The sequence below is a fragment of the Amphiplicatus metriothermophilus genome (assembly GCF_900199215.1).
GTDB lineage: Bacteria > Pseudomonadota > Alphaproteobacteria > Caulobacterales > Parvularculaceae > Amphiplicatus > Amphiplicatus metriothermophilus.
Genome location: NZ_FZQA01000007.1, coordinates 54,577 through 112,247, shown reverse-complemented (window position 1 = coordinate 112,247; position 57,671 = coordinate 54,577). Strand labels below are relative to the sequence as shown.

The following is a 57,671-nucleotide window of genomic DNA, read 5'->3' as shown; positions in this document are numbered from 1 at the left end:
CGGTCGCGCCGTTCACGAAATAGTCATGCAGGGTCGGAACGTCCGAATAGATCTGCGGGACGCCAAGCAGCATCGCCGCCACGGCCGTTATATGGCCGGCGCCGCGCAAGGCATCCTCGACGAGAATGATGCTGGCGAGCGCATTGCGGATGCAGTCCAGACAATCGCTCATCGGAAGATCCCGGTACACTGTAACGCTTTCGGGAATCTCGAAGTCAAACGCCGCATAGGACGGCGCGATGATGACGCCATGCACGCCCGCCTTCTCGACCGCGCGGCAGAACGTGCGGAAATCGCGATTGTTTCTTCCGATGAGACAGACATAAGGCGGCGCGCCCTCGAAGCGACGGCTTTTGATGCGCGGCAGGTCGAACCCCCATAACGCGAAAGCCATGCGCGCCGGATCGAGCGCGTGCTTGTCGCGGAAGAGCGCCATTTCGTGACGGGAATGCATGACCGTCAGGGCGAGGCGGCGGAACGGCGCGTCGATCATGCGGTCGACGGGCGGAAGGCCCGTTGCGATCGCCGAGCGGGAAAGATTGAGGCCGATGACGATCACCGGCGTCCGCGAGCGCGAAAGCCAGGACCGAAGGCCTGCGGCGTAGGCGAGCGTGTATTCGGTCGTCAGGATGGCGTCGTAATCATCGAACCGCGGCGCCTGCGTCAGCACGTCCCGAATGATGCTCAGCTTTCGCCCCTGCCCGACGAGTCGCATTTCGATCTCGCCGCCCCTGGCGCGCATGGCGGCGGCGAGCCCGGATTCGGCGCGGCCGGAACGGGCGGCGTCGCCCAGCGATATTTGAAGGAGTCGCCGCGCGGGAGGCTTCAAGACCGCCGCATCGTTCATCGCACGCACCCGTCTCGTTTGCGCTGTTTCATTAGCGCAAAGCCTCCCAGAGAAGTCCCAATGCAGCCAGCCCGACATACACCCCGAACAGCCTGGACAACAGGTCGCCGTCGATCCGATGGGCCGCCCGCGCCCCCAGGGGAGCCGAGATCGCCGTCATGGCGGCCATAGCCGCGAAAGCGAGCAGATTCACATGACCGAGCGACAGCGGCGGCAAACCTTCCGCGCCCAGGCCTGAGACGATGAAACCGGCGGTCCCCGGCGCGGCCACGGCCACGCCGAAGCCGGACGCGGTCGCGACGGCCTGGCGCATCGAACGGCCCGACCAGGCCATCACCATCACGCCGACCGCGCCGCCGCCGAGCCCCATCAGACTGGAGAACAGCCCCGTGCCGAATCCCATCGGTATATGAACCGCCTTCGAGGAGAGATCCCGCGTTCTGTCCGGGGGGGGCGGCGCGCTGCCCGTCAGCCGCCGCCAGGCGATAAACAGCGCCCCGACCGTGAAGACGACGGTCAACGCTTCGACCGGAATCCATCGCGCGGTCAGTCCGCCCGCCACGGCGCCGGCCGCGATCCACGGCGCCCAGGCGCGCAGCACGCCGATATCGACATAGCCCGCCAGATGATGCGCGCGCAACGCCCGCAGCGAAGTGATGATGATGACCGCCAGCGATGTGCCGATCGCCGTCTTCAGACTCGGCTCGGGCGCGACATCGTAAGCGCGAAAGACGGCGTAAAGCGCCGGCACGGTGACTATTCCGCCGCCGATGCCGAACAAACCGCCGGCGAAGCCGGCTGCTAGTCCGGCCGCCAGAACCGTCAGTAAAAGAAATCCGTGCGCGGCGAGAAAAGACGCCATCTCATTATCAGGCCGCGTGCCGGGCCTGCCGGCGCATGGCGTCGAGCGCGCGCTCGAGAAGGTCGGGCCCGGCGTGCGCGCCTTCCGCCGAAAGCATGCGCCGCCAAAGGCGCGCCCGCGGACGGCCGTGAAAAAGCCCCAACATATGGCGCGCGATATGATGCGGCTTCACGCCGGCCTGCGCCATGCGGCGCATGTAACCGATCATCTCCTGTACGACGTCTTCGCGGGACGGCGGGTTTCTCTCTACGCCGAAGATCCGCCTGTCCGCCTCCGCAAGAATATAGGGGTCCCCATAGGCGGCGCGCCCCAGCATCACGCCGTCGAAATCAGGAAGCAAGCGTTCCGCCTGTTCAAGCGAGTCGATCCCCCCGTTAAGCACGATCGCAAGATCGGGCCGCGCGCGCTTCAGCCGGCGCACCAGCTCATAATCAAGCGGCGGTATTTCCCGATTCTCCTTCGGCGAAAGCCCCTGCAGCCACGCCTTGCGGGCGTGCACGATGAACACGCGGCAGCCGGCGCCGGCCACAGCATCGACGAAGCTGAACAGGCTTTCTTCCGGATCCTGATCGTCGACGCCGAGACGGCATTTTACGGTGACAGGAATATCGACGGCGGCCTGCATGGCCGCGACGCAGTCGGCGACGAGGCCAGGCGTCTTCATCAGGCACGCGCCGAACGCGCCGGATTGCACGCGGTCCGACGGGCAGCCGACATTGAGATTGATCTCGTCATAGCCGTAATCGGCCCCGATACGCGCCGCTTCGGCCAGCAGCGCCGGGTCCGAGCCGCCGAGTTGCAGCGCGACGGGATGCTCGACCGGATCGAAGTCGAGCAGCCTCTCTCGGTCGCCATGAATGGCGGCCTCGGCGACGATCATTTCCGTATAGAGCCGCGCGCGGCGCGTCAGCAGCCGGTGGAAATACCGGCAGTGACGATCCGTGCCGTCCATCATCGGCGCGATGCAAAAACGGTGCTCTTTTCCGGCCATCGCCGGGTTTCCCTGATCCGCGGACGATACTCAATCGCCCGCGTTCTTACCCGCTTTGCGCCGGCAGGAAAACAGACGCCATAAAAGACCTCGCGCGCCCTACTGGACCAGCACCGACCGGTCGCAGCGCACGCCGTTGACGCGCACATCCATCTCTCCGATCGAAACGCCCAGCGTCTCGAGCAACGCCGCGAGCGGCTGATCGAGCAGGCTCGCCGCTCTTTGCAAGGTCGTGCGCAGGGCCTGCGTCGCTAGCGCCGAGCTGAGGCTTAGCCCGAGAGCGTTGACCTCAAGATCGCTGTCTTCGATCAGGTTCTGCATCAGGCTCTCCAGAATATCGTCGGTCGAAGTCGACCTGAACGCGCCGGTCTCGATGTCCTCCGCCCTGAAGACGAGCCGCGTCGCCGTCGTTTCTTCCACGGCGGCATGCGCCCGGCCGTATATCCGCAACAAGGGCGCGTTCACCAGCCGCGCTCTAGCGACATCATCATCGTTGATGAAGCGGCGCGACATTTCGACTTCCCCCAGCCAGAAGTCGACGACTCCGGGGCGCGCCAGAATATCCACCTCCGCATCCTGCGGATCGCCGCCGCGGCAGCGAATCTCGGCAAGGCTCGCTTCGCCGCGCGCGAGCTCAAGATAAAGCGGCGCTCTTACGGAAACCGATTGAAGCGCGCCCTCGCCGAACAGCGTGCCGACAAGCCGCAGGCGGACCTGCACGTTCGAGACAACCTCCTCGTCGACGCCGATCCGGAGCCAGGGAGAATGCTGAAGCGGCTCGCCCAAAACAAGCGTCGCCTGGAGCGAAGCGAGCCCCGGCGCGGAGGCCGACAAATCAAGATCGATAAGACGCTCGCCGTTTGCGACGACGGCGCTGGCGAGAAGAAGATCCATCACGCGCGCCCTTGTCGGCATTCCCTGAGCGCCTGCTTCGCCGAGCGCTATTTTTGCAAAGGGACCGAGGTCGATCACCCGCGCAAGATCGATTCGATCGGCGTTCGAGAAGACGCCGACATACAGGCGATCAAGCGCCGAGGACGCCGCTCCCGATCCGCCTTTTGACGACGCGCGGGCGAGCGCGTAAACGACGTCGCCCAATGTCGGCTCGGAATCCAGAGCGTCATCATAGCGGCCGGATGCGATGCGCCGCCGGATAGCCAACTCGTCCAGGAACGTGAAAACGTCCACATCGGCGTCGAGCAGCGCGTTATAGTCGAGCACAGACAGGGAAACGCTCGTTCCCGTCAATTCAGAAAGCAGGGCGTTCGCCACGCCTTCGCGCAACGCGGCGAGCCGGGAGCCGACGGAAAAGGCCGCGGCCGCTTCCGCGCTCGCGATCGCGGAGACCCTGATCGTCGGCGGGGCGGCGAAAATGGGTTTGAAGAGCGGGCGAACCCGCTTCGAAAGCGTGACGCGCGCGGCGTTAAAGGGGCGCGCGCCTGCGACAAAGCGTTGATCTGGCGTGAGCGTCGCGTCTCTTTCATATCGTCCCGTCGCGACGTCGAAGACCGATTTCACCTTCCTCGCCTCTTCCGCCTCATCGTTTTCCATGCGCCCCAGCTCGAACTCGGTGACGCCCTCATGATCGTTCAGCGCCAGAATGGAGCGAGCCGCTGTTTCAGCCATGTGGAGATTCTGCGCCGCGATGATCGCAGCCAGATCCGCCGCCGATTGCGCGCGCCGGCGTTCGAGGGAAAGCATGGCGAAATCGACGACCATGGCGATCGCCAACAGAAAAAGCGGCAAGAGCGTGGCCGTCAGAATGGCGAAATTGCCGCGCCGGCAATACAGAAGGCGCGCGAGAAGCTGCGTGCGTTCGCGTGCGGTCATCAGAATCCCCCGTGCTTGACTGTGGCGACGCCGAGAATGACCGGCGGCTCGCGCCTGAGCAGCCGCGACCACGCCGCTGTCGGCAGCGCTGCCCCGTCATATTCGACGCGCACGTCGAATTGATCCGGCTGCGCCTCGCTGTCGGCGACTTCCAGCGACAGATACTCGCGCTTCAGCAGGACGTAGTTGCGATAGTTTGCTTCCAGATAGGACCGCGCGATCGACACGCGCTCTTCCTCGTCCAGGCCGGCGACAGAAGCCCGCGCAATGTCGCCGCACAACTGCTGAACGCTGTTGGCCGCGGCGAAGTAAAAGCCGAAATTGACGATGGCGAAGACCAGCGCGAAGAAAAGCGGGCTGAGAATCGCGAATTCGACCGCCGAAACGCCGCGACGGTCCCTGCGCAGACGCCTCAATGCCGAACTGACGCCTATCATTGCGCGCACTCCCTTGTTTACACAACCTATACGTGCAAATCTAGGAGAGCGCGCTTATATATTTTGTGCAGAAACTAATCAAAATTACGCTGCTTACAGAAAGATAAAATTAACCATCGCCAGTCCGCATGCCGCCTCGCCAGCCTCCTGCTGAGGATAACGCTCACATGAACCTGAAATTAACGCTGTCCCGGCAACTATATTTCCAAAGAAACGGATGGGCGGACAAATGCAGGGAGAGGACGCGCCCTTTGAGGCTGGGGCCGGCGGCGCCGCCGTGCATATCGCGCGGCAGCAGCTGAATGAAATCGCTCACCAAGCGCCGCGGCTTTATATTGCGATATTCGCCGGCACGGCGGCGATAGCGGCTTATGTCGCGCATGAAATCAGCGTGCTGGCGGCCCTCCCCTTCGCGCCCCTAATCCTGTTCCCGATCCTGCGCCTGAATTATTGGCGCAGGCTGGATATTCCCGCCCTTCCCAGCAAGACCATCGAAAGGCTCATTCGGCGAATTCATTTTTTTGGTCTCGTTCTCACGGCGTACGCGACGGTTTGCGCCATGTTCGTTTACGCGCAAGCCGACATGACGGGCCGGTTTCTGATGTCGTCATGGGTAGGCGTGCTCGGCCTGGCCGGCGCCTTCGCCGTCGGCGCGCTCCCGAAGGTTACGCGCGCCGTGGCGTTGCTCGCCGCCGCGCCGATCAACATCCGTCTGATCTTCGAACCCGATCCCGCCGCCGCCGCATTCGGCGCGCTCATGCTGCTCGTTTCGTTCACGGTGATCGCATTTTCTAGTCGATTCGCGGAGTTCATTCGTGAGCTGACCATACGCCGTCTGCAGGGAGAAACAGATCGCCAGAGGATGGACGACACGCTGCGCGCCTTCATGGAGATGGCCTCGGACTGGGCGTGGGAGACGGATGCGGAGCATCGGATCACCTATATTTCGCCGCGCATCGACGTCCTGCTCGGCAAGTCCGCCGCCGCCTGCTTAGGTAAGCCGATCGGCGAAGTCTTCGATCTCGATTTTTTCATGGGCCCGCGCGAAGAGCTTGACACGCTGCGCGCCGCCATGGGCGAACGCGCGAACCTGCGAAATTTCTCCTATCGCGTGCGGGACAAGGAAGGACGCCCGCGCGTCGTCTCGACGACCCTACGCCACCATTATGGATCGGACGGCGCGTATCTCGGCGTGAGAGGCTGGACGTCGGACATTACGGAAACCGTCGAAAGCCGGCGCGCGCTCGAAGAAAGCGAACGGCGATTCCGGGACTTCGCAGAAAGCGCCTCGGACTGGTTCTGGGAAACTGATGAAACCCTTCGGTATACATACATTACGAACAAAGCGCGCGAGGAAACGGGCGCGGAACCTGACATCGGTGATGCATATCTCGGCTACACCATGACGGAAGAAGACGGCGAAAACTGGCGCAAACAGGAGGAAGCCCTCGCGAATCTGGCGCCGTTCCGCGACATCGTCAGCGCGATCAAAAACAGGACCGGCGAGCCCGTCTGGATCAGCCGGAGCGGCAAGCCGGTCTTCGACGACAAAGGCGTCTTCAAGGGCTATCGCGGCGTCGGTCGCAACGTGACGGCCGAAATCGCCGCGCGCAAGGCCGCCGAACAGGCTCAAATGAAGCTTCAGGAAGCTAACGCGAGGCTCGAGGAGATCGTCGCGCAACGCACCATTGCGCTCAGGGAGCGAACGGCGCTTCTTGATGAGGTCTTCGAAACGATGGCCGAAGGCCTTCTCGTTCTCGACAAGGATCTGCGCATCGTTGCGAGAAACTCGAAGGCGTGGCGCCTGTCCAGGCTGCCGGAAAGCTTCTGGGAGACGGGCAAGAGCATACTTCCCGCCATTCGGCTCGCCGCGCAGCAGGGCGTATATGAAGTCGCTACGGCGGAAGAGTATGTCGCGCAAATCCGCACTGCCATAAAAACCGGCGAGGTGGCGGAGTTCATCCGCCGTCAACGCGACGGACGCGTAATCCGCGAGAACGCCCGTCCGCGCGCCGACGGCGGCGTCGTCATCACCTTCTCCGACATTACGGAGCTGACGCAGCGCCAGCAGGAGCTTGAAACCTTGTCGGAAGAGCTGCTGGCCGCCAAGGATGCGGCCGAAGCGGCTAACCGGGCGAAATCCGAATTTCTGGCCAATATGAGCCATGAAATCAGGACGCCGATGAACGGCGTCGTCGGCATGGCCTCACTGCTGATGGAGAGCGAGCTGTCGCCGCGTCAGCGGGAAATTGCGCAGGTGATCGTCAGTTCGGGCGACAACCTGCTGAAGATCATCAACGACATCCTGGACTTCTCCCGACTTGAAGCGGGCAAGCTGAGGATCGTCAAGGAACCGTTCGACCTTCGCGAAACGGTTGAGGACGTCGCCTCTCTCCTCAGTCTGCGCGCGGAAGCGAAAGGCCTCAAGACCTTCGTTCGCTACGCGCCTGACCTTCCGTGCAGGTTCCTTGGCGACCCCGGGCGGATCAGGCAGGTGGTCACCAATCTGCTCGGCAACGCCGTGAAGTTCACGGAGCAGGGCCATGTCCGGCTCGACGTGCGCGGCATCGCGCGAAAGGACGTCGCCGATATAGAAATCGCGGTCGTAGACACCGGTTGCGGCATACCGCAAGATAAGCTCGCCGCCATCTTCGACGAATTCGAACAAGTGGACAGTTCCGCCGCTCGACGGCACGACGGCGCAGGATTAGGACTGGCCATCACCAAACGCCTTCTCGATGCGATGGGCGGCTCGATTTCGGTCGAAAGCCGCCTGAACGAAGGATCAACATTCCGTGTGCGTCTTAAACTCCCGCCGGCGCAAAGCGGAGGGGACCTGTCGACTGCGGCTTTGGATCAAATAAAAGGCATGCGCGTCATGGTCGTGAGCGACGAACAGCCAGGCGCGGACATTCTGCTCGAACAGCTCGCCGCGTGGGGGCTCGCGGCGGACCGAGCCAAAACTGGCGCGGCCGGCGTCGAAGCGCTGTGCGCAGCCGAGGCCGAAGGCGCGCCTTATCGGGCGGCGATCGTCGAGGACGAACTTGCCGACATGACGGCCGAGTCGTTTGCGCGCGCGCTGCGCGGCGATCCCGCGCTCGCGAACGTCTGTCTCATAGCGCTGACGCCGCCCGGCAAGCCTGAGGCGATGAAGGACGAGACTGACCGCCCCGTTTTCGACGCCTGCATCGCAAAACCGGCGCGCGCCGCCGTGCTGCTCGAAGCGATTGTGAGATCCGCAGAACGCGCATTCGTCGCCCACCTGAAAAACCAGCGCGCCGTTGGAAAAACTACGGACAATCCAGATTCCACTCTGCACGCTGTGAATATTCTGATTGCCGAGGACAATGTCGTCAATCAGATGGTCGTGCGTTCCATGTTGGACAGCCTGGGCGTCCGCGTGCGCATCGCCGCGAACGGCCGAGAGGCGGTGGATGCCTATCGCGCCCAGCGTCCCGACATCATCCTGATGGACATCTCCATGCCGGACGTGGACGGGCTCGCCGCGACCCGTGAGATTCGCGAACTGGAATCCGGCGAGAGCTGGCGCACGCCGATCATTGGAGTGACCGCTCACGCGCTCAAGGAAGACCGTCAGCGCTGCCTCGACGCGGGCATGGACGACTACCTCTCGAAGCCGATCCGCAGGGAGGCGCTGCTTGAAGCGTTGCGGCGTTGGGCGCCGGCCAAGACGGGGCCTGCGCAAAGAAAGGCCGCCTCCTGACGGTCAGGGTTTCACATGAGATAGAGAAAAGGCGTCGTCAAGCGGCGCATCGATGCGCGCAAGAAGAACGTCGATCAGATCGAAGATCAAGTCGAATTCCTTGAGGAGTTTTTCGACTCGCGCAGAATCCGCCAAAGGCTTGAACATGGATCCGATATTGATCCGGTCGCCGGATTCCAGAGCGATGAGAAGCTTGCCTTCCGTGAACGCCGCGCGCAGACGCTTGCCCTCGAACAAGCGCTCAAGCGCCTGAAACCGCTCCAGCACGACGGGATCGAGAAGTTCGCGCGCCTCAACCTGATCAGTCGACCACGCCTCGAACGCCTTTTCGAATTCGCTTGAGACAAGCCCTACGCGCGAGAATCCCGCCCCCGGCTTAGTGAAGGCGTTGAATACCCCCTTGTCGCGTTTTACGACAGTGGTTCCGAGAAAACGTTTCGGATAGCCGATGACGAAGATTTGTCCACGAAATACCGTCCGTGTGCTGCTGTTTTTCCCGGAGGACTTGTAACGCAAATGCGCCTCGCAGAAGACGAAGTCCGTTCCGGCGTGCTCGCCGCGAACCTCGTCTTCCCAACGCTCCCGGTTATGATTGGGCAGAAGACCGAGAGAGCGGAACATGCCGTAATAGTCCGGCCGGTTCGTTTTCAGGCGATATTCGAAGCCGAACCTTGCGCATATCCGCTCGAGAAGCCCGTGCGCGATGTCGTCGCGCGCGCGATTCAGCCGCCAGCTCGCCGCCGCGGCGCCCAACATAAAAATGATGAGCGCAATCTGGAATTTCACATCGCCGCCCGGCCCATAGAAGAACATAAGCGCGGCGACCGCGCCGGCCGCGCCGATCAGAATCGCGAATTCAAGAACCGCCCTGCGGCGCGCGCTCTCGCGGGCGCGCAGGTACGGGGCGATCTCCGCCTCGTAGTAGTCGCCAAAACCCTCGAACGCGCTGCGGGCGGATGGAAGAGATACGCTCATCGCTCCCCTCTATAAGCCGCTTCCGCGCGACAGCGCCGCCGGCGCCGCGCGCGCCCCATGATCGCCCGTCGCCGTCGCCGTTTCCTTAACGTCCTTCTCGGCGGCGCTATCTGCAGTCTGGCGGCGCCATAGCGCAGCGTAAAGACCGTCGCATGCGAGCAGCGACTCATGCCGGCCCTGCTCCACGATTCGCCCCTGGTCGAGCACGAGGATGAGATCGGCGCCGGCTATCGTTGAAAGGCGGTGCGCGACGGCGATCGTCGTGCGCCCGCGCGCGGCTTCTGCGAGCGCGGTCTGGACTTCTTTTTCGGTTTCCGAGTCGAGCGATGAGGTCGCCTCGTCGAGCGCCAGGATCGGCGGATCAAATAGGATGGCGCGCGCCACGCCCACCCGCTGCTTCTCGCCGCCTGAGAGCTTGAGTCCCCGTTCACCGACGCGCGTGTCGAGGCCCATGGGCAGGCTTTCGATAAACGCACCGAGCTGGGCGCGGCGCGCCGCGGCCACGATTTCCGCTTCGCTTGCCTCGGGCCGAGCATAGGAGAGATTGAACCGCAGCGTATCGTTGAACAAGACCACCTCCTGCGGAACGAGACCGAACGCCCGGCGCAACGAGGCCTGCGTCACGCCCCTGACGTCCTGGCCGTCGATCAGGATCCGGCCCGAGTCCGGGTCGTAAAAGCGGAAAAGCAGCCTGAGAATCGTCGATTTGCCCGCGCCGCTCGGCCCCACGACGCCGACGAAAGCTCCGCCCGGTATCGTGAAGCCGACCCCGTCGAGCCCGCCCTGACGGCCGACATGGGCGAACCGCACCTTCTCGAAGCAGATCTCCCCCTTCGTCACGACGAGCGGGACAGCGTCCGGCGCGTCGGCGATGTCCGGTCTGGCGTCGAGCAGTTCGAACAGCTTTTCGATGTCGACCGCTCCCTGTTTGATCTCCCGCCAGGCGAACCCGAGAATGTTCAACGGTCGATATATATTGGTCAGCATCAGGATGACGGCGGTGATGTCGCCGGCCTGCATCGTTCCACCGCGCACGGCGAAGGCGGCGATCAGCGCCGCCGCCAGCAGGCCCGCCGTCATGACGAACTCCTGCCCGGCGTTGAGGAAGGATAGCGACTGCATGGTCTTTACATAACGGTCGTTATAGACCTGCATGGCCCGGTCGTAGCGCTCCGCTTCGCGCCCCTCGGCGGCGAAAGCCTTGACCGTCTCGAAATTGGCGAGCGTGTCGAGAGAAATGGCGCGAAGCTCCGTATCCGCCTCGTTCATCGCGCGGCGAAGCGCGTTGCGCCGCTCGGTGACGATCACGGTGAAAACCGCATAGGCGGCGACGGTGGCCACGGCCGCCAGCCCGAGGCTCCAGGAATAAAGCGCGGCCATCACCGCGGCGGCGAGCGCGAGCTCCACGATTGTGGGACCGATATTGAAGGCGAGAAAGCGGAGCATGAATTCCATCGCTCCCGCCCCGCGCTCGATGATCCGGTTCAGCGCGCCGGCGCGCCGGGTGAGATGGAATTGCAGAGACTGCGCCTGCGCGTGTGCGAAGGCCTCCACCGCGACGAGACGGTTCGCATCCTGCGTCACGCGGTAGAAGAAAGCGTCCCGGAGCTGTGGCAGTCCGTTCGACAGAAATCGCGCCGCGGCGAACAGCAGAAACGACAGAACGAACGAACGCTCCGCGCCGTCCGCGCCCGCCACGACGCGGTTGATGCCGTCGCCGAGCAACACCGGCGCGGCGACGGCGAGTCCCTTGGCGGCGACGGTGACGAGCAACGCCAGCGCCATCCGCGGCCGCCAGCGCTTCATCTCCGGGCGCCAAAGCGCCCGCGTCATGCGGAAGAAGGCGCGCACGAAACTTTGCGGCTTCGTCGCAACTTCGTCGAAAGCAGGCGCGGCGGTCATGGCCGCCAGGATGAGATGGAACAGGTCAAATCGCCAGCCCGAGACGCGCTACAGCGTCCCCTTGATGAGCTTCATCACGCCGGAGAAGTCGAGGCCGTCCTTTCCGGCCGCTTCCATCAGCGCGTAGATTTCCTCCGCAAGACCGCCCAGCGGCGTCGCCGCGCCGGCGTTGCGGGCCGCTTCCTGAGCGAGGCGCATGTCCTTCAGCATCATCGCCGCAGTGAAGCCGGGCTGATAGTCCCGGTTTGAGGGCGCTGCCGGCACAGGCCCCGGCGCGGGACAATAGCTCGTCATCGACCAGCACTGGCCCGAGGCGGCCGAGGCGATGTCGAAAAAGGTCTGCGCGTCGAGGCCGAGCCGCTCGGCGAGATTGAACGCCTCGCAGGTGGCGATCATCGACGCGCCGAGCAGCATATTGTTGCAGATCTTGGCGACCTGGCCGTTGCCGGCCTGACCGGCGTGGAAGATGTTCTTGCCCATGTGCTGGAGAACCGGCCGCGCGCGCTCGAAGGCGTCTTTCTCCCCGCCGACCATGAAGGTGAGGGTTCCCGCCGCGGCCGCCGCCACGCCTCCCGACACCGGCGCGTCCACCATCTGAAAGCCCGCCTCGCCCGCCGCCTTGCCGACGGCGCGGGCCGAGTCCACGTCGATGGTGGAGGAATCGATCAAAAGCGCGCCCTTCTTCGTATGGGCGATGACGCCGTCCTCACCGAGATAGACCGCGCGTACATGCTTGCCTGCGGGCAACATGGTGACGACGACGTCGGCTTGTCCGACCGCGGCGGCGACGCTGTCCGCATCCTGACAGCCCGCTTCGACGGCGCGTGCGCGCGCGGCTTCAGATAAGTCGAAAGCGGCGACCTGGCGGCCGGCCTTCGCAAGATTGGCGGCCATCGGTCCGCCCATATTGCCGAGGCCGATAAAAGCGATGGTGGTCATTCCGCGTTCCTCCTTTACTTGTCCTTAAGCCCGCCCATCCTGCGCACCAGCTTCCATTCCGCTTCGCTCACAGGCTGGACGGAGAGGCGCGCATTTCTGACGAGCGTCATTTGGACGAGCTTCGGCTCGGCTTTGACCGCGGCGAGCGCGACCGGTTTCGGCAGCGCCTCGACGGCGGCGACGTCGACGAGCGGCCATGCTTCGTCCTCTGGATCCGGGTAAGGGTCCGTGATTATCTTGACGACGCCGACGATCGCCTTCTCGCCGCCCGTGTGATAGAAAAAGGCGAGATCGCCTTTGTTCATCGCGCGCATGTTCTTTGCGGCGGCCGTGTTTCTGACGCCGGTCCAGGGCTCGCCCTTCGCGCCGGCCTTTTTCTGCTGGTCCCAACTCCAGCTGTCGGGTTCGGTTTTCAAAAGCCAATAGGCCATTATTCGCTCCGCTTGTAGTACGTAGTACGTAGTGCGTAGCGCGTAATGCCTAGAAAGGCGCTTTCCGGCTCGGCAATCACTACGAACTATGTACTACGTACTAAGCACTATTCATGGCAAAGCCAGCTCCTCCTCGCCGTCCAGCGGCGTGAAATAATTCTCGATCTCCGCGTCGCTGACGTCTTCCAGCCTCGCCGGCTTCCATTTCGGATTGCGGTCCTTGTCGATGATCTGCGCGCGCACGCCTTCGAAGAAGTCATGGCCCTCCATGACGCGGCGAACCATGCGGAATTCCATGCGCATGTCGCTGTCGAAATCTAGATCATGGCCGCGCTTCATCTGCTCGAAAGTAAGCTTGAGCGATGTCGGCGACATGCGCCCCAGAGTCTCAAGCGTTTCGGCGGCGAAGGAGCCGCCGTCGCGCTCCAGCGCGGCGATGAGGCTTTCGATGCGCGCATGGCCCTGAAACAGACGCGCGATCCCGGGTCGAAGGTCGTTGAGCGGCGCATGGCCAGGATCGCCGGCGAATTCATCAAGAACCGCCTCGATGTCGGCATGGGCGCGCTCGCTGAACGGCAGATCAAGAAGCATTCTTTCCAGCGCCGGCATGTCGTCCGTGGGCGTATAATGAGTGGCGATTCCGGCAGCCATGCAGTCGGCCGCTTTCGCCCGCACGCCGGTGAGCGCATAGTAAAGCCCGACCCCGTCATGCAGCCGCGGCAGGAAGTGTCCGCCGCCGACATCCGGAAACAGGCCGATGCCCGTCTCCGGCATGGCGAAAAGAGTTCGGTCGCCTGCGATGCGAAAATCGCCGTGCACGGAAATGCCGACGCCGCCGCCCATGACGACGCCGTCGATGAGCGCCACATAGGGTTTCGGGAAGTGATAGATCGCGGCGTTGTTGCGGTATTCCTCGCGGAAGAAGCCGCAGGCGCGGGCGGGGTCTTTCCGCGCCTCGTCGTAAAGCCACCGAATGTCGCCGCCGGCGCAAAAGGCGCGATCGCCCGCGCCTTTCACCAACACAGCCATGACGCGGGAGTCGCCTTCCCATTTCAGAAGCTGCGCGCGGAACGCCTCGACCATGCCCCAGGTAAGCGCGTTCAGCGCTTTCGGCCGGTTGAGCGTGACGACACCCCAGGCGCCGACGCGGTCGAAGAGGATATCAGCAGTCATGGTTCACTTCGCTCACATGAGTGGTGAAATAGTGAATAGCGAACAGGGGCGGAGGATAGCTAACCGTAACGTCGGCTCTCCCTCCGCTGCCGTCGTTATATCCTCTCATCGTACGCATTCCTGCCCAGTCGCCATTCACTACTTCGCGATTCGATCCTCACGCCTGATACTCCTTCAGCATGTCCCGGGCGACGATGACGCGCATGATCTCATTCGTTCCTTCGAGAATCTGGTGCACGCGCACGTCGCGCAGCATGCGCTCTAGCGGATAGTCGCGCAAATATCCGTAGCCGCCGTGAATCTGCAGCGCCTCGTTCACGACGTCGAAGCCGACATCAGTCACGAAGCGTTTGGCCATGGCGCAGAAGCGCGTGGCGTCCGGCGTCTTATGGTCCAGCTTCCACGCCGCCTGATAGAGGAACACGCGCGCGGCTTCGAGCTCGGTCGCCATATCGGCGAGTTTGAACTGCAGCGCCTGCATCTCGTTGAGGCGCTTGCCGAAGGCGCGGCGTTCGTTGGCGTAGTCGAGCGCGACCTTGAGCGCGGCGTTGGCCGTGCCGAGCGAGCAGGCCGCGATGTTGAGCCTGCCGCCGTCGAGCCCCATCATGGCGAAGCGAAAGCCTTCGCCATCCTCGCCCAGACGATTGGCGGCCGGCACGCGGCAGTCCTCGAAATTCACGATCGCCGTAGGCTGCGCGTTCCAGCCCATCTTGCGCTCCTGCGCGCCGAAGGAGAGCCCCGGCGTTCCTTTCTCGACGAGCACGGTCGAGATCCCGCGCGCGCCTTCCCCGCCGGTGCGGACCATGACGACGTAAAGATCCGAGACCCCTGCGCCTGAGATGAAAGCCTTCGCGCCATTGAGCACGTAATGATCGCCGTCCCGCACGGCCTTGGTTTTAAGCGCGGCCGCGTCCGAGCCCGAGCCCGGTTCGGTGAGACAATAGCTGGCGATGAGTTCGGCCGAGGCGAGCTTCGGGCAGTATTTCTTCCGCAGCGCGTCCGAGCCGAAGCGGTCGATCATCCAGCAGCACATATTGTGGATGGAGATATAGGCCGCGGTCGCGGTGCAGCCTTCCGACAGCGCCTCGAAGATGAGCGCCGCGTCGAGCCGGCCGAGGCCCGAACCGCCCACGTCCTCGCGCGTATAGATCGCCGCGAGGCCGAGTTCGGCGGACTTGCGGATGACGTCGACAGGAAAATGCTTCTTCTCGTCCCATTCCGCCGCATGCGGGGCAAGCTCTTCGGCGGCGAAACGGCGCGCCATTTCCTGAATGGCCTGCTGGTCGTCGGTAAGGGAGAAGTCCACGGGGCCTCCAGTGCTTACTGCGCAGCGCGTAGCGTGTAAAAAGCTGACGGACGATTTTATGCTCTACGCGCTATGTAGTCCTTTCCTCCCGCTCCAGGGGATTACCCTCAAAACCAGGCATGTCCGGCAGCGGGTGGTCGAATTCCCGGCTGAGCGGCGTCATCGGCCCGAGCCTGCGGCCGCGATGGCGCGCCCAGCGGAACAAGACGTAGCTGATCACGGCCGTCACGGCGATCGCCGGCAGCCAGTATTTCGCCTGTTCCCCGGCGACCGCGCCTGCTGTATGAAACAATGCGAACATCACCGCCACATAGGTGAAGGCCGTGAGCGTCACGAGAGTGCAAAACCGCAAGTAAGGGACCTTGAAGAAGCCGCAAGCCACATAGGTGGGAACGCGCGTGCCGGGAACGAAGCGAGCGACGTAAAGCGTCTTCGCCAGATCCTCGCGGACGAGATCGGCCGCCACCGACACGCCCGGCTTCTCCGCGAACCGGTGCGCCCAGGCGTTGCGGCGAGCGAAATAGCCGATCCAGTATTTCCACACGTCGCTTGCGACGAGACCTAACAGGATGGTTGCGAATAGCGCCGCCTCCGGCGCCATATCGGTGATCGAGGCGGTCGCGGCGGCGATCACGGCGACGTCCTCCTGCAAAAACGGCAGCAGGAAAACGCCGGTGTACAGCGCCAGCCCCGACATCGCCATCACCGAGTCCGCATCGACGCCGAACATCAGCGCCCGCTCCTGCAGCCATAGGCGTCGGCGCTTTTTTTCATCTTGTCTTTCTCACTTCTGAAGGCCGCTGCCCAATCATAGCGGACAGAGATTTGCTGCGCCGCAAAATGTTCGTCCCCATACTGGGCGGCGGCGTTGTACCCGCCAAGCACAAAAGATCATAGGGGGCCGACAGACGAGCCAGGCATCCAGTCGCGCTGCGGCCGACGGTCTCGACCAGCACGCCGCGCCGATCAGCGCGGCGCGACGGCGACGGCTCCATTAACGAGCAAAGGCGTGTCGCCTCTGCTTTTCGCAATTCTCCCGGACCCATTGGTCGAGCAGGCGCACGCCGTATCCGGTCGCGCCTTTAGGAGCAGTCGGAAGATCTTTCGTCGTCCAGGCCTTGCCAGCGATGTCGAGATGCGCCCAAGCGACGCCGTCCTTAATGAAGCGGCCGATGAACGCCGCCGCCGAAGACGAGCCGCCCTCCTTCGGGCCGACGTTCTTCATGTCGGCGATGTCGGACTTAAGCATCTCGTCATGGGCCTTGTCGAGCGGCATCCGCCAGAGGCGGTCGCCGGCCGCCTCTCCCGCCTTAGCTAGGGACGCGGCGAGATCGTCGTCGCGCGTGAACAGGCCTGCATATTCATGGGCGAGCGAAATGATGATCGCGCCGGTGAGCGTGGCGAGATCAATAACCGTTTTCGGCTTGTAGGTCTCTTGCGTCCACCAGACGGCGTCGGCGAGCACGAGCCGGCCTTCCGCATCGGTGTTCAGGATCTCTACGGTCTGGCCCGACATAGTGGTCACGATGTCGGCCGGACGCTGGGCGTTGCCGTCGGGCATGTTCTCGACCAGCCCGATGACGCCGACGACATTCGCCTTGGCCTTGCGGCCGGCAAGTGCGGCGATAGCGCCGGTCACTGCGCCGGCGCCGCCCATGTCCCATTTCATGTCCTCCATGCCGGGACCGGGCTTCAGGGAGATGCCGCCGGTGTCGAACGTCACGCCCTTGCCGACAAAGGCGACGGGCGCGTCGCCCTTCTTGCCGCCCATCCACTCCATGGCGACGAGTTTCGATTCGCGCACCGAGCCCTGACCGACGCCCAGAAGCGCGCCCATGCCGAGCTTCGCCATCTGGGCCTCGCCGAGGATCTTCACCTTCACGCCAAGGCTTTCGAGCTCGCGGCAACGCTCGGCGAAGCTTTCCGGATAAAGAACGTTTGGCGGCTCGGAGACGAGATCGCGCGTGAGGAACACGCCTTCGGCGACTTTCTCGTAATCGGCGAACAGCGTCTTCGCCCTCGCGGCGGCAGTATGAACCGTCAGTCTGGTCAATGCAGGCTTCTTATCCTTCTCGACGCGAGTGCGGTATTTGTCGAAGCGATAGGCGCGCAGCTTCGCGCCGAGGGCGACGCGCGAGGCGAACTCTTCGGGCGCGAGCTTCGGCGTCTCGACGCCGTCAAGCAGGAAGGCGGCCGCCCTGTCACGGGTCGCAAGGAGCCGCGCGACGGCGGCGGCGCCGACAGCTTCGGCCTCAAGCGGGCCGAGCTCCTTGCGGGCCCCCGCCCCGACCAGAAGGACGCGCGTATTCTCAAGTCCCGCCGGCGCGACGATATCAAGCGTCTGATCCTTCTTGCCCTTGAATGCGGCGGCCTTGATCGCCCGGCTGAGCGCGCCTTGCGCCGCCTCGTCCAGCGCGTCGAACGCCGCAGGCTGCGCGCCGTCTTCGAAACAAGGGATCGCCAGCGCGCCCGACTTGGGCGGCGCGGCTTTGGAAAACGATACCTGCATCAGGCCCTCTGCATGTTTCTTGTCCGGAGAAGCCACCGCTGCGGCGGCCGGTCTTCCGACGATTTACGGGCTGTGGTAGGCCGAGCCGCGGCGCGGCGCAACAGCGTCTCGTCGCATCGCTCAGGCCCGAGGAAACGCTGCGCCTTGACGAGACTGGACCGATATATCTTTCGCCAGTGTCTAACGCCGTTCCTTTACGCCCTCGGCATCGCGACCGTCATCGTCTGGATGACGCAGAGCCTGCAGCGCGCCGATCTGCTCGTCGATTATCACCAGAGCCTGGGCGTGTTCGCGCGGCTGAGCGCGCTCATCCTGCCGAGCCTTCTGGCGATCATCCTGCCCTTTGCGCTGTTCGCCGCCGCGCTATACGCGCTGCAGCGCCTGCACGCGGACAGCGAGATCGCCGTGATGTTCGCCGCCGGCGTCAGCCGTTTCAGGATCGCCGCCCCCCTCCTGCTGCTCGCCTTCGCCTGCGCGCTCGCCACGCTTTGGATCAATCTTGACCTGATGCCGCGCACCTATCGCCAGCTCAAGCAGGAGATCGCCCAGATTCGCGCCGACTTCGCGAGCGCCGTCCTTCGCAGCGGCGAGTTCGTCTCCGTCGGCGAGGGGTTGACCATCTATGTCGATGAGGCCCGACCTGGCGGGCAGTTCGTCGGCCTGCTGATTCACGACTATCGCGATCCCGACTCGCCGCGCGCCTACATGGCCCGGCGCGGAGTCTTGCGCGACACGGATGCAGGGCCGGTGCTTTATCTGGCCGAAGGCAACGTTCAGCGCGCGCCCTCGGACGGTGGCGCGATCGAAATCACGCGGTTCGACGAAACCGCGATCAACGTTTCGCGCTTCAATCCGCGCAGCGCCTCGTTGCAGCTCGAGATGACGGAACGCTATCTCCCTGAGCTCCTCAGGCCGGACCTTTCGAAGCCTTGGGACCGCATGAACGCAGCGGCGCTCATTGCGGAAGGGCACAATCGCCTCGCCGCGCCGCTCTATGCGTTCGTCTATGTCCTCATCGCGCTCTATGCGCTCATCGGCGGGCCCTATAACCGGCGCGGCTATGCGCTGCGCATTCTGGCCGCTTGCGCCGCGGCAGGCGCGGCGCGGGTAGGCGGATTTCTGGCGCAGTCCCTGGCGGCGGCGACAGGCGCCTGGTGGGCGATCCACGCCGCCCCCCTGCTCATGATCGCCGTCATGGCCGTGCTTTTGGCCGACCTGCGCCGCTTTCACGCAGCGTCGCAAGCCGGAGCCGCCTGATGCCGCCAGCGACTCTCTTGAGATACATCGCCGGGCGGGTCGTGTTCGCTGTGGCTGCCCTGTTCGCTGTGTTGGCGAGCTGCGTGATGCTCGTCGAACTCGTCGAGAATCTGCGCTTCGCCAGCAAGTTCGAGGAAGCCGATCTACTGACCGCGGCGCGGATCACGCTGTTGCGCACGCCGTCCCTGATGACGGCGCTTGCGCCTTTCGTGTTTCTCTTCGCGTCAATATGGATGTTCAGCCAACTCAACCGGCGGGCCGAGATCGCCGTCATGCGCGCCGCCGGGCTTTCGGTCTGGCGCCTGATCGGCCCGGCCGCCCTGGTCGCCGCCCTGTCGGGGCTCGTGCTGATCGCCTTCGTTGATCCGTTGGCCTCGCGCCTGCGCGCGCAGAGCGAGTCGCTGAAGGACTCCGTTCGCGGCCAGACGTCGAGCCTCGTGGAGATCTTCGGCGATGGGCTATGGCTGCGCCAGCGCGACGGAAACAGCGTTCTTCTCATCAACGCCCGCGGCTATGACGAAGAACAGGCGGCGCTCTCGGACGTCACCGTCTGGCGGCTCGATGGCCAAGCGCGTTTTCTTGAACGCATCGACGCGCCCGGCGCGATGCTGTCGGGCCGCACCATTGAGCTGCACGGCGCCCGGATCAAAGGGGTGCAAGACCAACTCGACCACCGAACGCCGATCTACGCCATTCCCACCTCCCTCACGCCGGAGGATCTGGGTTCGCGCATCGAGGCGCCGGAAACGCTGTCGTTGTGGCGACTACCGCGCTTCATTCTGCTGGCGGAAGCCGCGGGACTCTCGACGACCCGATACAATATGCGCTTTCACGACCTTTGCTCAACGCCGCTCAAGCTCATCGCCATGGTGCTGATCGCTGCGATGTTCTCACTGAAGCCGATCCGTTCCGGCGGAGCGGCGCAGCTTTTCCTTGCCGCCGTCGCCGCCGGTTTTCTGTTGTATCTGCTCTCCGAGCTTTCGGCCGCGCTCGGCGAATCGGGCGCCGCGCCAGTAGCGCTCGCCGCATGGACGCCCGCGCTCGCCGCGACGCTATTCGCTCTCGCCGGCCTTCTTCATTTCGAAGAGAGCTGATCGGCCGTTCCGGCCGGATTGGCCGTGGACCTCCCGCGCGGCCTCGGTTATCGAGGGTCGAAGTTCGTTCGAGTGATTCGCAAGGAGCGCGGGGCTTGCGCCGTCCGTCGAACCGTTATCGCCTGACGCGGGGTCGAACGGGCCGCGGCGTGCGCGTGCGTCGCGGCTGCCGCAGCGCGGGAGGCGGGCCCTGAGCGACGCGCGCCGCATTTCGTCTTGGCTTGCGACCTCCGTTCTTGCGGCGGGCGCCGGCGCGCCTGCCTTGGCGGCCGGCGACGCGCTGGTTGTCGTAGGCGAGCCGACAACGCCGGCTTCAGCGCGTATCGCCCTCATTCAGCACCCCGCCGTCGCGCCGCCGGGCTCGCAGGAGCGCCTCGCGCCGGGTGAAATCAGCCCCCCCTCGGAGCCGCCGCCCGAAGCGCTGGCGAGAACATCGGGCGAAGAAGAAGAGGTTCTCTTCGAAGCCGATTTCGTCATGCGCGAGAGTGAAGACTCCCCGATCGTCGCGGAGGGAAATGTGCGCGCCTATTTCGGCGAGCGCTATCTGCGCGCCGACAGGCTGACCTACGATCCCCAAACCGACATCGTCGTCGCGGAAGGGCAAGTCTCTATCACGGACAAGTCGCTGGAGACGGCCTTCGCCGATCGCGTTGAAATCACGGGCGATCTGCGAGACGGCATCGCGGAGAATTTCAGCGCCCTGCTCGCGGAAGGCGCGCGACTCGCAGCCGACGAGGCGATTCGCGAACAGGGTGCGCGCACCCGGCTTTCCCATGCCGTCTATACTACCTGCGAGGTCTGCAAGGCGAACGGCGAGGGCAAGACCCCAACCTGGCGCGTCAAGGCCCTGCGCGTCACGCGCGACGAGGAGCGTAAGGTCGTGCGCTTCCGTCACGCCTTTTTTGAGATCAAGGGCGTGCCGATCCTCTACATGCCCTTTCTTCAGGCGCCCGACCCTTCGGTCGAGCGGCAGTCCGGCTTTCTGACGCCGGTGATCGGCGCATCGAGCCGGCTCGGATTCAATCTCGAGCTTCCCTATTACCTAGCGCTGTCCAATCATCAGGATGCGACCTTTTCTCCAAAATACACTACGAACGACGGGATGCTATGGCAGGGCGAATACCGCCGGCGCGACATCAGCGGCTATCATGTCGTCCAGGCGGGCGTGATCGACTTCGATAACACCAAGCCCGACGAGGACGGGCGGATTCCTGTCGGGATTCCCGGCGTGCGCTGGCACATCTTCGCCAAGGGCCATCGCGACTTCGGCGACAACTGGCGCGCCGGCTACGACATCGAGCGTGTCTCGGACAACACCTATCTGCGACGCTATGACGTCGAACGGCGCGGCGACCTGCGCCAGGAGATCGACACCTCGCGCACTAATCGCTTGCGCTCCAACGTATACGGACAATGGAGATCGGGCGGATCAAGACTCCTCGCCGACGCCTATCTGTTTCAGGGGTTGCGTCAGACCGACGACAGCGGCCTGACGCCTTACGTGCTGCCGCTCATCGACTTCCGGCACGATTTTCAAACGCCGGTCGTCGGCGGACGCGCCAGCGTGAACGCCAACTTCGCCTCTCTCCAGCGCTCGTCCGGCGTAGACAGCCGCCGCTTCACGGCGAGCGCTTATTGGGAGCGCGAGCACATCACCCGCGGCGGCCATCGGTTCCACATGTTCGCGGAGATGCGCGCCGACGCCTTCTACTATGCCGATCTCGACGAGGGCACAGAGATTTGTTCCGATCCGACCGACGCGTGCGCCGACGACAATCCCTGGATCCTGCGAAACGATCCGACCGATTTCGACGCCCGCTTCGCGCCGTCGGCAGGCTTGGAATGGTCCTATCCGCTGACCAGGCGCGCCGGGCCGGCGCGTCTTTTCATCGAGCCGCGCGTGCAGCTCGTGGCGAGCCCCGCAAACCGCAATTCCGCCCACATCATCAACGAGGACTCGCAGAGCATCGAGTTCGATTACGCCGGCCTGTTCGACTACAACAAAGCGACCGGCTTCGACGCCTTCGAGGACGGCCAACGTATGAATGCAGGCGTGGCCGCCTCAGCCGTTTTCAACAACGGCCTGTCGATTGAGGCGTCGGTAGGCGAGCAGTTCCGTCTGCAGGACACGCGCGCCTTCGATCCGTCGACAGGGCTCGGCGAGAAACGCTCCGACATCGTCGGCTCGCTCGACATCGGCTACCGGAACGTCGTCAATCTGGAGAACCGCTTCCGGTTCGACGACGATGACGGCTCCCTGCAGCGTGCAGAGTCCATCGGGCGCTTCAGCCTGTGGCGGTTTTCCGGCTCGGTCAGTTATGTGCGCCTCAACGAGGAGAACGCCGCCGCGGATCTCGTCAAACGCGAAGAGCTCACCGGAAGGATGCGCGTGCGTCTGACCGACAACTGGTCGGTCGGGGGAGCCTGGCGCGAGAACCTCGTCGCCGACCGCACCATCCGGCAGGACTTTATCATTGGCTATCAGGACGACTGCGCCACCTTCGAGATCACCTATCGCCGCGATCAGACCCGTGACGTCGGGCTAGGCACCGACAACGCCGTGCTGATCCGCTTCACGCTGCGCTCCCTAGTGCAATGAGCCGGCTATGCGCGAAAAGCAGGCGGGCTCTACACCCTCGGACGTCTCCGGCTTGAACGGCCTTGCTTTTGGACTATTTTTTCGGGCCTATGTGGGCTTGCGAGTCGCAGGCCGGGCCGCCTGACTGTAGATGCGCAACATGGGCCGGAGCCACATTAAAGTATGGCGTTGATAAAAATTTCTGCAATAAAAGCAACAGGTTGCGCGTTACTTTGCAGTCTGGCGCTAACCGCCTCCGTGACGCTCGCGCAGCCTCGGCCGGGCTCGCAGGGCGACCAGGAAGGGTTGCCTGAGGGCTACGTCGGCCCTGCAACGGCCGTCGCCGCAATCGTTAATGACGAGGTCATCACTACTTTCGACGTGCAACAGCGCGTCAGGCTGATGCTGCTTTCGGTCGCTGGCCGCCAGATCACGGAGGATCTGCTCGCCCAGCTTCAGGCACAGGCTCTGCGCGATCTCGTCGAGGAGAAGCTTAAGCTGCAGGAAGCGAAGAAGTTCGAGGTCGAGGTGGACGAGGCCGAGCTCGAGGCGGAGCTTCGCGCCATGGCGGGCTCGTCGGGCCTAAGCGTTGCCGAACTCGAACAGGTGCTCGCCGCCCAAGGCATCTCCATGCGCGCGTTGCGAGACCAGATCCGTGCGAGCATCGCATGGCCGCGCATCGTCCAGGGGCGGTACGGCTCGCGCGTGCGCGTCAGCGACGAGGAGATCGAGCAGACGATCGAGCGGATGCGCGAGGACGCAACCAATGAGCAGTATCTGGTTTCGGAGATCTGCATTCCCGTGCCCAACCCCTCGCAGGCGCAGGCGTATTATCAGGGTTCCCTGCAACTCATCGAACAAATGCGACGGGGCGTGCCGTTCGCCGTCGTCGCGCAGCAGTTCTCGGCGTGCAGTTCGGCTGCGGCGGGCGGCGATCTCGGCTGGGTGCGCGCCGGCGAGCTGCCGCCGGAGCTCGACGAAGCGGTGAAGGCCCTGCCCGTTGGCTCGGTCACCAATCCCATCCCGTCCGACGGGGCGTTCATGATTCTCGCCGTGCGCGACAAGCGCGAAGCGGTCGTAGCCGGCGAACCGACCTTCACCCTCGCCTACGCCGCCGCGCCCCTGTCGATGGGGCGCAACGCGGCGCTCATGGGGCTCGAGAAGCTGCGCACGGCCGACGCCTGCGGCAGCGGCGCCTTGCGACGGGATCTCGGGCCCGGCATCGGCGCGGCGTTTCTCGAAAACATGAAGCTCAAGGATATCGACCCGCGGTTCCGCAGCGCGGTCGAAGACCTCGATCGCCGTGAAATGAGCGCGCCGGTGGAGGCCGACGGCGCGCTGCACGCGGTCTATGTGTGCGAGAAGGACGAAGGCCTCGGCCTTCCCTCGCGCGCCGCGGTCGAGGACCGGATCTACGGCCGCCAGCTCGGCCGCATCGCCCAGCAATATCTGCGGGACCTCGAGCGCGCCGCCCATGTGGATATCCGCATGCGCCCTGAGGCGGCTCTTCAGAACAGAGGCTGACACAGCCCCCATGCCCGCCGCCCGTGCAGCGCCCGCGCCTCTTGCCCTCACCATGGGCGAGCCCGGCGGGGTCGGCGGCGAGATAACCGTCGCCGCATGGCGCGCGCTGCGGCGCGGCGACCCATGCTTTTACGCCGTCGACGATCCGGCGCGCCTCGAGGCCTTGGGCGCGCCCGTCACGCAGATCGCCGAACCGGCCGAGGCGTGCGCCGCGTTTTCCGAAAGGCTGCCGGTTCTGCCGCTGAGCGAACCCGTCGCCGCCAGAACCGGCGCCGCCGACCCGACCCTGGCGCCGCTCGTCATCGAATCGATCCGACGCGCCGTCGCCGACGCGCTCGTCGGCGCGGCCTCGGGCGTCGTCACGAATCCTATCCAGAAGGCCTCCCTGATCAGCGCGGGATTCGCTTTTCCAGGGCATACGGAATTTCTTGGCGTGCTGACAAAGGACGCGACCATGCCCCGCGGCCCGGTGGGAGAAAGGCTGCGCGGCCCGGCGATGATGCTGGCGGGTCCCGCCCTGCGCACGGTTCCCGTGACGATTCACGTGCCGCTCGCCGAGGCCGTTCGCACGCTGAACGTTGAGGCGATCGTGCGCGCAGGAACTTTGGCCGCCGAGGCGCTCGCCCATGATTTCGGCATCGAACGGCCCCGACTCGCCGTCGCGGGCCTCAACCCCCACGCCGGCGAAGGCGGCGCGCTGGGCGATGAGGACGCCCGCATCGTCGCGCCCGCAGTCGAGGCGCTGCGCGCCGCCGGGATCGACGCCGCAGGGCCGCTGCCCGCTGATACGATGTTCCACGACGACGCGCGCGCGCGCTACGACGCCGCCATCTGCATGTATCACGACCAGGCGCTGATACCGGCTAAGACGCTCGCCTTCCATGAGACGGTCAACGTCACGCTCGGCTTGCCGATCATCCGGACTTCGCCCGACCACGGCACGGCGCTCGGCATCGCCGGCAAAGGCCTTGCGCGCGCCGACAGCCTGATCGCCGCCTTGCGGCTCGCCGCCGCCATGGCTGAGCGCCGCAGCGCATTATGAGCGGCGCGCCGACGTCCCCGTCTTTGCCGCCCCTGCGCGAGGTGATCGCGCGCCACGATCTCGGCGCGAAGAAGACGCTCGGCCAGCACTTTCTGCTCGATCTGAACCTGACGCGGAAGATCGCGCGCGTGGCCGGCGTCGAGCCGGGCGATCGGGCGCTGGAGATCGGTCCTGGCCCGGGCGGGCTCACCCGCGCGCTATTGGAGGCCGGCGCCGAGACCGTCGCCGTCGAGCGCGACGCGCGCTGCCTCGCCGCTCTGGCGGAGCTCGAAGCAGCCTATCCGGGACGGCTGCGCGTCATCGAAGGCGATGGGCTCGCCGTCGATGAGCGCGCGCTTCTCAGGCCTGGCCCCGCGAAGATCGTCGCCAACCTGCCTTACAACATCTCGACGGAGCTGCTTGTCAAATGGCTGCGCGCGAATCATGAGAGCGCGCCCTTGTGGTCCGTCATGACGCTGATGTTTCAGAAGGAGGTCGCCGATCGCATCCTCGCCGCGCCGGGCTCGAAGACTTATGGCCGTCTGTCGGTGATCGCGCAGGCGGCGAGCCGGCCGGCGCGCGCCTTCGACCTGCCGGCGCGAGCCTTCACGCCGCCGCCCAAAGTCGACTCTTCCGTGCTTGTCTTTTCCCCGACGCCGGCGCGTCTCGACTTCCTCACCACGCTTGAGCGGGTCACCCATGCCGCTTTCGCCCAGCGCCGCAAGATGCTGCGCTCTTCGCTCAAGGCGCTGCTGGGCGAAGCGCTGGAGGCCGCGCTGGAGGATGCCGGCGTCGAGCCGACAGCCCGGGCCGAGAACGTGACCGTCGAACAGTTCATAAAGCTCGCCGAAATCTGCGAAAGGATGCGACAGATCCTGCGCGTACGCTCACCTGCGCAATAGCGATGACGGCGGGCGCCGAACGCCCGCCGTCCGCCGAACGGCTTGCCTGCAGCCCGTCCTTCAGAGCGAGAACCGTAGCCCCAGCGCGAAGGTCCGGCTGAGGATGGTCGAGCCGAAATTATGCGTGACCGGACCTCCTGCGTCGCCGAAGGCGTAATAGGACTGCTGAAGCTCGTTGGTGAGGTTTACTGCGTCGAACGTGAGCGTCGCGTTCTCAGCGATATTGTAGTTGACCTGAAGGTCAAGGCTTTTCTCCGGACGCCGCCATATGCCAATGGGATTTGCGAACAGCCGCGCCTCATTATTGTTCAGAAAGTCATCACGCCAGACGTAGGACAGACGCAAACCGAAATTCTCGCGTTCATAGGCCATGGTGACATTGTAGGAGAAGTCGGAAACGCCGAAGAAGCTGGTTATCTCCTCGTCGATGATCTCGCCAGCGGAGTTCGTGAGCGGAATGTTCTGCTGCGAATCAAGAACTGTGAGGCTGCCAAGCACGCCCAATCCGTTCAGAACGCCGGGCAGATAGTCCGGAAAGTAGACGAACCCTGCCTCGACCCCCTTGAGCACGCCGTCCGAGGCGTTGACCGGCTGCGTGACGGCGAAGAAGTCCGTATTGAGTCCCGTTCCCGGAATTTCAAGCAGTCGCGTGAGTGGAACGACGAGCCCGTCGATCTCGCGTCGGAAGAGGGTCGTATAGAGCGCGCTGTCCGAAGCGAAATACCACTCCGCCGTCAGGTCAATATTCGTCGCTCGGGTCGGCTCCAGCTCGGGATTGCCACCCGTCCCGCTGCCCCGACCGACATCGTGAGGTCCCCGGTAAGGCTGAAGTTGGGATTGAGGTCGGCGAAATTCGGCCGCCGCAGCGTCTTGCCGTAGTTGAATCGCAGCCGGAAGTCGTCCGTCGCGTCGTAGCGCAGCGTGACGGACGGCAGAAGGTCGTCGACTTTCGCCGAGGCGTCGGTCATAGGGAACAATGGATCGTTCAGATCAGTGAACGTCATGTCCGTCTTGACGTTCACATAGCGCACGCCAGCCTGAATGAAGAACGGCTGGTCGAACAGTCTCGGCTCGAGATCAAGCTGCAGATAGCCGGCGATCGAACGCTCGTCGATAGTGAAGGCTTCCATCAGCTGCGGCGCCGTCACGCCATAAAGGGCGCGCACATCGTCTCTATTGTCCCGAATGAAATAGCCGTTGGCGACCACCCAGGACGATGGCACGTTGGCGCGACCGTCGAAAAAGCCTTTGTTGACCCACTGAAAGCCCGGGTCGAGCGAATCGAGAGGCTGGCCGAGAAACGCCGAATCCCTTGGGGGAATTTGCGACTCCGCCGCGCTCCGGTCGTCATAACGGAATCCGAAGCTCAGCTTCTTGAAAAAGCCATCGCCGTCGGCGCGGTCGAGATCGTAATCGCCGTCGAATGACGCCGTGAAGGCGTCGCCATGGGACGCGCCGGCGTTTTCGAATAGTTCCGCAACAGTCCATACTGACGGATCGAGCATCTCGGCGTTGTCATTAAACTCCCAGGAAGGAATTCCGTCTCCGCCGTTGAAGTCGATACTGATTGACTCCGGCACGCGCGTCGTCCGCACCGCGACGAATTGCGTGCTGAAATCGCTTTTCTGGTAAGAAAGATCGCCTGTCAGGTCCAGCCGGTCGCCTAGCGACCACCGCCCGCTCAGCGCGTAGACGAAGCTGTCTGTTTTCTGGTCCGTAAAGTCGCCGCTATTGAAGCCGAACGGAAAACCCACCCGGCGTGTCTTGATGATGTTCGAGCCAGGGAAAAGCGTAATGGTGGAAGCCGGATCTGGCCCGAGCGCGCCCCACCAGTCGGCGAAAGTGAAGTGCAGATTGTTGAAGAGGTCTTGGCGAAAGCCCTGGTAGAAAAATTCGAAGGTGTAGGCCGACGAATCGTCCGGCGCCCATTGGATCGCAGCGGTCGCCGCAGGGCGCTTGCGGTCGCCCCGGAAATCGCTCGCGAAAAGCGCGTCGCGCCCGAGGAGATACTCGAAATCCTCGCCGTTGACCGTCAGCGTCGATCCCGGCGCGGTCGGCAGGCCGGCGTCCAGGCCCGGTTGCCATATTTCCTGTCCCGGCGCTCTACCATCCGTTGGAAAGATCCGCTCAAGCGGCGTCCAACCCGTCGGCGGACTGTCCGGCGTGGCGAACGGCACCATGGCGCCGGCGGTCACGCTCTGATCGCAGAAACGGGTCTGTGCAAAGCTGGCGTTGAGCAGGACGCCGAAATCGCCGAGCTCGGTCGACCAGCGGTTGCTAATCAGCGCGCTCACGTTCGGATCGACGGTCTTTCTTTCTTCCTGATAAATGCCGCGCGCCGCGACGGAGAAGGCGAACCCGTCGAAATCGAAGGGGCGGCGCGTCATTACGTCGATCTGGCCGGCGATGCCCGTTTCAATCTGCTCGGACGCGCGCGTCTTGAAGACGTCCACGCGCTTGACGAGGTTCGAGGGAATGTCCTGCAGCGCGAGCTGGCGGCCCGAGGCTGTGAAGACGAGCCGGCCGTTCCAGGTCGTGGTGACGTCGGGAAGCCCGCGGATGAACACCGCCGAGGCCTCGCCCCCGCCCCGATTGGTGACCTGCACGCCGGTGACGCGCTGCAGGGCCTCGATCACGTTGTTGTCTGGCAGCTTGCCGATATCTTCCGCGACGATGGAGTCGACCACCTGCACGCTATTGCGCTTGATGTCGAGCGACTGGACGACGCTGCCGCGAATCCCCTTGACGATGATTTCGTCCCGCCCCTGATCTTCGTCCTGAGCCGCGGCCGGATGGGCCGTCAACACCATTGCGAGCGTCAAGAGCGAAACGCCGCTGAAAATCCTGCTTTTTCCGATCATCGCTTCCTCCCGGTTCTTTTTCATGCCCTTAAAGCTTATTTATCTGATAAATAATCTATACCGCCAGCAGAAATGCAGAAATACGGCAAGCGGAAACCCATCTTTCGAAGTGGTTGACGCGTGGTGTTGACGCGTGTTGACGCGAAGATAGGCGCATATCATATTATGATAACAACAGGAGGACGCGCGTGGATTATCCCCTTCACAGCAATCTCACCAGCCGCATCGCCCAAGCCCTCGGGCGCGCCATCGCCGTGGGAGACTACCCGCCCGGCGCGACGCTGCCGCCGGAAAGCGAATTGGTGACGCATTTCGGCGCTAGCCGCACCGTTCTGCGCGAAGCCGTAAAGATGCTCACGGCGAAGGGGCTTATCGATTCCCGCCCTCGACGCGGCACAATCGTCAAGCCGGAGGCGGAGTGGAATCTGGCCGATCCAGACATACTCTCCTGGCTTCTCCATCGCAGGAACGTGTTGCCGTTGATGCTGGAGTTCGTCGACGTGCGCCTGGCGATCGAACCCTCCGCGGCGATGCTGGCCGCGCGCAACGGCGATCAAGAAGCCATAGAGGAAATGCGCGCCGCCATCGAACGCATGCGCGATGCGGTAGTCGGCGACGACGATCCGTTATCCGCCGATATCGCCTTTCATGTCGCGATCCTGAAAGCCGGCGGCAACCGATTTTTCTGGAGTCTGCGTTACATGATCGAGGTGGCGCTGCGCTTTTCCATCCGCATCACGAACAAAAGAAAGGCCGATAAAGACGAAATGGTGAATGACCATATGCGGATTTTCGAAGCGATTGCGGCGCGCGACCAGCAGGCGGCAGAAGCGGCCATGCGCTCCCTCATCATCGACTCCAAGATGCTTCTCTATGAAGCCCAGCGACGCAACGCCGAGCAGGCCGAAGCCGACGCCATGGAGAAAACGCGGGCGGAGACCGCAGGCGGCCTCGAAGAATGGCGCGGCGAGGCGACGCCCAGACGCAGCAGCGCGCGGTAACGCTTCGCCGCATCACCAGAACAATACGTACACCAGCGCAATCACGCCCAAGATGACGGCGGTGTGGAAAACATCCCAGCCGTTCCAGCTTTTGCGCGTTTCCTGTTTCTGCTCGGGCGTTATAGACCGGTACGTGATCCCGTCCAGCTCAGCGTCGCTTTTCGGACGCGTCGCCGCGCTCACGACGACCATCACAGCGATCGTGAAAACTAACAGCGCGCAGCAGTAATAGAGCCAGTTCATCTGCGCCAAGCCTGCGAAAAAGGCGTTCGCGCGCGCCAAGCCCGGCGAAAGCTCGAGAATCAGCCGGAACATGCCGGCGGCGAACCCGGCGACGAGCCCTATGAAGCCTGCGGCCGGCGTGATGCGGCTTGAAAAAACGCCGAGAAAGAACACGGCGACGATCGCCGGCGCTATAAGACCCTGCACTTTCTGCAACGCTTCATAAAGGCTGTCGCCGAGAAACGGAATCACCGGCACCCAAGCCACGCCCAGCAGGACCACCGCCGCTGTCGCCCAGCGCCCCACATGAAGGTAATGCTTCTCGGACTTTCCGGGTCTCAGCCTTTCGTAGAAATCCACTGTGAACAATGTCGCCGATGAGTTGAACAGCGAGGCGAGCGAGCTCATCAGCGCTGCGATCGCGCCGCCCAACACCACGCCCTTGACCCCTTCCGGCAGAAGCTCGCGCACCAGCACTGGAAAGGCTGTGTTCGCGCCGTCGGGCATCGCCAGCATCCCCTTTTCGGCCAAGGCGAATGCAATCATGCCCGGAATCAGAAAAATTAAGACCGGCAGCAGTTTCAGATAGGCGCCGAAAATTCCCCCGCGGCGCGCCTGCTTCATGTCGCGCGCGGAAAGGACCCGCTGCACGATGTATTGATCCGTGCACCAATACCAGCTTCCGATGATGATGGAGCCGCCGACCACCGCCGGCCAGGGAAATCTCGGATCGTCGATCGGCCGAAACAGGTGCATTTTCTCGCCGTTGACCTCGGACATCACGGGGAAGCCCCCAAGAAAGCCTGCGTCGCCGCCGAGCCTGGTCAGGCCCGCGATGAGAATGATGATCGAACCCAAGAGGAGAACCGGCGTCTGCAGCACCGAGGTCCACAACACCGCCTTCATGCCCCCGGCCACGGTGTAGGCGCCCGTCACCAGAATGAGCGAAATCGCCGCGATCCAGAAGAAGTCCACGCCAAACAGGGCGTCGATCCCGAAGATCTCCTTGATGGCGAGGCCTCCGGCAAAAACCGTGACGGAAACTTTCGTGAGGATGTAGCTGACCAGCGAAATGAATGAAAAGAACGTTCTCGTTTGCGGCGAGTAGCGGCGCTCGAGGAATTCCGGCGTCGTGAACACGTGCGTGCGCCAGTAGAAGGGAACGAAGATCCAAGCGAGCACGAGGATAAGCCACGAATGCAGCTCCCAATGCGCCATCGCCATGCCGCTTTCGGCGCCGGCGGAAGCGAGGCCGACAAGATGCTCCGAGCCGATGTTTGAGGCGAAGATCGATGCGCCGATCACCAGCCAGCCGGCGTCGCGCCCGGCGAGAAAGTAATCCTCCGTGTCCTCTTCTTTTTGCAGCGCCACCCATATGACCACGCCCAGAAGCGCCGCCATAAACAGACCGAGCACGGCCCAGTCCAGAATCCCGAAACTCATTGTTCCCTCCCAACGCGATTCATCGTCTTTCACGACCGGCTCCGTGCGCCGGCGCCCCCCCTTTTTGCGTCGCAGCGCTCAACGCGCGCGGGGCCATCCGTCCTGCGTCCACTCTAGTTTGCGGATGCGCAGGGTCGGCGCGCCGCCGCGGCGCGCGTCATAGGCGTGATGAACGATGTAATCCGCGCCGCCGTCGCGCAGAATCGCGACATGGCCTGGGCCGAAGAACCGCTCAGTGGGGTCCTGACCGGCATGCAGTACGACGGAGCCGCCCCCTGCCATCATCCCGACGCCGTCGCGATCGACATAAGGTCCGGTCGGCGACGACGCGCGCCCGACGACCGTGTAATAGGTGCTGGCCGCGCCCCGACAGCAAAAATCGAAGGAGGCGAACAGATAGTAATATCCCCCGCGTTCTATGATGAACGGCGCCTCGACGGCGCCCGGCGACGGACGGCGCGCCAGTGAGTGCAACGTCGGTTGTTTCTCGGCCGGCAGGCCGCTTTCCGGGTCGATGGCGATCATCTTGAGTCCAGTCCAGAAGCTGCCGAATGAAAGCCAGTGGCGTCCTTCGGCGTCGATCAGAAGATTCGGGTCGATCGCGTTGAAATCGTCGCCTTCGCGGGAAAAGAAGACGAGCCCTCTGTCGATCCAGCCGAACCTCTCGTCCGACGGGTCCAGGGTCGCATTGGCGGCGAGCCCGATCGCAGACGCGTTCTTCCCGAAGGACGACACCGAGTAATAAAGCCGGTATTCGCCGCTTGCATGGATGATGTCCGGCGCCCACACGCCGCGCGCGTCCAACGCGTAATCGAGCGCCCATGCGGGGATCGAATCGAAGACCGCGCCGCCGCGCCGCCATGTCCTCAGATCGTCTGACACGCGCCAGTGCACGAGTCCGGGCTCCTCGCCGACATGGCTGGTCGAAAACAGGTGATATCTATTTTGGTGCTTGATGATCGCCGGGTCGTGTACGGGCTGAAGATCGCCCGCAAGCGCCAGTCCAGGCGTCTGCAGGATCCCGGACGACTGAGCCGGCTCGTCGCCAGCGACGGACGAGGCGGCGACGACAGTCAGCGCGAAGGCGGCGATCAACCAGCATCCCGTCATGGCTGTTGCTCCGTCAGCCGACTTCCTTCAGCGGGCTTTCATGCAAAGGAATCGCCCACGCCGAACCGTTCCATTTTTTGGATATAATATCATATTAATGGTGTCAAAAGTCATCGGGATTCGGCCATGCTGAATGCGCCCGTCGGACAGGGCTTGGCGAGCGCGCCCTCGCCCTCCCAAAAATACGCCTGTGAAACAGTATCTTGTACAGGTTCCCAGCTGCCCTTTACAGCGCTCGCGCCTTGGATGGAGCGACACGACGCTAATCTTGTTTTGTCTGATTTATTGACTAAGCGCCGTACATGAATTTGACTAGGGACCGGCTCTTCAACAACCGGGTCCCGTGATGGCGCTTACCGGCCGACTCTTCATCGGAGCGAAACGCGTAACGACCGACGCCGCTTTCTCCGCAATCGATCCCGCAACCGGAGACCCGCTGGCGCCCGCCTTCAGCGCCGCTGGCCCGGCGGAAGCGACGCAAGCCTGCGCCCTGGCCGCTGAGGCTTTTCGAGCTTTCGAGCAAGCAGGCCCTGAAAAGCGCGCCCGTCTGCTCGAGCGGATCGCGGCCAATATCGACGCGTTGGGCGACGGACTGCTCGAGCGGGCGCGCTTCGAAACAGGCCTTCCTCTCGCCCGTCTCGCCGGTGAGCGGGCGCGTACCGTCTATCAGCTGAAGCTGTTCGCCGCCGAACTGCGCGACGGGGCGTGTATGGGCGTGCAAATCGATCCAGCGCTTCCCGAACGCCAGCCTGCGCCCCGGCGGGATGTGCGTATGCGGAAAAAACCGCTGGGTCCGGTCGTCGTTTTCGGAGCGAGCAATTTCCCGCTCGCCTTCTCCGTCGCCGGCGGCGACACGGCCTCCGCGCTCGCGGCCGGCTGTCCGGTGATCGCGAAAGGTCATCCGGCCCATCCGGGAGTCTGCGAACTGGTCGCCGGCGCCGTTGCCGACGCCGTGGCGGCGCTGGAGCTGCCGGAAGGCGTCTTTTCGATGCTGAACAGCCCGCATCATGATCTCGGCCAGGCGCTGGTCGCCGATCCGCGCGTCAAGGCCGCGGCTTTCACAGGATCGCGGCAAGGCGGGCTTGCGCTAATGAGAATCGCGCAGGCGCGCGAAGAGCCGATCCCGGTCTACGCGGAGATGAGCGCGGTCAATCCGGTCATCCTTCTGCCCGGCGCGCTCGAAGAGCAGGCGGAAAAGCTCGGACGCGATTTCGTCGCCTCCCTCACCCTCGGCGCAGGCCAGTTCTGCACCAATCCGGGCCTCGTTCTCGCGATCCAAAGCCCGCGCCTCGATCGCTTCGTCGAAGCCGCAAGAAAGGCCGTCGAGGAGTCCCCGCCGCAGACAATGCTCACGCCTGCCATTCACCAGGCCTATGAGGAAGGACTGTCGCGGCTTTCATCGATCGCGGAAGTCGCGACGGTCGCCTGCGGCGCAGAGGCTGATGGAAACAATCTTTGCCGTCCGGCTTTTTTCAGCATTTCTGTCGACGATTTTATCCGTAATAAGGTTATATCACAGGAAGTGTTCGGCGCGTCCTCCGTACTTGTTCGGTGCCGGGACGCAGCTGCCTTCGCCAAGGCGCTTGAAAGCCTCGAGGGACAGCTTACCGTCACCATGCATTTCGTCGAGAAGGATCTGGCGACGGCCAAAGCGCTCCTGCCCCTTCTGGAGGAAAAGGCCGGCCGGCTAATCGCCAATGGCTGGCCGACCGGGGTCGAGGTCTGTCACGCCATGGTTCACGGGGGACCCTTCCCTGCGACGTCGGATTCAAGAACGACATCGGTCGGCGCCCTCGCCATCGAACGCTTTCTCCGGCCGGTCTGCTATCAGGATTTTCCCCGGACTCTGCTGCCTGCGATGCTGAGGGAGAACGGGCCGGCCGGCGTGCTGCGCAGGATCGACGGAGTATGGAAAATCGACTGAGCCGGGCGGACGCGCCCGGCGGCGCGCCGATCAGACAGGTGTGGGCGAGATGACGTTACGCTTGGTGCAATACGCCCACGACGACGGCGCTCGCGCCGTCGCCGCCCTCGACGACGACGGCCGCGCGCGGCGCGTGACCGCCGCGGAAACGACTCTCGCGCTGGCCCGGCGCGCGATTGCCGAAGCGGCCGCGCTGGAAGCGCTGGCGCGAGCTTCCTTCGGCGAAGAAGTCGATCTGCGGGCGATCGAAAAGGCCGGGGGTCTGTTGCCGCCGATCGATCATCCGGACCCGGCGCACCTGTTTCTCACCGGCACGGGGCTTACGCATCTCGGCTCCGCCGAAGGCCGCGATAAGATGCACCGGGCGGCCGCCGGCAAGCAGATGACCGACTCGATGCGCATGTTTCAGTTAGGGCTACAGGGCGGCAAGCCTGCCGACGGCGAGCCCGGCGCGCAGCCTGAATGGTTTTACAAGGGCACCGGCGCAGCCGTCGCGTCTCCAGGCGCGCCGCTCCTGTCGCCCTCCTTCGCGCTGGACGGAAGCGAGGAGCCCGAGATCGCCGGCGTCTATCTGATAGACGAAGAAGGAATCCCGCGCAGGCTTGGCTTCTGTCTCGCCAACGAATTCTCCGATCACGTCACAGAACAGGAAAACTATCTCTGGCTCGCTCACTCGAAGCTGCGCCCGGTGGCCCTGGGCGCGGAGCTGCTGCTCGGCCCGCCGCCCGAAAGCGTCGAAGGCGTCAGCCGCATTCGTCGGGAAGGGCGGGTCATATGGGAAAGGCCGTTCCTGTCCGGAGAGGCCAACATGTCCCACAGCATCGCCAATCTGGAGCATCATCACTTTAAATATTCGATCTTCCGCCAACCCGGCGACGTGCATGTGCATTTCTTCGGAACGGCGACGCTTTCCTTTTCTGACGGGATAAGAGCGCAGACCGGCGACGAATTCGAAATCTCGGCCGCGCCTTTCCTCCTGCCGCTGCGCAATCGTCTGGCCCGGGCCGATGCCCCGAAAGGAGAGGTTCTGCCGTTATGAGCCGCATGAAAATCGCGCTCGCAGGCATTGGCAAAATAGCACGCGACGCGCACGTCCCCGCCCTGATGGCCAGCGACGCCTTCGAACTCGTCGCCGCCGTAACGCGCCATGAGCCGCCGGAAGGGGCGCGAGGCTTCCGTTCCATTTCCGAGATGAAGGCTGCGCTGCCCGACGTCGCGGCGGTCTCCATCTGCACGCCGCCGCGCGGACGGCTGCAACTGATCGCGGAGGCGTTTGACGCCGGTCTCGATGTCATGATCGAGAAGCCCCCCGCCGCAACGTTGAGCGAGGCGCGCCAATTCGCCGACATGGCCGCACGCGCGGGCTGCGTTCTGTTCGTAACCTGGCATTCGCGCGCGGCGGCGGCCGTGGAGCCCGCGAAAGAATGGCTGCGCGGAAAAGAGATAAAGCGCGTCGAGGTGAGCTGGAAAGAGGACATTCGCATCTGGCATCCGGGCCAGAGCTGGATCTGGGAGCCTGGACTCGGCGCGTTCGACGCCGGCATCAACGCTTTTTCCGTGCTCACTCATATTCTTCCCGGCGCATTGACTGTCGAAGACGCCGAGCTGCGCTTCCCCGCCAACAAGGACGCGCCCATCGCCGCCGACATCAGGCTCGCCCACGCACACGCCGCCCCAGTCCTGGCGGCGTTCGACTTCGACCAGCGAGGGCCCCAAACTTGGACCATCGACATCGAGACCGACGGCGGGCGCCTCGCCCTGTCGGACGGAGCGTCCGCCATGTCGGTCGACGGCGAGCCGGTCCGCCTCGACGGCGGCCCGGAATATCATCTGCTTTACCGACAGTTCCAAGCGCTCCTGGAAGATCGACGCAGCGACGCGGACCTGAGGCCGTTCGAACTCGTCGCCGATTGCTTTCTGCTCGGCCGGCGCAAGCTCGTCGCGCCGTTCGAAGACTTCTGAAAAACGCAAACCCCATGAGGAAACGCAGCAAGGAGAGGGAAATGAAATCCATCGTTTCAGCAGCCGGCGCGGCGGCGACGCTGGCGTTCGCGGCGCCCGCGCTCGCGCAGAGCGTCGTCAGCGTCAAGGTGAGCATCGATCAAAGCGCGCCTGGGCCCGTCATCGAACCAACCATTTACGGACATTTCGCCGAACATCTCGGCCGGAGCATCTATGAAGGCGTTTGGGTTGGGGAAGATTCCGACATTCCCAACACCAAGGGCTTCCGAAACGACGTGCTCGACGCGCTGAAGGCGCTCGAAGTTCCAGTGATCCGCTGGCCTGGCGGTTGCTTTGCTGACGAATATCACTGGCGCGATGGAATCGGGCCGCGCGAAGAGCGCCCCGTGCGGATCAACACGCACTGGGGATGGGTTCAGGAAGACAACTCTTTCGGCACGCATGAATTTCTCGATTTCGTCGAAATGATCGGCGCTGAGGCATACGTCGCCGGCAATATGGGTTCCGGAACCCCGCGCGACATGGCGCAGTGGGTCGAATACATGACCTCCGATCGCGACACCACGCTGACGCGGGAGCGCAAGGCCAACGGTCGCGAAGAGCCGTGGATTGTCAAGTATTTCGGCGTTGGAAACGAAAGCTGGGGCTGCGGCGGCCATATGGACGCGGAGTATTCGTCAGATCTTCACAGCCGCTATGCAACCTTCGTCAAGGTCGATCCCGGCAAAGACATCGTGAAGGTCGCGTCCGGCGGCTATGATGAGAATTTCGCTTTCACCGAAACGCTGACGCGCGACGCGCGCCCGGCGACCACCGGCGCCATCAGCCTGCATTATTACACGCTCCCGACGGCAAACTGGGAAAAGAAAGGTTCGGCGACCGGTTTTCCGGTCGAGGAGTGGTCATCGACGCTCTGGCGCGCCATGCGTATGGATGAAATCCTTAAAGATCACAAGGCGATCATGGACAGACATGATCCGGAAAAGCGCGTCGCGCTTTATGTGGACGAATGGGGGAACTGGTACGACGCCGAGCCGGGGTCAACGCCCGGATTTCTGTACCAGCAGAACTCGCTGCGCGACGCGATCACGACAGCGCTGACCCTGAATATCTTTCATCGCCATACGGACAGGGTGAAGATGGCGAACATCGCGCAGATGGTGAATGTGCTGCAGGCGTCCATTCTCACCGACGGTCCGCGCATGACGTTGACGCCGACCTATCACGCGCTGGCCCTCTACAAGCCCTTCAAGGACGCGACGCCTTATCCTGTCAGGTTCAAAGCGCCGACTTTTCGCATCGGCGATCATGCGCTGCCGCATGTGGACGTTTCCGCGGCGCGCGGGACGGATGGCAAGCTGTGGATGGCGCTCGTGAATCTGCACCCCAACGATCCGGCCGAAGTCAGGACGGATTTCAGCGGCTCGGCGTCGGGGCAGATCCTGACCGCCCAAGAAATGGACGCGCACAACACCTTCGATAATCCGGAGGCGGTCAAGCCCGCCCCTTACGCCGGCGAGACTCGCGACGGAAAGATTGTTTTCCGCCTGCCGGCGAAATCCGTCGCAGTCGTCTCCATAGATTGACAGGCGGAATGTCCGCGCCCACCCGCCGCGACGTTCTTTGCACGGCCAGCGCTTTGGCGCTGGCCGCCTGCGCGGGGCCGCCCTCCGGAGAAGCCGCTCCTTCGCCGCGCCGCGCAGAACCTCTCCCTCTGCACGCCGTGCGGCTCAAGCCTTCGATCTTCAAGGACGCCATCGAGGCGAACCGCCGCTATCTCCTCTCGCTCGATCCCGAACGGCTGCTGCACAATTTCCATAAAAGCGCCGGACTGCCGACAAAAGGGGCGCTCTATGGCGGCTGGGAAGCGAGAGGGATCGCGGGCCATACGCTCGGCCATTATCTGTCGGCGTGTTCGCTTATGCACGCGCAAACCGACGACGAGGCCGTTCGGACGCGCGTCGATCACATTGTCCGCGAGCTTGCTTCTTGTCAGCAAGCGCATGGCGACGGCTATATCGGCGGAACGACGGTCGAGCGCGACGGGCGCGTCGTCGACGGAAAAATCATCTTCGAGGAAGTCCGTACAGGCGACATACGCGCCGGTCCGTTCGACGTGAACGGCGGATGGGTCCCTCTTTATGCGTGGCACAAGGTGCATGCCGGCCTGATCGACGCCTATCGGCTTTGCGCAAACACCCTAGCGCTCGAGGTCATGCTCGGCATGGCCGATTATCTGGCGACGATTCTCGAAGGGCTCGACGACGCGCAGATGCAAGCTCTTCTCGTCGCCGAGCATGGAGGACTGAACGAGAGCTACGCCGAAACCTACGCCGCCACGGGCGAGGGGCGCTGGCTCGCCCTCGCCAGACGCATTCGTGATCGCGCCGTCCTCGACCCCCTCTCCGAGGGCCGGAACATCCTTTCCGGCCTGCACGCGAACACGCAAATTCCGAAAGTCATCGGTCTGGCTAGCCTTCATGATCTGACCGGCGAGAAGCATTTCGCCGATACCGCGGCGTATTTTCACGACATTGTCGTCAATCATCACAGTTATGTCATCGGCGGAAATTCAGAATGGGAGTTTTTCCGCCCGCCTGACGTTATCGCCGGCGCCTTAAGCGATCGCACCTGCGAGTCCTGCAACAGCTACAATATGCTCAAGCTGACGCGGCGCCTTTTCGGCTGGTCTCCGGACACACGGTTGTTCGATTACTATGAACGGACTCACCTCAATCACATCATGGCGCATCAGCGCCCAGATGACGGCATGTTCGCCTATTTCATGCCGCTGTCGTCAGGGGCGCGGCGCACATGGTCGACGCCGGAGGAATCCTTCTGGTGCTGTGTCGGCTCGGGTATGGAAAGCCACGCCAAGCACGGCGACTCCATCTACTGGCGCGCCGGCGCCGATACGCTTTTCATCAATCTGTTTATTCCGTCCGAAGCGGCGTGGGTTGAAGGCCGTATGCGGCTGTCGCTGGAAACAGGTTTCCCTTTCGCGGAGGCCGTCGTCATCGCAGTCGAAAAGGCGCCGGAGGAAGCGCGAACGCTCGCGTTGCGTATGCCGGGGTGGTGTGCGGCGCCGGAGATTTTCATCAACAACGCAAAAGCTGAACCGGAAAAGCGTGAGAACGGCTACGCTCTTATGCGTCGTATTTGGCGCGCCGGCGACAAGATCCTTCTTAAGCTGCCGATGGAGCTGAGAGCGGAGGCGGCGCCGGACGCCCCTGAAACGCTCGCGTTCCTGCATGGCCCCCTCGTTCTCGCCGCAGACCTAGGCCCTTCAAACGCGCCATTCGAGCAGATTCCCCCCGCCTTACCGAAAGGCGGCGGGATGCGCTCGCTCACTCCTCTCGACGACATGCCTTACACATACGAAATGGCCGGCGCTGCGTCGGATTCTGTCGTTCTCAAGCCCTTCTTCAACCTGTACGACAGGCGGACCGCCGTTTACTTCCCGCAATTGACCGCGGCGGAATGGACGGAGCGCGAGGCGGCTTTCGCCGTCGCGCAGGCCGAAAAAACCGCCATCGACGTGCGGACCATCGACGTCATTCATCTAGGCGAACCGGACTCCGAACGCCGGCATGACTTTCGAACCAATCACAGCGACGTTGTCGCCTTTGGCGGGAAGAACGGCCGGCAGGCATGGTGGGGCGTCGGCAACTATATCGAATTCGACATGGCTGTGACGCCCGAGGCGAGATTTCTTTATGCGCAGTATTGGGGAGAGGAGATCGACAAAGCTTTCGATATTCTGGTCGACGGCGAAAAAATTGCTCATGAGACGCGGCCCGGCCCGCCCATCGCGAGATTCGTCGCAAAGACTTATCCGCTTCCCGAAGGCCTTTTCCGCGATAGGAAATCGGCGATTGTGCGTTTCGAAACCAAAGGCAGCGACGCGCCTGTTTATGAATGCCGGATTCTGCGTGAATGACCGTCGGCCCCAGGCCGATCAATGATTATCGCGGGGAACGCCGAACTTTTGGGCGATTTTCTGATATTTCACGGCCGGTTCGAGAACCGCTCCGTCTCCCAGGCCGCCGACGACGCCGCGCTGCAATTCCTGCCAAGGCGTCTGACTTTCCGGGTAGGGATAGCCGCCTCTTTCCAGCAGCTCCCGCCGGCGCCGCGTCAGTTCCTCTTCGTCGAGCAAAACGTTCACCTCTCCCACCTTCAAATCGATGCGAATGCGGTCGCCCGTGCGCAGCAGCGCAAGGCCGCCGTTGGCGGCCGCTTCGGGCGAGGCGTTCAGAATTGAAGGGCTGCCCGACGTGCCTGATTGTCGCCCGTCTCCAATGCAAGGTAGCGAGGCGATTCCGGCGCGTATCAGCATTGACGGCGCGCGCATGTTCACGACTTCCGCCCCGCCCGGATAGCCTATGGGGCCGGCGCCGCGCATGATGAGGATTGAGCGTTCACTCACATCGAGAGTCGGATCGTCTATGCGCGCGCGATAATCTTCCGGACCGTCGAAGCATACGGCCACGCCTTCGAACGCCTCCGGATCGTCAGGATTCGACAGATAGCGCCGACGGAAATCCTCCGATATGGCGCTTGTTTTCATGATAGCGTTGTCAAAAAGGTTACCCCGTAGAACGGTGAAGCCCGCCCTTTCCTTCACCGGCCGGTCGTAGGGACGAATGACGTCCTGATCGAGGCTTTTCGCATCGCGATAGTTCTCGCCGATGGTTCTACCGTTGGCCGTCAGCGCATCTTCGTGTATAAGCCCGTGCTTCATTAGCTCGGCTACGACGGCGGGAACGCCTCCCGCCCGGAAATAATCCTCGCCTAGATATTCGCCGACAGGCTGCATGTTGACGAGCATGGGTATGTCGCGCCCGTATGTCTGCCAGTCGTCTATGGAAAGCGCGACGCCCATGTGGCGTGCGATCGCTATCAGATGAATGGGCGCATTCGTCGAACCGCCGATCGCAGAGTTCACGCGAATGGCGTTCTCGAACGCCTTCCGCGTAAGAATGTCAGACGGCTTGCGATCCGCATGCACCATTTCGACGATCTGCCGTCCGGTCCAGTAGGCGCATTCCGCGCGATCACGATGCGGCGCCGGTATCGCCGCCGAGCCGGGCAAGGACATGCCCATCGCCTCGACCAGCGAATTCATCGTCGTCGCCGTACCCATTGTGTTGCAATATCCCGTCGACGGGGCGGCGCTCGCGACAAGTTTTATCACCTCTTCCTTGTCAAGGTCGCCGGCCGCCATCATTTCGCGGGCCTTCCACACGACTGTGCCCGCGCCCATACGCCGCCCTTCGTGCCAGCCGTTCAGCATCGGCCCGACCGAAAGCGCAATCGCAGGAATGTCGACCGTCGCCGCCGCCATCAGGCATGCAGGCGTCGTCTTGTCGCAGCCGATAGTCAGCACGACGCCGTCGATGGGATAGCCGTACAACACCTCGACGAGCGCCATATAGGCGAGATTGCGGTCGAGGCCCGCAGTCGGACGCTTGCCCGTCTCCTGTATGGGATGAACGGGAAACTCGATCGGAACGCCGCCCGCCTCGCGAACGCCGTCTCGAATGCGCGCGGCGAGAGTCAAATGATGGCGATTGCAGGGGCTGAGATCGCTGCCGGTTTGCGCGATGCCGATGATCGGCTTGCCGGATTGCAGTTCATCTAGCGACAGGCCGTAATTCATATAGGCTTCGAGATAGAGCGCCGTCATATCGGGGCTGGCGGGATTATCAAACCAGGCCTGGGAGCGTAGTTTCCTCGACGATTTTTTTCCTTCACGGCTCATGCTTCGACCTTTCGAGCTCCAGGGCTACTCAGAAACGCTCAGCCGCAAGATCATCTTGTTGCTGTATGTCTCGCCAGGGTCGAGATAGGGCGAGGGGAAATATTTCTGGTTCGGCGCATCGGGGAAGGTCTGGGGCTCAAGACAGATTCCGTCACCCTGCCGGTAGGCGCGCCGGCCTTTGCCGACGATAGTCCCGTCCAGAAAATTGCCGCTATAGAACTGAACGCCGGGAGCGTCGGTCCACAGCTCAAGCGCGCGCCCAGAGACGGGATCCTCCAACCGAGCGGCGAAGCGCATTTCGCCCGCCTCGCCCTTAATGACATAATTATGGTCGTATCCGCGACCCAGAAGAATCTGCTCATTAGACGCGTCGCGAATGCGCGCGCCAACCGGCGCAGGCTTTCGGAAGTCGAAGGGCGAACCGGCGACGGCGCGAAGCTCGCCGGTCGGAATGAGTCCCTCGTCGACGGGCGTGAACGCGTCCGCGTTCAGGACGAGGCGCTGGTCCATGGCACTGCGGGCGGCGCGCTGGCCGGCCAGATTGAAAAAGCTGTGATTGGTGATGTTGACGATCGTGCGTCTGTCGGTCGTCGCCTGATACTCGATCGTGAGTTCGTCGGCGTCGTTGAGCGTGTATATGGCGCGGGCCGTCAGGGTTCCGGGATACCCCCCGTCCCCGTCGGCGCTGACGTAAACGAAAACGGCTCGCGCCTCTGCGTTCTCGCTGGAGACCGATTCGAGCGTCCAGAGTTTCCTGTCGAACCCGTCGAAACCGCCGTGAAGATGATTCTCGCCGTCATTGGTCTCAAGTTGATAGACCTTCCCGTCGACCTCGAACCGCCCGTTCGCGATGCGGTTGGCGTAGCGCCCCACCGTAGCTCCGAAATATTGCGGCTTGGCCATATACTGCGCAGCCGTGTCGTAGCCGAGCGTGATGTCGTCGATTTCGCCATCGCGATCAGGCGTTGAAAGCGACTGCAGCGTTGCGCCGAGCGCGATGATCCGCGCCGACACGCCGTTGGAATTGGCGAGGACGGCCGCCTCGACCTTGCGGCCGTCCGCCAGCGCGCCGAACTGCGCGCGCTCGGCCTCAGCCGCTATCGCCGCGCTTGAATATCCGTAAAGAGCGACCACCGCGATTGTACACGCCTTCCTGGCCATTCTCGCCTCATTTATCATATTTGTCTGCCTATAAGCCTTTCTTGAAACATTCGCCCGAGATTGACAAGAGGCAATCGCCTGCTGCTAAATACCGTCGCGCTGGGGGGCTCCGGACCGTGAAGATCGGGCCGAAACATGCTTAATATAATAATATAATACTATTCAACTGGGAGGCCATGTGTCGGGCTTGAAGCTGGTCAATGTCAGCAAACGCTACGGCGAGGTCTCCGTCGTGGAGCGTATCTCGCTCAACATCGCGCCCGGCGAGTTCGTCGTTCTCCTCGGCCCTTCAGGATGTGGCAAATCCACCATTCTCAGAATGATCGCTGGACTGGAGACGGCCGATCACGGCGAAATCCATCTCGACGGCGTCCGCATTGACCCCCTGCCGCCGGGCGCGCGCGGCGTAGCCATGGTTTTCCAGAACTATGCGCTCTATCCCCACATGACGGTGCGGGACAATCTTTCTTTCGGCCTGCGGAACATCGCCACGCCTCGCGATGAGATTGACAAGCGAATCGCGGCAGCCGCGGAGAGCCTGGAGATCGTCCATCTTCTAAGCCGACGCCCTGGCGAGCTTTCAGGAGGGCAAAAGCAGCGCGTCGCCATCGCCAGGGCGATCGTGAAAGAACCCAAGGCGTTTTTGTTCGACGAACCGCTTTCCAATCTGGACGCGGCGCTGCGCTCGCGCACCCGCATCGAGCTGGCGCAGCTTCATCGCCGACTCGCCTCCACCATGATATTCGTCACGCACGATCAGGTCGAAGCGATGACGCTCGCAGACCGCATCGTCGTGCTCAATGAGCGACGCATCGAGCAGATCGGCTCGCCTATGGAAATATATGAGCGCCCGGCGACCAGATTCGTCGCGACATTCGCCGGCTCGCCGAGGATGAATATTCTGTCCGCAAACGTATCGCCTGACGATAACGGCGACGCGCGCGTCTCTATACCGGGCGTATGCTCTTTTCAGAGCGCGATTCCGTTCCTTTCCCTGCCGCAAAGAGGCGATTTCTTTGTCGGCCTCCGGCCGGAGCATGTGCGCATCGCGGCTTGTGACGGCGCCGAGCTGCGCGGAGAGATCCAGCTCGTCGAGCGGCTGGGCGAAAGAACCCTCGCACATGTGAAGCTGCCGAACGGCGAAGTAATCGTCGCCGAAGACGTCGGCGCATCCCGCATCGACGCCGGCGAGGCGTGCGGGCTGAAGATCTGCGCGGAGGCCGCGCATCTTTTCGACGGCGACGGAGCCGGTCACCATGCGAGGCGCCCATGAGCGACGCTCTGACCATGCGCCCCGCCACGCCGGCAGCAGAAATCGAGACTGCGCCGGCGCACGTTCAGACGCAGCAGGGCTGGGCGAATCTTCTCTTTGTCGCGCCTTACCTCGCAGCGTTCGCGCTGATGATCGTCATCCCGCTCGCCATGGGTTTGTGGCTGTCGACGACGAAATCCGATCTGTTCGGCGTCGAAGCCTTCATCGGTCTGTTGAATTTCATTCGACTGCTTCGCGATCCGATCTTCCTTCAAGCCGTCTGGAACACGCTGTATTTCGTGCTGTTGACCGCGCCGACGCTGACCGTACTCGGATTTGTGCTTGCTCTCGCCCTTAACCGCCAGACCCGCTGAGCGGCAGCGTTGAGAACCGTCTTCTTTTCCTCGACCGTGCTGTCGGTCACCGTCGTCACGCTGGTCTGGCGTCTTGTCTATATACCTGACGGCGGACTATTAGCGGTGGCCGCCGAAGCGACAGGCGCCGAGCCGGTCGCCTTTCTCAACGATCCGCGCTTCGCCATGCCAGCCATCGCGGTCACCACGATATGGTGGTGCCGCGGCCTGCCGATGGTTCTGTTTCTGGCCGCCCTGCAGCAGACGCCGCGCGAGCTATACGAGGCGGCTGCGCTGGACAATGCCGGCCGCTGGAGAACGCTGCGTCACATCACATTGCCTGCGGTCCGGCGCACGACCGTTCTCGTCATCACCATAGAGATCATTCTGCAATTCCAGCTTTTCGGGCAAGCCCAGTTGATGACTCAGGGAGGGCCGAACAACGCGACGCGCTCGATCGTCCTCTTCATCTACGAAACCGGTTGGCGACAGTGGGAGCTCGGCTATGCTGCCGCGGCCGCCCAAGTGCTGTTCGCGATCATCGCTGTCGCTGCGATGGCGCAGTATTTCATCGCCTCGCGCAGAGGAAGCGGGTCATGAACGCCCGCCCGCTTCATCCGGCCGCGCTCGCAGCGCTCGCTCTCGGCGCGATCGCGATGCTCGCGCCCTTGCTATGGGTGCTCGCGCTCTCGTTCAAGGACAACGCCGCCCTTATGGCGGACACAAGTTCGGTCTTTCGCGCGCCCTACACGCTTACAAATTACACCGCCATTCTTGGCGATGGCCAGGTTTTCCATTGGATCATAAACAGCCTAATCGTTTCGCTTCTGACGACGACAGGCGTGCTGGTTCTGTCTTCGCTCGCCGGCTACGGCTTCGCCCGGCTTGAATTTCCGGGACGCTAGCTCCTTTTCATCGTGGTACTGCTCGGTCTCGCCGTGCCAGAGCAGGCGGTAATCATCGCGCGCCACCAGATGTTCAGCGCCGTATCGATGCATAACACCTACGCCGCGCTGATCGCGCCAAGCCTCGCCGCGCCGTTCGGCGTGTTCCTGATGACTCAATATTTCAGGGCCATTCCGAAGGAAATCGATGAAGCCGCGCTCATCGACAATGCTTCCCGTTTCAAGGTTTTCTGGAAAGTGCTCTTTCCCCTGACGGTGTCGGCGCAGGCGACGCTCGGGATTTTTACCTTTCTGTCCGTTTGGAACGACTACTGGTGGCCGCTCATTTCCGCCACCAACAAGGACATGTTTACACTCACCGTGGGAATCGCCTCGACGCAGATAAACTTCGCGCAAACTGAGGGGCTGGGCTTTCTCATGGCGCAGGCCGTCTTCGCCGCACTGCCGATTCTGATCTTCTATCTGTTCTTCCAGAAATACATCGTTCAGGCCGTCGCTGGAGCCGCCGGACGATGACATCCCTGGTAAAAATCCTTCCCTTGACGGCGATGCTTCTCGCACTTTCTTCCTGCGGCGCGCAAAAAGACGCCAGAACCGAGCTCGTCATACAGCGATTTTTCGGCGCCTGCGAGGCGGAATACGGCGCAGTCGTCGACATCTCATCCGCATTCGGGGAATGCGGAATCATGACGGCCATCATAAACAGGTTCGAAGCCGAGAACCCTGACATAAAAGTCATAGAGAATGTCGTCTTCTGGCCGGGCTATGATCAGCTTACGGCCCAGCTCGCCGCAAACGACGCGCCCGATCTCGTAACCATGCATGGTTCCGTCATCTCCGACTATCAAGCTCGCGGCCTACTTGAGCCTATGGGAGAACTTCTCGCCGTCGCCGGCGTGCGCACTGACGATCTGACCGACGCAGCAAGGCGAGCAGTGACCATAGAAGGCGAGCTGTGGAGCGCGCCGATCGACACCTGGGCGCCTCTTTGGCACATCAATCTGAACTATTTTCGCGAAGCCCGCCTCATCGGCGACGGCGAGCCGTTGCTGCCCCGCTCGCCTGACGAGCTCTACGCCCATGCGCGGCGATTCAGGGAGCGCATCGGCAAGCCTTATTTCGTGCAAGGAACGGCCAACGAATACGCCGGCTTCGCGCGCAACTTCTACACTTTCGCCATGCAGCAGGGCGCCGAACTCTACACGGCGGACGGCAGAGCGAACTTTCAGACGCTCGAAGCCACCCGCGCGCTGGCCCTGTTCAAGACGATCTTCGAGGAAAATCACACGACCAGGAACCAAGACTACAGCGCCGCTGTCGCCGGCTTCATGCGCGGCGACGGCGGAGTCTTCCTTGTCGGCACATGGATGGTCGGAACTTTCGATGCGCGTTCAAAAGAGCCCGGAAATCCGTTATCTGGCGGATATATTGTCGTTCCGTACCCGCAGCTCTTCGCCTATGACGTCGTATACGCCGACGGCCATAATTGGGTCATGCCCAGAAACGACAAGCGCTCGCCTGCGACGAGAGAGGCCGCCGTTCGGTTTTTGAGATTCTTCACCGCGCATAACTTCGACTGGTCCAGAACGGGGCATCTGCCGGTTTTCAAATCGATCATCGAAAGCGAGGCGTGGCGCTCCCTGCCCTACCGTCCGCAGCTGGCGAAACTGGCCGAAATCGCGACGCCCTTGCCCAAGCAAGTGCGTCGGCAATTCCCCATAGAGACAATCATCGGCCAGGAAGCCGCAGCGGCCATAAGCGGCGCGAAAACGATCCCTCAGGCGCTCGCGGACATGGAACGCCGGGTAAACGACATTCTGGACCATATATGACCTGTCATCAGGGAGAATATTCGCATGCTGAAATCTCGCCTCATCGTCGATCGCGACTTTGTTCTCGCGCCGTTGGACCGCCGTATTTTCGGTGTGTTTGTAGAACATATGGGGCGCTGCGTTTACAGCGGCGTTTATGAGCCCGATCATCGCGAAGCCGATGAGAAGGGTTTCCGGCGCGATGTACTCGCACTGACCAGGGAGCTCGGCCCGACTATCGGGCGCTATCCTGGCGGCAATTTCCTTTCAGGCTACAACTGGGAGGATGGCGTCGGACCCAAAGATCGCCGTCCCGTGCGGCGCGATCTCGCCTGGGGCGCGACGGAGACCAATCAGTTCGGAACGAACGAGTTCATCGACTGGTGCCGGGTTGCCGGACTCGAACCGATGTTCGCGGTCAACCTCGGCACGCGCGGGCCCGACGAAGCGCGCAATTTTCTCGAATACTGCAACCATCCCCGGGGGACGTACTGGTCTGAGCTCAGGCGATCGCACGGCTACGAGGAGCCGCATGATGTGAAGTTCTGGTGTCTTGGAAACGAGATGGACGGCCCCTGGCAGATCTGCGCCAAGACCGCGCGCGAGTATGGCCGCATCGCTCAGGAAACGGCGAAAGTCATGCGCTTGGGATGTGACAGCCTTCAGCTCGCCGTATGCGGATCGTCCTATCGCGACATGCCTACCTACAGGGCATGGGAGTACGAAGTGCTCGATCTTTGCTTCGAGCATGTCGACTTCATCTCCCTGCATCAGTACTTTCGCAACGATGAGAACGACATCGAAAAATTTCTGACGGCTATAGACGACCTGGACTGCTTCATCACCGAAGTCGCGGCGATCGCCGACGCTATCGCCGCAAAAAGGCGCAGCCCGAAGCGCATCATGCTGTCTCTCGACGAATGGAACGTCTGGTACAAGGCGCATGGCGGCAAGCATCTGCGCAAGCCCGGCTGGCCCCTAGCGCCGCGGCTTCTCGAAGAGGTCTACAACGTCGAAGACGCTCTGGTCGTCGGGGGCGCGCTTATCACGCTCATGAACAATGCCGACCGCGTGAAAGTCGCCTGCCTCGCCCAGCTCGTCAACGTCATCGGCCCGATCATGACAGAACCCGGCGGGCCCGCCTGGCGACAGACGATCTTTCATCCATTCGCGTTGTCGTCGCGCTTCGCTCGCGGTGAGGTGATGCGCGCCAAGATCGAGACCGGCCGGTTCGCGGCCGGCAAGTATGACGCCGCGCCCCTGCTCGTCTCATCGGTCCTGCACGATCCCGAAAGCGGGCGCGTCGCCGTCTTCGCGCTTAATCGCAGCCTAGATGCGGAAATGGCGCTCAAGGCGGAGCTGCGCGGCTTCGGCCCTCGCCGCCTCGAAGAAGCGTTCGAGCTGCATCACGACGATCTGAAGGCGGCAAACACCAGGGAGGCGCCGAATACGGTCGCGCCGAAGCCCCACCAAAGCGCGACCATCGACGGCGAGATCCTCTCCGCGCGTCTCAAGCCTTTGTCGTGGAACGTTTTCGTCACGCGGCTGACGCCATGACGACGATAAGTCATCGACCCGATGCGTTGCCTATCGCGCCGTACAAGAACTTCAGTTTTTCGGGCAACGCTGGCGCCCGCGACTGCGTCAGGCCTTGCGTTTCTCATTCCATCGCCCGAAAAACCCCGGGAGAGGTTGGAACCAATGACCCCATCATCCGGCGTTTCTCTTGTCGCCGCCGTCGAGTGCGCCAACACCCTGGGCGAAGGCGTCGTATGGGACGACCGTTCGAATGCGGCGCTGTGGACCGATATCGAAGGGCGAACGCTTTATCGAACTGTCTTCCCCTTCCAATTAGTTGAAAGATTTTCGACGCCCGAAAGGATCGGCTCGTTCGGCCTTCTCTCCGGCCGATCGGACCAGCTGGTCGTCGCCTTTGAGAGCGGCTTTGCGCTCTTCGCATTCGAGAGCGGCGCGGCGCGGTGGATAGATCGGCCGCCCCTGCCTTCCCATGCGCGCTTCAACGACGGCCGTGTCGACCGGAACGGAACGTTCTGGGCCGGCGCGATGATAGAAGACCCGGCCTTGAGAGAAACGCACACGACCGCTCTCTACCGGCTCTGCAACGGGCGCCGCGCGGACAAGGTTATTGGAGGGATCCGAATCTCCAACAGCCTGTGCTGGAGCCCGGACGGAACGATCATGTATTTCGCCGACACCCCCCGTCAGGCGATCTGGGCGTTCGACATGATCGACGGCGCGCCCAAGAACCGGCGCGTCTTTGTCGAAACGCCGGCCGGCGCCTATCCTGACGGATCGACCATCGATGCAGACGGTTGTCTTTGGAACGCGCAGTGGGGCGCAGGGCGCGTTGTGCGTTATACGCCTGACGGGCGCGTCGACGCGATCATCGAGACGCCCGCGCCGAATGTGACCTGCGTCGCGTTCGGCGGCCCGTCCCTGCAGCTGATCCTCGTCACCTCGGCGCGCGCGGAGCTGGATGACAACGCGCTGGCGAAGGCGCCGATGTCAGGGAATCTGTTCGTATATGAATCGCCCTTCCGCGGCCTTCAGGAATCGCGATGCGCGCTCGCCGGCTTCGAGACAGGCGCCGGCGCGCCCGGCTAGCGCGAGCGCCCAAGGCGACACGTTCGATCCTGCCGTGGCGAGCATCCGGGCGCGGCGCACGGCCGCGCGTAAATTCGCCGAGAAATCGGTAAGACGCGGCGGGGAAAACGCCTCGTCATACGCGGCTGGTTGACGATGGTGGGCCCGGAGGGACTCGAACCCCCAACCTAGCGGTTATGAGCCGCCAGCTCTAACCATTGAGCTACAGGCCCGCCCGGCGGCGGCGGCTTGGGCCCCCGCGGAAGGTTCTCCCGCATAGCAGAAAGCCCGCCTCGTTAGAAGCGCCGGGCCGGCTGGAGCGCGCCATGCTTCGGCCTTGATTTCGCCTCGGCGGACGGGTGTTCTTGCGCCACGCCGTTCCCGACCAAGCCATCTAGCCAAGCCAGAACGAAAGGACGCCCCGATGCGAAAAAGCCTGCTTCCCGCCGCCGCCGCCGCCGCGACGCTCGCGGCCTGCAGCGCCGCGCCCGAGGCGCGCGCCGACGATCCTGCGCCGCGCACGCTCGTCGCGACCGGAACCGGCGAGGCCGCCGCCGCGCCTGATCTTCTGACGCTGTCGATCGGCGTGGAGACCGAGGCCGAGACTGCCGCCGAGGCCCTGCGCCGAAACAACGTGCAGATGCAGGCGGCCATCGACCGCCTGAAACAGCGCGGCGTAGCGGAGAAGGACATGCAGACGTCGAACTTCTCGGTCAACCCGCGTTACGATTATCAAGAGCGCCGGGCGCCGCGCATCGTGGGTTATACGGCCTCGAATATGCTGAGCGTGCGCCTGCGCGATCTCGACAAGGCGGGCGTAGTGATCGACGAGGTCGTCGCCGACGGCGCAAACCGACTCAACGGACTCAGCTTCGGCTTCTCCAACGACGCCGCGCTGCTCGCAAAAGCGCGCGAAGCAGCCGTCGCCGACGCGAAAGCGAAAGCCGAAACCCTCGCCCGCGCCGCCGGGGTGAGCCTCGGGCCAGTGATTCAGATCCAGGAAGGCCGCGCCGAGTCGCCGATCGTCGTCGCCGGCGCGCGCATGGCGATGGCGGAAGCCAAGGACGTTCCCATCCAGACCGGAGAATCGACCATCGCGGCGACGGTGACTCTCGTCTACGAGATCCGCTGACGCGGCCGTACGGCGTCAGCGGCCGAACAGCTCGCCGAAAAAGTCGCCCTCGTTCCACCGCGGGCGCTCGGACGCGTCGGCGATTTTGCGCGCCACGCGATAATTGAGTTCGGCGAAGCGCGCCGCCGCCTCGTAATCCGCCGGCAAGGTCAGATCGTCGCTCGGCTTGTGATAGTGCTCGCGCATGAAATCGGCGAACACCTTGTCGCCGCCATTACCGAAGCCGAGAAACAGGAACACCGACGGCACGCCCTTCTCGACGAAGCGATAATGGTCCGAACGAGTGAAGATCCCTTGTTCCGGAAACGGGTCGGGCGAGAGAGCGACGCCCATCTCCCCGGCGGCTTCCTTGGCAAGCGGTCCCAGCGTCGAGCGTTCCGCGCCAAAGGCGATCACGTCCGTGAACGGATACATGACGAGCGGCATGTCGAGATTGACGTTGGCGACGATGCGATCAATCGGAACCGTGGGGTAATGCGCGAAATAATCTGCGCCGAGAAGACCCTTCTCTTCAGCAGTCACGGCGAGAAAAAGGATGGAGCGCGCCGGCGCGCTCTCTTCCATGAATCGCCGCGCGGCCTCCAGCATCATCGCCACGCCCATCGCATTGTCGAAAGCGCCGTTATGGATCCCGTCGCCCCCCTCCTCTTCCGGCGCGCGCACGCCGACATGGTCGAGATGGGCGGTCAGGACGACGACCTCGTCTTTCAGCGCCGGATCAACGCCGCGAAGAAGCCCCGCGACATTCGCGCTCTGCGCTTCTTCATGAAAGACCCGGCCGCGCAAAGCGACGATCGCCGGCAGATCGAACGACTGAAGCGCGCCCGCCTCGTCGGCCTCCCGCGCGCGCAGCTCCTCGTAGGAAAGCGGCGCCCCGGCGAAGAGCTTGCTTGCGCCCGCCGCGCTCAGCCGCGCCGTCGCCGTGATGGACGGCGCCGAAGTCTCGACCCGGCCGTCAGGATGAACCCAGCTCATCGCCGGCGAATCCGCATGAGAGATTATTCTCTCCCATGAAGCGCGCGCTTCCGAAGCTTCGCTTGGGATGCTGATGAATCCCGCCGCGCCATGAGCGGCTGCGTTTTCCATCTTGACGCTGGTCGAGGCGTAATGCGCCCGTTTCTCGCTGTCGAAAGCGCGCGGCGCGCCGGCGAAGGCGACGACGATCTTCCCTTGCGCGTCGACGCCGCGATAGTCGTCATGGCCGCCTTGCGGATCGGTGACGCCATAGCCGACGAACACCGCCGGCGCGGTCACGTCGAACGCGGCCGCGGCCGGGGGCCGGCCGATGAGATAATCTTCAAGATGCGCGAACGAGACGGCCTCGCCGCCAATCAAGGCGGACATGTGCGCCGCCGCCGCATCGCGCCGGACGGTCCGCAGGCTCACCTGCTGGAACCAGCCGGTCTCTCCCGCCGGCTCGAGGCCGAGCGAGGCGAAATGCTCCGCCACGTAGCGCGCAGCCGCGTCATATCCCGGCGTTCCGGCCTCCCGGCCGGCGCGCGCGTCATCGGCGAGCCAAGCAACGTCGGCGCGGATTCTTTCCGCAGATGTCTGCGCGTGGGCGACGGCCGCCACGGCGGCTTGCGTCGGTCCATCAAGAAGATGTCGCTCCGCCTGCGTCGTACAGGCCGCCAGCGTCAGAAACGCAATCGCCGCCCCTGCGCGCCTGAAGAGCGCCGTTCGCCCCGTATTTTTCATGCCGAGCCCCTCGCGAATCTTTTGATTGCGGAGCGCAATAGGCCAAGCATCGAAGGCGCGCGTCAACTCACAAGACCGACGACCCGTCGCTCAAAGAACGCGATCGATCGCATTTCCCTCGCCCATCAGAACGACGGTGGGCTTGTAGTTGCGGGCCTGTTCGGCGGGGACATGCGCGTAGGCGGCGATGATGACCTGATCGCCGGCGGCGGCGAGCCTAGCCGCCGCGCCGTTGAGCATCACCTCGCGCGAACCGCGGGCGGCGGGCAGCGCGTAGGTCGTCAGCCGCTGGCCGTTGGTGACGTTCCAGACCGCCACCTGCTCATGAGGAAGGATGCCCGCCGCGTCGAGGATGTCCTCGTCGACGGCGATTGAGCCTTCGTAATGAAGGTCTGTCATCGTCAGAACGGCGTGGTGGATTTTCGCCTTCAGCATCGTCAAGAGCATCCCGGCTCCTCCTCGCGGGTTTCGCGGCGGCTGCGGACGCACGCGCGCAGAGCGCCTGCCCAGATTTTGCAGCCGCGAAGCATATAGTGCGGCGGCGCAATCTTTTCAAAGGATAAGTGCGGCGCGGCCCTCCGACCGGGCGCGCCGCCGCAAGCCTTTGAGCGGCCATCCATTTTCCCCCATTTGGCGAAGGGTTTGCGCCATTGTAGACTGAGAGGGAACGGGGGAGGCTCGCATGAGCAAGGCCGTTTACGGGATAGGCGCTGTCCTGATGGTTTCGGTCGGGCTTGCAATGGCTGTCGGGGCTCATCCGGTCGATGACGGAAGCGAAGTCCCGCAGGCCTCAGGCGAAAATGGATACGGGCCGGACCCGGATCGCGACGACAATCCCGCTACGAACACGCGTCTGATGGCCCGGATCGGAGCCGCGGCAGAGGCGACCCTGCAGCCGCCGTACCGGACCATCACCTTCGAGGCTCCGCTGAGTCGGCATGGCGAAGCCGTCGGCAAACAATATGCGAAAGAGTTCGGCGTGACCTTCGGACCGGGCCTTACGCGCCAGCTCTGCGTCGGTCAGCGTTATTTCCAATACGATAGCGCCTGCACTTACCGGCGCGCGCCGAGCGGACGCTTCGCCGCGCTGTATCGCGACGACTGGGGCCGACCGCTCAAAATCCGCTTCGCGGCGCCGGTCTGCGCGCTCGTGCTCGCGATCTATCCCACCGGCGGGGAAGAGGGCGAGAAATTCGAGGCGATCATCCAGCCATACGGTCCGGACGAGGAGAAGCTCGACAAGGCCGTTGCGCCATTCACATGGACCAGCGAGACCTTCCGCTGGCGGCTGATGGTCGGCGTCTATCTTCTCGATAGGCGCGCGACTCGCATCGAAGCGAGCGTCGTCAGCAAGGACAACACCGAAAAAAATGTCCGTTTCCTGATCGACGACGTCGCGTTCGTGAAAGAAGGATGCGACGAATTCCTGGCCGAAATCCGGAATGCGGCCGGCGCGCCGTCGATCGTCTTGAACGGCCTTGTTTCCGACTGACCGCACCGCCCAGCCAAGAGCGCCCGCCCGCCCCCATGCCCAAAATAAACGCCGAGAAAATCCTCTACGAGGTTGTCGTCGACGTCGCGCCTGACGCGCGCGCCCGCTATCTCGAATGGCTGCAGCTGCACATGAAGACCATGCTGCGGCTTGACGGATTCGAAGCGGCGACGCTGTTCGTAGACGCAAAGAACCCGAACCTCTTCACCCGCCATTATGTCGTGCGCGACATGGCGGCGATGGAGGCTTATCTCGACGGCCCCGCCGCAGAAATGCGCGCGGACGGCGTACGGTGGTTCGGAGACAAGATCAGCGCGCGCCGGCGCATTCTCATCAGAATGTCCAGCCCGAGCGCCTGACGATCCGGCCTGAGCTTCACGCCGCCTTTTGCGCGTCGGCGATGATCTCCATCGCCATGTCGTCGGCGACGGCGCCCGTCGGGCGGCCTTCGGCGTCGGCGCGTTCGAAAATGCTCGTCAGCCGCGGCCCAATCGCATCGATGCGACGGTTCATTTCCTCCTGCGACCACCGCCCGAGGATTTCGAGGCCGACGCTGATGACTCCGGCGGCGTTAATAACGTAGTCGGGCGCATAAAGAACGCCTTTGGCCCGCAACGCCTCGTCCATGTCGGGCGTGAGAAGCTGATTATTGGCCGCGCCGGCGACGATCGGCGCGGTCAGATGCGCGATGCTGTGGCGATTGACGGAGCCGCCGAGGGCGCAGGGGCTGAACACGTCGACGTCGGCTGCGATCGCGCGCGCGGGCGCGACCGGCGCTGCGCCGAAGCACGTCACGGCCTGCGCGACCGCATCCTCATTGATGTCGGCGACGACAAGGCGCGCGCCGGCTTCGTGAAGAAGGCGCGCAAGCGCCATGCCGACCGCGCCCACGCCGAGGATCGAAACCTTGACGCCCTTTAAGGAGTCCCGGCCGAGCTTGTACCGGACCGCAGCCTCGATCCCGCGCCACACGCCGCGGGCGGTATAAGGCGCAGGATTGCCGCCCTCGCCTTTTGCGCCGATCCCGCCGACGAACTTCGATACGGAACGGACGACTTCAAGGTCGTGCTCGGTGACGCCGGAATCCTCCGCCGTGTAATAAAGGCCGCCGAGCGCGTTCAGCGCCTCGCCGAAGGCCCGGAACATTTCCGGCGTCTTGTCCTTCCGGGGATCGGCGATGATGACGGACTTGCCGCCGCCGAAGGGGATGCCGGCGAGCGCGTTCTTGAAGGACATAGCGCGCGAAAGCTTCTTGACGTCTTCGAGCGCCTCATCGAACGAACGGTAAGGCCTGACGCGACAGCCGCCGCAGCCCGGACCGAGCGTCGCATCGTGTACGGAAATAATGGCGTCAAGGCCTGCGCGCAGATCCCGGACATGAACCACTTTGTGCCAGCCCTCGACCGGCAATTCCCGCATTTCCATGGAGTCGTCCTTCCTGCGAGCGAGCGTCGAAAAGCGCCTTCCAAGCCTACCTCGCCCCGTGAAGGCAACGGGCGCGCGGAGCGCGGCGCGCCCGGGACTATAGGCAATATGCGGCGAAAACTTCTGCCAAACACGGCGCTGATACGCTTGACAGTTAGCATATGCTGCTAAATAGATACCATATCCTAGGGGGACCCAGCCCATGGCGCGATCATGAAACTCGACCACATCGACCACAAAATTCTGAAGCACCTCCAGGAAAACGCTCGCATCACCAACGCCGAACTGGCGGAGAAAGTGGGCCTGTCGCCGACCCCTTGCCTGCGGCGCCTGCGCCGCCTCGAAGCCGACGGCATCATCAAGGGCTACCACACGGAAATCAACCGCGAGGCGCTCGGCGTCAACGTGACTGTGCTCATCCTCGTCAAGCTCGAACGCGAGGACGACGCGACGCTGCGCGAGTTCGAAGCGGCCATCAAGAAGCGCCCGGAGGTGATGGAGTGCTATCTCGTCACCGGCAAATTCGACTACTTCATCCGCGTGGTCATCCCCACGCTCGCGGCCTATGAGAGCTTCCTTTCGGAGACGATCCTCCGTATGCCGAAAGTCGCTACGGTCGAGTCGAGCTTCACCCTGCGCGAGGTAGAGCGCAAGGTCGTGACGCCCCTTCCTGATTCCGTTTTGAGGGGCTGAACGCGTCACCCCCGGTCGATCAGCCCTTGCCCTTGGCGCCCGTCCTGTTCGGCTGCGCGTTCTTCTCGATGAACTCGATAATCTTGCCGGCGACGTCGACGCCGGTCGCTTTCTCGACCCCTTCGAGGCCCGGCGAGGAGTTCACTTCCATCACGACCGGCCCATGATTCGAACGCAGCATGTCGACGCCGCAGACATTGAGCCCCATCGCTCTGGCGGCAGAGATGGCGGTCGAACGCTCCGCAGGCGTTATTTTGACCCTGTCGGCGGATCCGCCGCGATGAAGGTTCGAGCGGAACTCGCCCTCCTTGCCTTTGCGTCGCATGGAGGCCACGACCTTTCCGCCGACTACGAGACAGCGGATATCCTCCCCGCCCGCCTCCTTGATGAATTCCTGTACGAGGATGTTGATGTTGGCGCCGGCGAAGGCCTGAATGATCGACTCCGCGGCCTGCTGCGTCTCGCCGAGAATAACGCCGATGCCTTGCGTGCCTTCGAGCAGCTTGATGATGACGGGCGGCCCGCCGACGAGGTTGATGACTTCCTCGGCGTTGCT

45 protein-coding genes, 1 tRNA gene and 2 pseudogenes (2 of these 48 only partly in view) are annotated in these 57,671 nt (G+C 63.4%); 24 read left to right on the top strand and 24 right to left on the bottom strand.

What is annotated here, in order from left to right; translation table 11 throughout:
- The 5 genes from CHB64_RS12960 to CHB64_RS12940 all read right to left on the bottom strand — a co-directional run.
- Positions 1 to 829, bottom strand: the 5' portion of a protein-coding gene (locus CHB64_RS12960; RefSeq protein ID WP_159462505.1) for a glycosyltransferase. 269 nt of this gene lie to the left of the window's left edge; only the first 829 of its 1,098 coding nucleotides appear in the window; it begins with the start codon at positions 827 to 829; its stop codon lies beyond the left edge, outside the window.
- A gap of 49 nt (positions 830 to 878) precedes the next feature.
- Positions 879 to 1,709 (bottom strand): sulfite exporter TauE/SafE family protein, encoded by an 831-nt coding sequence (locus CHB64_RS12955; protein WP_089413046.1) that lies wholly within the window; start codon positions 1,707 to 1,709, stop codon positions 879 to 881.
- 7 nt (positions 1,710 to 1,716) lie between these two features.
- Positions 1,717 to 2,700, bottom strand: a complete 984-nt coding sequence (gene dusA, locus CHB64_RS12950; RefSeq protein WP_089413045.1) for a tRNA dihydrouridine(20/20a) synthase DusA — start codon at positions 2,698 to 2,700, stop codon at positions 1,717 to 1,719.
- Between the two features lie 99 nt (positions 2,701 to 2,799).
- Complete coding sequence (locus CHB64_RS12945) at positions 2,800 to 4,530, bottom strand: pilus assembly protein TadG-related protein (RefSeq protein ID WP_089413044.1); 1,731 nt, start codon at positions 4,528 to 4,530, stop codon at positions 2,800 to 2,802.
- The gene (locus CHB64_RS12940) at positions 4,530 to 4,967 is read right to left on the bottom strand and encodes a TadE/TadG family type IV pilus assembly protein (RefSeq protein WP_089413043.1); all 438 of its coding nucleotides are present in this window, start codon (positions 4,965 to 4,967) and stop codon (positions 4,530 to 4,532) included. Before CHB64_RS12940 ends, CHB64_RS12945 begins: the two co-directional genes overlap by 1 nt.
- Before the next feature lie 217 nt (positions 4,968 to 5,184).
- Here CHB64_RS12940 and CHB64_RS12935 point away from each other — a divergent pair, with 217 nt between their 5' ends.
- Positions 5,185 to 8,691, top strand: a complete 3,507-nt coding sequence (locus CHB64_RS12935; RefSeq protein WP_089413042.1) for a response regulator — start codon at positions 5,185 to 5,187, stop codon at positions 8,689 to 8,691.
- Between the two features lie 3 nt (positions 8,692 to 8,694).
- Here the strand turns inward: CHB64_RS12935 and CHB64_RS12930 are convergent, their stop codons facing one another.
- The 8 genes from CHB64_RS12930 to CHB64_RS12895 all read right to left on the bottom strand — a co-directional run bounded on the left by CHB64_RS12930 (position 8,695) and on the right by CHB64_RS12895 (position 17,926).
- Positions 8,695 to 9,666, bottom strand: a complete 972-nt coding sequence (locus tag CHB64_RS12930; RefSeq protein ID WP_089413041.1) for a DUF3137 domain-containing protein — start codon at positions 9,664 to 9,666, stop codon at positions 8,695 to 8,697.
- 9 nt (positions 9,667 to 9,675) lie between these two features.
- On the bottom strand, positions 9,676 to 11,568 hold the full coding sequence (locus CHB64_RS12925; protein ID WP_089413040.1) for an ABCB family ABC transporter ATP-binding protein/permease: 1,893 nt from the start codon (positions 11,566 to 11,568) through the stop codon (positions 9,676 to 9,678).
- Positions 11,569 to 11,616: 48 nt separating this feature from the next.
- Positions 11,617 to 12,507, bottom strand: a complete 891-nt coding sequence (gene mmsB, locus CHB64_RS12920) for a 3-hydroxyisobutyrate dehydrogenase (RefSeq protein WP_089413039.1) — start codon at positions 12,505 to 12,507, stop codon at positions 11,617 to 11,619.
- Between the two features lie 14 nt (positions 12,508 to 12,521).
- Positions 12,522 to 12,938: an EVE domain-containing protein gene (locus CHB64_RS12915; protein ID WP_089413038.1), complete on the bottom strand. Its 417-nt coding sequence runs from the start codon at positions 12,936 to 12,938 to the stop codon at positions 12,522 to 12,524.
- Positions 12,939 to 13,049: 111 nt separating this feature from the next.
- On the bottom strand, positions 13,050 to 14,111 hold the full coding sequence (locus tag CHB64_RS12910) for an enoyl-CoA hydratase/isomerase family protein (protein ID WP_089413037.1): 1,062 nt from the start codon (positions 14,109 to 14,111) through the stop codon (positions 13,050 to 13,052).
- A gap of 157 nt (positions 14,112 to 14,268) precedes the next feature.
- Positions 14,269 to 15,417: an isobutyryl-CoA dehydrogenase gene (locus tag CHB64_RS12905; RefSeq protein ID WP_089413036.1), complete on the bottom strand. Its 1,149-nt coding sequence runs from the start codon at positions 15,415 to 15,417 to the stop codon at positions 14,269 to 14,271.
- Between the two features lie 70 nt (positions 15,418 to 15,487).
- The gene (locus CHB64_RS12900; RefSeq protein ID WP_089413035.1) at positions 15,488 to 16,147 is read right to left on the bottom strand and encodes a DedA family protein; all 660 of its coding nucleotides are present in this window, start codon (positions 16,145 to 16,147) and stop codon (positions 15,488 to 15,490) included.
- 264 nt (positions 16,148 to 16,411) lie between these two features.
- Positions 16,412 to 17,926: a leucyl aminopeptidase gene (locus CHB64_RS12895; protein ID WP_089413034.1), complete on the bottom strand. Its 1,515-nt coding sequence runs from the start codon at positions 17,924 to 17,926 to the stop codon at positions 16,412 to 16,414.
- Positions 17,927 to 18,070: 144 nt separating this feature from the next.
- On the opposite strand from CHB64_RS12895, the gene lptF reads away from it, so the two are divergent.
- The 6 genes from lptF (at position 18,071) to rsmA (ending at position 26,302) form a co-directional block, all read left to right on the top strand.
- On the top strand, positions 18,071 to 19,183 hold the full coding sequence (gene lptF, locus CHB64_RS12890; RefSeq protein ID WP_159462504.1) for an LPS export ABC transporter permease LptF: 1,113 nt from the start codon (positions 18,071 to 18,073) through the stop codon (positions 19,181 to 19,183).
- Entirely contained in the window at positions 19,183 to 20,277 is a 1,095-nt protein-coding gene (gene lptG, locus CHB64_RS12885; protein WP_089413032.1) for an LPS export ABC transporter permease LptG, read from the top strand. Before lptF ends, lptG begins: the two co-directional genes overlap by 1 nt.
- A 262-nt stretch (positions 20,278 to 20,539) precedes the next feature.
- Complete coding sequence (locus tag CHB64_RS12880; protein WP_089413031.1) at positions 20,540 to 22,876, top strand: LPS-assembly protein LptD; 2,337 nt, start codon at positions 20,540 to 20,542, stop codon at positions 22,874 to 22,876.
- A 237-nt stretch (positions 22,877 to 23,113) separates the two neighbouring features.
- Positions 23,114 to 24,379 (top strand): peptidylprolyl isomerase, encoded by a 1,266-nt coding sequence (locus tag CHB64_RS12875; RefSeq protein ID WP_159462503.1) that lies wholly within the window; start codon positions 23,114 to 23,116, stop codon positions 24,377 to 24,379.
- Between the two features lie 10 nt (positions 24,380 to 24,389).
- The gene (gene pdxA / locus CHB64_RS12870; RefSeq protein ID WP_089413029.1) at positions 24,390 to 25,421 is read left to right on the top strand and encodes a 4-hydroxythreonine-4-phosphate dehydrogenase PdxA; all 1,032 of its coding nucleotides are present in this window, start codon (positions 24,390 to 24,392) and stop codon (positions 25,419 to 25,421) included.
- Positions 25,418 to 26,302 (top strand): 16S rRNA (adenine(1518)-N(6)/adenine(1519)-N(6))-dimethyltransferase RsmA, encoded by an 885-nt coding sequence (gene rsmA / locus CHB64_RS12865; protein ID WP_089413028.1) that lies wholly within the window; start codon positions 25,418 to 25,420, stop codon positions 26,300 to 26,302. Before pdxA ends, rsmA begins: the two co-directional genes overlap by 4 nt.
- Positions 26,303 to 26,362: 60 nt before the next feature.
- Here the strand turns inward: rsmA and CHB64_RS15695 are convergent, their stop codons facing one another.
- Both CHB64_RS15695 and CHB64_RS12860 read right to left on the bottom strand, forming a co-directional pair.
- Entirely contained in the window at positions 26,363 to 27,187 is an 825-nt protein-coding gene (locus tag CHB64_RS15695) for a TonB-dependent receptor domain-containing protein (protein ID WP_311726337.1), read from the bottom strand.
- A pseudogene (locus CHB64_RS12860) lies at positions 27,157 to 29,112 on the bottom strand (TonB-dependent receptor); the annotation flags it as partial. The pseudogene CHB64_RS12860 and the gene CHB64_RS15695, both read right to left, overlap by 31 nt.
- A gap of 239 nt (positions 29,113 to 29,351) precedes the next feature.
- On the opposite strand from CHB64_RS12860, the gene CHB64_RS12855 reads away from it, so the two are divergent.
- Positions 29,352 to 30,164, top strand: coding sequence for a FadR/GntR family transcriptional regulator (locus CHB64_RS12855; protein WP_089413027.1), 813 nt, complete (start codon positions 29,352 to 29,354; stop codon positions 30,162 to 30,164).
- A gap of 12 nt (positions 30,165 to 30,176) precedes the next feature.
- Here the strand turns inward: CHB64_RS12855 and CHB64_RS12850 are convergent, their stop codons facing one another.
- Both CHB64_RS12850 and CHB64_RS12845 read right to left on the bottom strand, forming a co-directional pair.
- Complete coding sequence (locus CHB64_RS12850) at positions 30,177 to 31,829, bottom strand: sodium:solute symporter (RefSeq protein ID WP_089413026.1); 1,653 nt, start codon at positions 31,827 to 31,829, stop codon at positions 30,177 to 30,179.
- A 78-nt stretch (positions 31,830 to 31,907) separates the two neighbouring features.
- Positions 31,908 to 32,939, bottom strand: a complete 1,032-nt coding sequence (locus CHB64_RS12845; protein WP_089413025.1) for an arabinan endo-1,5-alpha-L-arabinosidase — start codon at positions 32,937 to 32,939, stop codon at positions 31,908 to 31,910.
- Positions 32,940 to 33,285: 346 nt separating this feature from the next.
- Between CHB64_RS12845 and CHB64_RS12840 the strand changes: the two genes are divergently transcribed.
- Genes CHB64_RS12840 through CHB64_RS12820 form a run of 5 tightly spaced genes read left to right on the top strand, consistent with a single transcriptional unit; the run spans position 33,286 to position 40,765 of the window.
- Positions 33,286 to 34,863, top strand: coding sequence for an aldehyde dehydrogenase (NADP(+)) (locus CHB64_RS12840; RefSeq protein WP_089413024.1), 1,578 nt, complete (start codon positions 33,286 to 33,288; stop codon positions 34,861 to 34,863).
- Positions 34,864 to 34,912: 49 nt separating this feature from the next.
- On the top strand, positions 34,913 to 35,902 hold the full coding sequence (gene araD1, locus CHB64_RS12835; RefSeq protein ID WP_089413023.1) for an AraD1 family protein: 990 nt from the start codon (positions 34,913 to 34,915) through the stop codon (positions 35,900 to 35,902).
- Positions 35,899 to 36,825, top strand: a complete 927-nt coding sequence (locus CHB64_RS12830; protein WP_089413022.1) for a Gfo/Idh/MocA family protein — start codon at positions 35,899 to 35,901, stop codon at positions 36,823 to 36,825. Before araD1 ends, CHB64_RS12830 begins: the two co-directional genes overlap by 4 nt.
- Before the next feature lie 41 nt (positions 36,826 to 36,866).
- Positions 36,867 to 38,411, top strand: coding sequence for an alpha-N-arabinofuranosidase (locus tag CHB64_RS12825; RefSeq protein WP_200815380.1), 1,545 nt, complete (start codon positions 36,867 to 36,869; stop codon positions 38,409 to 38,411).
- Between the two features lie 8 nt (positions 38,412 to 38,419).
- A complete protein-coding gene (locus tag CHB64_RS12820) occupies positions 38,420 to 40,765 on the top strand; it encodes a glycoside hydrolase family 127 protein (protein WP_089413020.1) in 2,346 nt (781 codons plus the stop codon).
- Between the two features lie 18 nt (positions 40,766 to 40,783).
- Here the strand turns inward: CHB64_RS12820 and CHB64_RS12815 are convergent, their stop codons facing one another.
- Positions 40,784 to 42,589 carry an IlvD/Edd family dehydratase gene (locus CHB64_RS12815; RefSeq protein WP_089413019.1) on the bottom strand — a complete coding sequence of 602 codons (1,806 nt, stop codon included), beginning with the start codon at positions 42,587 to 42,589 and terminating at the stop codon, positions 40,784 to 40,786.
- 24 nt (positions 42,590 to 42,613) lie between these two features.
- Positions 42,614 to 43,750, bottom strand: a complete 1,137-nt coding sequence (locus CHB64_RS12810) for an aldose epimerase family protein (protein ID WP_089413089.1) — start codon at positions 43,748 to 43,750, stop codon at positions 42,614 to 42,616.
- 178 nt (positions 43,751 to 43,928) lie between these two features.
- Between CHB64_RS12810 and CHB64_RS12805 the strand changes: the two genes are divergently transcribed.
- The 7 genes and pseudogenes from CHB64_RS12805 (at position 43,929) to CHB64_RS12780 (ending at position 50,696) form a co-directional block, all read left to right on the top strand.
- Entirely contained in the window at positions 43,929 to 45,023 is a 1,095-nt protein-coding gene (locus CHB64_RS12805; RefSeq protein WP_089413018.1) for an ABC transporter ATP-binding protein, read from the top strand.
- Positions 45,020 to 45,376 carry a carbohydrate ABC transporter permease gene (locus CHB64_RS15450; protein WP_200815379.1) on the top strand — a complete coding sequence of 119 codons (357 nt, stop codon included), beginning with the start codon at positions 45,020 to 45,022 and terminating at the stop codon, positions 45,374 to 45,376. The genes CHB64_RS12805 and CHB64_RS15450 overlap by 4 nt, the downstream gene beginning before the upstream one ends.
- Positions 45,377 to 45,385: 9 nt before the next feature.
- On the top strand, positions 45,386 to 45,955 hold the full coding sequence (locus CHB64_RS15445) for a carbohydrate ABC transporter permease (RefSeq protein WP_200815378.1): 570 nt from the start codon (positions 45,386 to 45,388) through the stop codon (positions 45,953 to 45,955).
- Positions 45,952 to 46,776: pseudogene (locus CHB64_RS15815) on the top strand (carbohydrate ABC transporter permease). Before CHB64_RS15445 ends, CHB64_RS15815 begins: the two are co-directional and overlap by 4 nt.
- Before the next feature lie 170 nt (positions 46,777 to 46,946).
- Positions 46,947 to 48,092, top strand: a complete 1,146-nt coding sequence (locus CHB64_RS12790) for an extracellular solute-binding protein (RefSeq protein WP_200815375.1) — start codon at positions 46,947 to 46,949, stop codon at positions 48,090 to 48,092.
- Between the two features lie 24 nt (positions 48,093 to 48,116).
- Positions 48,117 to 49,628, top strand: a complete 1,512-nt coding sequence (arfA, locus tag CHB64_RS12785) for an arabinosylfuranosidase ArfA (protein WP_089413016.1) — start codon at positions 48,117 to 48,119, stop codon at positions 49,626 to 49,628.
- 144 nt (positions 49,629 to 49,772) lie between these two features.
- Positions 49,773 to 50,696, top strand: coding sequence for an SMP-30/gluconolactonase/LRE family protein (locus CHB64_RS12780; protein ID WP_159462502.1), 924 nt, complete (start codon positions 49,773 to 49,775; stop codon positions 50,694 to 50,696).
- A gap of 136 nt (positions 50,697 to 50,832) precedes the next feature.
- Here the strand turns inward: CHB64_RS12780 and CHB64_RS12775 are convergent.
- Positions 50,833 to 50,908 (bottom strand) — tRNA-Ile (locus tag CHB64_RS12775).
- A 191-nt stretch (positions 50,909 to 51,099) separates the two neighbouring features.
- Here CHB64_RS12775 and CHB64_RS12770 point away from each other — a divergent pair.
- Positions 51,100 to 51,807, top strand: a complete 708-nt coding sequence (locus CHB64_RS12770; protein WP_089413014.1) for an SIMPL domain-containing protein — start codon at positions 51,100 to 51,102, stop codon at positions 51,805 to 51,807.
- A 15-nt stretch (positions 51,808 to 51,822) separates the two neighbouring features.
- On the opposite strand, the gene CHB64_RS12765 is transcribed toward CHB64_RS12770, so the two are convergent.
- Positions 51,823 to 53,505 carry a M28 family metallopeptidase gene (locus tag CHB64_RS12765; RefSeq protein WP_089413088.1) on the bottom strand — a complete coding sequence of 561 codons (1,683 nt, stop codon included), beginning with the start codon at positions 53,503 to 53,505 and terminating at the stop codon, positions 51,823 to 51,825.
- 90 nt (positions 53,506 to 53,595) lie between these two features.
- Positions 53,596 to 53,952 carry an aspartate 1-decarboxylase gene (gene panD, locus CHB64_RS12760; RefSeq protein WP_089413013.1) on the bottom strand — a complete coding sequence of 119 codons (357 nt, stop codon included), beginning with the start codon at positions 53,950 to 53,952 and terminating at the stop codon, positions 53,596 to 53,598.
- A 235-nt stretch (positions 53,953 to 54,187) separates the two neighbouring features.
- Between panD and CHB64_RS12755 the strand changes: the two genes are divergently transcribed.
- Positions 54,188 to 54,997, top strand: coding sequence for a hypothetical protein (locus tag CHB64_RS12755; protein ID WP_089413012.1), 810 nt, complete (start codon positions 54,188 to 54,190; stop codon positions 54,995 to 54,997).
- 35 nt (positions 54,998 to 55,032) lie between these two features.
- The gene (locus CHB64_RS12750) at positions 55,033 to 55,356 is read left to right on the top strand and encodes a DUF4286 family protein (protein WP_159462501.1); all 324 of its coding nucleotides are present in this window, start codon (positions 55,033 to 55,035) and stop codon (positions 55,354 to 55,356) included.
- Between the two features lie 16 nt (positions 55,357 to 55,372).
- Here the strand turns inward: CHB64_RS12750 and CHB64_RS12745 are convergent, their stop codons facing one another.
- Positions 55,373 to 56,422 carry a Leu/Phe/Val dehydrogenase gene (locus tag CHB64_RS12745; protein ID WP_200815374.1) on the bottom strand — a complete coding sequence of 350 codons (1,050 nt, stop codon included), beginning with the start codon at positions 56,420 to 56,422 and terminating at the stop codon, positions 55,373 to 55,375.
- 213 nt (positions 56,423 to 56,635) lie between these two features.
- On the opposite strand from CHB64_RS12745, the gene CHB64_RS12740 reads away from it, so the two are divergent.
- Entirely contained in the window at positions 56,636 to 57,115 is a 480-nt protein-coding gene (locus CHB64_RS12740) for an Lrp/AsnC family transcriptional regulator (protein WP_089413010.1), read from the top strand.
- Between the two features lie 19 nt (positions 57,116 to 57,134).
- On the opposite strand, the gene rimK is transcribed toward CHB64_RS12740, so the two are convergent.
- Positions 57,135 to 57,671 carry the 3' portion of a 30S ribosomal protein S6--L-glutamate ligase gene (gene rimK / locus CHB64_RS12735; RefSeq protein ID WP_089413009.1) on the bottom strand. 369 nt of this gene lie beyond the right edge of the window, so the window shows 537 of its 906 coding nt (coding positions 370–906); its start codon lies beyond the right edge, outside the window; it ends in the stop codon at positions 57,135 to 57,137.

Excerpts from the sequence above, each read along its gene's own strand:
- CHB64_RS12830 (WP_089413022.1), top strand. The coding sequence starts at position 35,899 with ATGAGCCGCATGAAAATCGCGCTCGCAGGCATTGGCAAAATAGCACGC.
- CHB64_RS12915 (WP_089413038.1), bottom strand. The coding sequence starts at position 12,938 with ATGGCCTATTGGCTTTTGAAAACCGAACCCGACAGCTGGAGTTGGGAC.
- CHB64_RS12925 (WP_089413040.1), bottom strand. The coding sequence starts at position 11,568 with ATGACCGCCGCGCCTGCTTTCGACGAAGTTGCGACGAAGCCGCAAAGT.
- CHB64_RS12810 (WP_089413089.1), bottom strand. The coding sequence starts at position 43,750 with ATGGCCAGGAAGGCGTGTACAATCGCGGTGGTCGCTCTTTACGGATAT.
- CHB64_RS15450 (WP_200815379.1), top strand. The coding sequence starts at position 45,020 with ATGAGCGACGCTCTGACCATGCGCCCCGCCACGCCGGCAGCAGAAATC.
- rsmA (WP_089413028.1), top strand. The coding sequence starts at position 25,418 with ATGAGCGGCGCGCCGACGTCCCCGTCTTTGCCGCCCCTGCGCGAGGTG.
- CHB64_RS12940 (WP_089413043.1), bottom strand. The coding sequence starts at position 4,967 with ATGATAGGCGTCAGTTCGGCATTGAGGCGTCTGCGCAGGGACCGTCGC.
- CHB64_RS12750 (WP_159462501.1), top strand. The coding sequence starts at position 55,033 with ATGCCCAAAATAAACGCCGAGAAAATCCTCTACGAGGTTGTCGTCGAC.
- CHB64_RS12755 (WP_089413012.1), top strand. The coding sequence starts at position 54,188 with ATGAGCAAGGCCGTTTACGGGATAGGCGCTGTCCTGATGGTTTCGGTC.
- CHB64_RS12895 (WP_089413034.1), bottom strand. The coding sequence starts at position 17,926 with ATGCAGGTATCGTTTTCCAAAGCCGCGCCGCCCAAGTCGGGCGCGCTG.
- CHB64_RS12930 (WP_089413041.1), bottom strand. The coding sequence starts at position 9,666 with ATGAGCGTATCTCTTCCATCCGCCCGCAGCGCGTTCGAGGGTTTTGGC.
- CHB64_RS12765 (WP_089413088.1), bottom strand. The coding sequence starts at position 53,505 with ATGAAAAATACGGGGCGAACGGCGCTCTTCAGGCGCGCAGGGGCGGCG.
- CHB64_RS12815 (WP_089413019.1), bottom strand. The coding sequence starts at position 42,589 with ATGAGCCGTGAAGGAAAAAAATCGTCGAGGAAACTACGCTCCCAGGCC.
- CHB64_RS12745 (WP_200815374.1), bottom strand. The coding sequence starts at position 56,422 with ATGGAAATGCGGGAATTGCCGGTCGAGGGCTGGCACAAAGTGGTTCAT.
- CHB64_RS12845 (WP_089413025.1), bottom strand. The coding sequence starts at position 32,939 with ATGACGGGATGCTGGTTGATCGCCGCCTTCGCGCTGACTGTCGTCGCC.
- CHB64_RS12790 (WP_200815375.1), top strand. The coding sequence starts at position 46,947 with ATGACGGCCATCATAAACAGGTTCGAAGCCGAGAACCCTGACATAAAA.
- dusA (WP_089413045.1), bottom strand. The coding sequence starts at position 2,700 with ATGGCCGGAAAAGAGCACCGTTTTTGCATCGCGCCGATGATGGACGGC.
- CHB64_RS12825 (WP_200815380.1), top strand. The coding sequence starts at position 36,867 with ATGAAATCCATCGTTTCAGCAGCCGGCGCGGCGGCGACGCTGGCGTTC.
- arfA (WP_089413016.1), top strand. The coding sequence starts at position 48,117 with ATGCTGAAATCTCGCCTCATCGTCGATCGCGACTTTGTTCTCGCGCCG.
- CHB64_RS12850 (WP_089413026.1), bottom strand. The coding sequence starts at position 31,829 with ATGAGTTTCGGGATTCTGGACTGGGCCGTGCTCGGTCTGTTTATGGCG.
- araD1 (WP_089413023.1), top strand. The coding sequence starts at position 34,913 with ATGACGTTACGCTTGGTGCAATACGCCCACGACGACGGCGCTCGCGCC.
- pdxA (WP_089413029.1), top strand. The coding sequence starts at position 24,390 with ATGCCCGCCGCCCGTGCAGCGCCCGCGCCTCTTGCCCTCACCATGGGC.
- CHB64_RS12910 (WP_089413037.1), bottom strand. The coding sequence starts at position 14,111 with ATGACTGCTGATATCCTCTTCGACCGCGTCGGCGCCTGGGGTGTCGTC.
- CHB64_RS12935 (WP_089413042.1), top strand. The coding sequence starts at position 5,185 with ATGGGCGGACAAATGCAGGGAGAGGACGCGCCCTTTGAGGCTGGGGCC.
- CHB64_RS12820 (WP_089413020.1), top strand. The coding sequence starts at position 38,420 with ATGTCCGCGCCCACCCGCCGCGACGTTCTTTGCACGGCCAGCGCTTTG.
- panD (WP_089413013.1), bottom strand. The coding sequence starts at position 53,952 with ATGCTCTTGACGATGCTGAAGGCGAAAATCCACCACGCCGTTCTGACG.
- CHB64_RS12900 (WP_089413035.1), bottom strand. The coding sequence starts at position 16,147 with ATGTTCGGCGTCGATGCGGACTCGGTGATGGCGATGTCGGGGCTGGCG.
- CHB64_RS12955 (WP_089413046.1), bottom strand. The coding sequence starts at position 1,709 with ATGGCGTCTTTTCTCGCCGCGCACGGATTTCTTTTACTGACGGTTCTG.
- CHB64_RS12740 (WP_089413010.1), top strand. The coding sequence starts at position 56,636 with ATGAAACTCGACCACATCGACCACAAAATTCTGAAGCACCTCCAGGAA.
- CHB64_RS12840 (WP_089413024.1), top strand. The coding sequence starts at position 33,286 with ATGGCGCTTACCGGCCGACTCTTCATCGGAGCGAAACGCGTAACGACC.
- mmsB (WP_089413039.1), bottom strand. The coding sequence starts at position 12,507 with ATGACCACCATCGCTTTTATCGGCCTCGGCAATATGGGCGGACCGATG.
- CHB64_RS12780 (WP_159462502.1), top strand. The coding sequence starts at position 49,773 with ATGACCCCATCATCCGGCGTTTCTCTTGTCGCCGCCGTCGAGTGCGCC.
- lptG (WP_089413032.1), top strand. The coding sequence starts at position 19,183 with ATGCCGCCAGCGACTCTCTTGAGATACATCGCCGGGCGGGTCGTGTTC.
- CHB64_RS12945 (WP_089413044.1), bottom strand. The coding sequence starts at position 4,530 with ATGACCGCACGCGAACGCACGCAGCTTCTCGCGCGCCTTCTGTATTGC.
- CHB64_RS12770 (WP_089413014.1), top strand. The coding sequence starts at position 51,100 with ATGCGAAAAAGCCTGCTTCCCGCCGCCGCCGCCGCCGCGACGCTCGCG.